The organism is Pseudomonas sp. BN417, assembly GCF_029871205.1.
GTDB lineage: Bacteria > Pseudomonadota > Gammaproteobacteria > Pseudomonadales > Pseudomonadaceae > Metapseudomonas.
The window spans coordinates 1-46,721 of record NZ_SSOJ01000104.1 but is presented as its reverse complement, the minus strand read 5'-3'; the positions used below and the strand labels follow the sequence as shown (position 1 = coordinate 46,721).

35 protein-coding genes are annotated in these 46,721 nt (G+C 65.2%); 16 read left to right on the top strand and 19 right to left on the bottom strand.

The genetic code is table 11. The features are described from left to right. Positions 1-1,376 (top strand): L-serine ammonia-lyase (locus E8F11_RS12755; protein ID WP_280289190.1); only part of this gene is annotated, 1,376 nt, incomplete at its 5' end. Between the two features lie 397 nt (positions 1,377-1,773). Further along, positions 1,774-2,874, top strand: coding sequence for a GlxA family transcriptional regulator (locus E8F11_RS12750; protein ID WP_280289189.1), 1,101 nt, complete (start codon positions 1,774-1,776; stop codon positions 2,872-2,874). A gap of 204 nt (positions 2,875-3,078) precedes the next feature. Here the strand turns inward: E8F11_RS12750 and E8F11_RS12745 are convergent, their stop codons facing one another. From E8F11_RS12745 to E8F11_RS12715, 7 genes are all read right to left on the bottom strand, one after another. Continuing rightward, positions 3,079-3,324, bottom strand: a complete 246-nt coding sequence (locus E8F11_RS12745) for a hypothetical protein (RefSeq protein ID WP_280289188.1) — start codon at positions 3,322-3,324, stop codon at positions 3,079-3,081. 31 nt (positions 3,325-3,355) lie between these two features. Next, entirely contained in the window at positions 3,356-4,135 is a 780-nt protein-coding gene (locus tag E8F11_RS12740) for an electron transfer flavoprotein subunit beta (RefSeq protein WP_280289187.1), read from the bottom strand. Then, entirely contained in the window at positions 4,125-5,357 is a 1,233-nt protein-coding gene (locus E8F11_RS12735; protein ID WP_280289186.1) for an electron transfer flavoprotein subunit alpha/FixB family protein, read from the bottom strand. The genes E8F11_RS12740 and E8F11_RS12735 overlap by 11 nt, the downstream gene beginning before the upstream one ends. A 154-nt stretch (positions 5,358-5,511) precedes the next feature. Further along, entirely contained in the window at positions 5,512-7,485 is a 1,974-nt protein-coding gene (dgcB, locus tag E8F11_RS12730; RefSeq protein ID WP_280289185.1) for a dimethylglycine demethylation protein DgcB, read from the bottom strand. 167 nt (positions 7,486-7,652) lie between these two features. Continuing rightward, positions 7,653-9,713 (bottom strand): dimethylglycine demethylation protein DgcA, encoded by a 2,061-nt coding sequence (gene dgcA, locus E8F11_RS12725; protein ID WP_280289184.1) that lies wholly within the window; start codon positions 9,711-9,713, stop codon positions 7,653-7,655. 15 nt (positions 9,714-9,728) lie between these two features. Continuing rightward, positions 9,729-10,259 carry a DUF5943 domain-containing protein gene (locus E8F11_RS12720; protein WP_280289183.1) on the bottom strand — a complete coding sequence of 177 codons (531 nt, stop codon included), beginning with the start codon at positions 10,257-10,259 and terminating at the stop codon, positions 9,729-9,731. A gap of 159 nt (positions 10,260-10,418) precedes the next feature. After that, positions 10,419-11,396, bottom strand: coding sequence for a dipeptidase (locus E8F11_RS12715; protein ID WP_280289182.1), 978 nt, complete (start codon positions 11,394-11,396; stop codon positions 10,419-10,421). 593 nt (positions 11,397-11,989) lie between these two features. Between E8F11_RS12715 and E8F11_RS12710 the strand changes: the two genes are divergently transcribed. Genes E8F11_RS12710 through E8F11_RS12695 form a run of 4 tightly spaced genes read left to right on the top strand, consistent with a single transcriptional unit; the run spans position 11,990 to position 17,116 of the window. After that, on the top strand, positions 11,990-12,472 hold the full coding sequence (locus E8F11_RS12710) for a formate dehydrogenase subunit gamma (protein WP_280289181.1): 483 nt from the start codon (positions 11,990-11,992) through the stop codon (positions 12,470-12,472). Beyond that, positions 12,466-14,025 carry a formate dehydrogenase beta subunit gene (locus E8F11_RS12705; protein ID WP_280289180.1) on the top strand — a complete coding sequence of 520 codons (1,560 nt, stop codon included), beginning with the start codon at positions 12,466-12,468 and terminating at the stop codon, positions 14,023-14,025. The genes E8F11_RS12710 and E8F11_RS12705 overlap by 7 nt, the downstream gene beginning before the upstream one ends. Beyond that, a complete protein-coding gene (gene fdhF / locus E8F11_RS12700; RefSeq protein ID WP_280289179.1) occupies positions 14,022-16,898 on the top strand; it encodes a formate dehydrogenase subunit alpha in 2,877 nt (958 codons plus the stop codon). Before E8F11_RS12705 ends, fdhF begins: the two co-directional genes overlap by 4 nt. Further along, a complete protein-coding gene (locus E8F11_RS12695; RefSeq protein ID WP_280289178.1) occupies positions 16,895-17,116 on the top strand; it encodes a formate dehydrogenase subunit delta in 222 nt (73 codons plus the stop codon). The genes fdhF and E8F11_RS12695 overlap by 4 nt, the downstream gene beginning before the upstream one ends. Before the next feature lie 131 nt (positions 17,117-17,247). Here the strand turns inward: E8F11_RS12695 and E8F11_RS12690 are convergent, their stop codons facing one another. Then, positions 17,248-18,216 (bottom strand): GlxA family transcriptional regulator, encoded by a 969-nt coding sequence (locus E8F11_RS12690; protein ID WP_280289177.1) that lies wholly within the window; start codon positions 18,214-18,216, stop codon positions 17,248-17,250. Between the two features lie 225 nt (positions 18,217-18,441). On the opposite strand from E8F11_RS12690, the gene choX reads away from it, so the two are divergent. The 4 genes from choX to E8F11_RS12670 all read left to right on the top strand — a co-directional run bounded on the left by choX (position 18,442) and on the right by E8F11_RS12670 (position 22,029). Then, a complete protein-coding gene (gene choX, locus E8F11_RS12685; protein WP_280289176.1) occupies positions 18,442-19,380 on the top strand; it encodes a choline ABC transporter substrate-binding protein in 939 nt (312 codons plus the stop codon). A gap of 70 nt (positions 19,381-19,450) precedes the next feature. Next, positions 19,451-20,335, top strand: coding sequence for a 3-keto-5-aminohexanoate cleavage protein (locus E8F11_RS12680; protein ID WP_280289175.1), 885 nt, complete (start codon positions 19,451-19,453; stop codon positions 20,333-20,335). A gap of 156 nt (positions 20,336-20,491) precedes the next feature. Further along, complete coding sequence (locus tag E8F11_RS12675) at positions 20,492-21,457, top strand: L-carnitine dehydrogenase (RefSeq protein WP_280289174.1); 966 nt, start codon at positions 20,492-20,494, stop codon at positions 21,455-21,457. A gap of 95 nt (positions 21,458-21,552) precedes the next feature. Then, on the top strand, positions 21,553-22,029 hold the full coding sequence (locus E8F11_RS12670; protein ID WP_280289173.1) for a thioesterase family protein: 477 nt from the start codon (positions 21,553-21,555) through the stop codon (positions 22,027-22,029). A 12-nt stretch (positions 22,030-22,041) separates the two neighbouring features. On the opposite strand, the gene E8F11_RS12665 is transcribed toward E8F11_RS12670, so the two are convergent. Next, positions 22,042-22,674 (bottom strand): response regulator transcription factor, encoded by a 633-nt coding sequence (locus tag E8F11_RS12665; protein ID WP_280289172.1) that lies wholly within the window; start codon positions 22,672-22,674, stop codon positions 22,042-22,044. A 449-nt stretch (positions 22,675-23,123) separates the two neighbouring features. Between E8F11_RS12665 and E8F11_RS12660 the strand changes: the two genes are divergently transcribed. Further along, complete coding sequence (locus E8F11_RS12660; protein WP_280289171.1) at positions 23,124-26,777, top strand: transporter substrate-binding domain-containing protein; 3,654 nt, start codon at positions 23,124-23,126, stop codon at positions 26,775-26,777. On the opposite strand, the gene E8F11_RS12655 is transcribed toward E8F11_RS12660, so the two are convergent. Beyond that, positions 26,771-27,967, bottom strand: a complete 1,197-nt coding sequence (locus tag E8F11_RS12655) for an EAL domain-containing response regulator (RefSeq protein WP_280289170.1) — start codon at positions 27,965-27,967, stop codon at positions 26,771-26,773. The two genes, E8F11_RS12660 and E8F11_RS12655, sit on opposite strands and share 7 nt — an antisense overlap. A 162-nt stretch (positions 27,968-28,129) precedes the next feature. On the opposite strand from E8F11_RS12655, the gene E8F11_RS12650 reads away from it, so the two are divergent. Further along, a complete protein-coding gene (locus E8F11_RS12650) occupies positions 28,130-28,765 on the top strand; it encodes a response regulator transcription factor (protein WP_280289169.1) in 636 nt (211 codons plus the stop codon). Between the two features lie 64 nt (positions 28,766-28,829). Here E8F11_RS12650 and E8F11_RS12645 read toward each other — a convergent pair whose 3' ends face one another. From E8F11_RS12645 to gbcA, 5 genes are all read right to left on the bottom strand, one after another. Further along, positions 28,830-31,340, bottom strand: a complete 2,511-nt coding sequence (locus tag E8F11_RS12645; protein WP_280289191.1) for a fimbria/pilus outer membrane usher protein — start codon at positions 31,338-31,340, stop codon at positions 28,830-28,832. A gap of 164 nt (positions 31,341-31,504) precedes the next feature. Continuing rightward, positions 31,505-32,248, bottom strand: coding sequence for a molecular chaperone (locus tag E8F11_RS12640; RefSeq protein WP_280289167.1), 744 nt, complete (start codon positions 32,246-32,248; stop codon positions 31,505-31,507). 74 nt (positions 32,249-32,322) lie between these two features. Beyond that, entirely contained in the window at positions 32,323-32,901 is a 579-nt protein-coding gene (locus tag E8F11_RS12635) for a fimbrial protein (RefSeq protein WP_280289166.1), read from the bottom strand. Positions 32,902-34,091: 1,190 nt separating this feature from the next. After that, on the bottom strand, positions 34,092-34,400 hold the full coding sequence (locus E8F11_RS12630; RefSeq protein ID WP_280289165.1) for a hypothetical protein: 309 nt from the start codon (positions 34,398-34,400) through the stop codon (positions 34,092-34,094). Positions 34,401-35,102: 702 nt separating this feature from the next. Continuing rightward, complete coding sequence (gbcA, locus tag E8F11_RS12625) at positions 35,103-36,395, bottom strand: glycine-betaine demethylase subunit GbcA (RefSeq protein WP_280289164.1); 1,293 nt, start codon at positions 36,393-36,395, stop codon at positions 35,103-35,105. A gap of 363 nt (positions 36,396-36,758) precedes the next feature. On the opposite strand from gbcA, the gene gbcB reads away from it, so the two are divergent. After that, positions 36,759-37,859, top strand: coding sequence for a glycine-betaine demethylase subunit GbcB (gene gbcB, locus E8F11_RS12620; RefSeq protein WP_280289163.1), 1,101 nt, complete (start codon positions 36,759-36,761; stop codon positions 37,857-37,859). Between the two features lie 292 nt (positions 37,860-38,151). Next, positions 38,152-38,757 (top strand): glutathione transferase GstA, encoded by a 606-nt coding sequence (gene gstA, locus E8F11_RS12615; protein ID WP_280289162.1) that lies wholly within the window; start codon positions 38,152-38,154, stop codon positions 38,755-38,757. A gap of 147 nt (positions 38,758-38,904) precedes the next feature. On the opposite strand, the gene fusA is transcribed toward gstA, so the two are convergent. Both fusA and E8F11_RS12605 read right to left on the bottom strand, forming a co-directional pair. Next, a complete protein-coding gene (gene fusA / locus E8F11_RS12610; RefSeq protein WP_280289161.1) occupies positions 38,905-40,950 on the bottom strand; it encodes an elongation factor G in 2,046 nt (681 codons plus the stop codon). 877 nt (positions 40,951-41,827) lie between these two features. Next, positions 41,828-42,868, bottom strand: a complete 1,041-nt coding sequence (locus E8F11_RS12605; RefSeq protein WP_280289160.1) for a low specificity L-threonine aldolase — start codon at positions 42,866-42,868, stop codon at positions 41,828-41,830. 205 nt (positions 42,869-43,073) lie between these two features. Here E8F11_RS12605 and E8F11_RS12600 point away from each other — a divergent pair, with 205 nt between their 5' ends. Next, the gene (locus E8F11_RS12600; RefSeq protein ID WP_280289159.1) at positions 43,074-43,376 is read left to right on the top strand and encodes a hypothetical protein; all 303 of its coding nucleotides are present in this window, start codon (positions 43,074-43,076) and stop codon (positions 43,374-43,376) included. Positions 43,377-43,473: 97 nt separating this feature from the next. Here the strand turns inward: E8F11_RS12600 and E8F11_RS12595 are convergent, their stop codons facing one another. Next, positions 43,474-43,893: a thioesterase family protein gene (locus E8F11_RS12595; protein ID WP_280289158.1), complete on the bottom strand. Its 420-nt coding sequence runs from the start codon at positions 43,891-43,893 to the stop codon at positions 43,474-43,476. Between the two features lies 1 nt (position 43,894). Beyond that, complete coding sequence (locus E8F11_RS12590) at positions 43,895-44,797, bottom strand: alpha/beta hydrolase (RefSeq protein WP_280289157.1); 903 nt, start codon at positions 44,795-44,797, stop codon at positions 43,895-43,897. 572 nt (positions 44,798-45,369) lie between these two features. Between E8F11_RS12590 and E8F11_RS12585 the strand changes: the two genes are divergently transcribed. After that, positions 45,370-46,721: L-serine ammonia-lyase (locus E8F11_RS12585; RefSeq protein ID WP_280289156.1), on the top strand; the 1,352-nt coding region annotated here is incomplete at its 3' end.

Sequence of the window (46,721 nt, the reverse complement as noted above, 5' to 3'; positions counted from 1 at the left end):
TGGCTATCAGCGTGTTCGACCTGTTCAAGATCGGTATCGGCCCCTCCAGCTCGCACACCGTGGGCCCCATGCGCGCGGCGGCGCTGTTCGCCACGGCGCTGCGCGAGCGTGGCCTGCTGGCGCAGGTGCGCCGCGTCGAGGTGCGCCTGTACGGCTCGCTGTCGGCCACCGGCGTCGGCCACGGCACCGACCGCGCCACGGTCATGGGGCTGATGGGCGAATGGCCCGATAAGGTCGACCCGAAGCAGATCGCCCCGCGCATCGCGGCGCTGCAGGAGGCCCGCGAGCTGCTGCTGGACGGCAGCCAGCCGGTGCCGTTCGACTGGAACCGCGACCTGCTGCTGCTCGAGGAAAACCTGCCCTACCACCCCAACGCCATGACCCTGATCGTCGAAGGCGCGGCCGGTGAACTGCACCGCGACACCTACTACTCCATTGGCGGCGGCTTCGTCGTCGACGAGGCCCAGGCCAAGGCCGGCCAGCTGGATCAGGACGCCACCGTGCTGCCCTACGATTTTTCCAGCGCCGAAGAGCTGCTGGTGCTGTGCCAGCGCCACAACCTGCGCATCGCCGAGCTGATGCTGGCCAACGAGAAGGCCTGGCGCAGCGAGGCGGAGATCCGTGCCGGGCTGCTGAAACTGTGGGACGCCATGCAGGAATGCGTGAACAACGGCCTCGGCCACGAAGGCATCCTCCCTGGCGGGCTCAACGTGCGCCGCCGCGCGGCCAAACTGCACCGCAGCCTGCAGGAGCTGGGCAAGCCGAACGTGATCGGCAGCACCATGAGCGCCATGGAATGGGTCAACCTCTACGCCCTGGCGGTGAACGAGGAAAACGCCGCCGGCGGGCGCATGGTCACCGCGCCCACCAATGGCGCGGCGGGGATCATCCCGGCGGTGCTGCACTACTACATGCGCTTCAATCCCGAGGCCAACGAGGACGACGTGGTCAATTTCTTCCTCGGCGCGGCGGCGGTGGGCATTTTGTGCAAGAAGAACGCCTCGATCTCCGGCGCCGAGGTCGGTTGCCAGGGCGAGGTGGGCTCGGCCTGCGCGATGGCGGCGGCGGGGCTGGCGGAAGTGCTGGGGGCGACCCCGGCGCAGCTGGAGAACGCCGCGGAGATCGGCCTGGAGCACAACCTGGGGCTGACCTGCGACCCGGTGGGCGGGCTGGTGCAGGTGCCCTGCATCGAGCGCAACGCCATCGCCGCGGTGAAGGCGATCAACGCGGCGCAGATGGCGCTGCGCGGCGACGGCGAGCACTTCATCTCGCTGGACCAGGTGATCCGCACCATGCGCGACACCGGTGCCGACATGCACGACAAGTACAAGGAAACCTCGCGCGGCGGCCTCGCCGTCAGCGCCATCGAATGCTGACCCGCGATCGGTCAGGTCGCCCGCCGCTGCCATTTTTTGGTGCGTGATGCGGTGGGCGGGGAGGTGACCAGAAGGTCATTGATCGAACCTTCAGTCTGTTACTGAAGGTATTCCCCTACAGCACGCGGTGACATTCTCTGCCACCGCCAGTGCTACCTAAGTCCCCAGGGCCCAATTGACGCGGGTCCTGGCGGTCGCAAACAGAATGATTCTGTCGCTGATGCCTAGGCCCCGTGGCACGGGCTTTGGATGAATTCGCTGGTTTTTAATTGAACGATCAATCAATTTAGGCACGACCTTTGCGTAGGAATAGGACTTCCTGGTTTCGCAGTACCAGGCCATAACAAAAAAGCCTCCAAACGAGGCTCCGCCCGTGCCTAGCCTGAGGGTTTCACTGATGTCACAGTTCAACCAAGGGGCTCAACCCCAGAACCGTGTTCCCCAGTCCATCGGTTTCCTGCTGCTGGACAACTTCACCCTGATTTCCCTGGCGTCTGCAGTGGAACCGCTGCGCATGGCCAACCATCTCTCCGGCCGCGAACTCTACCGCTGGTACACGCTCAGCCAGGACGGCCGCCCCGTCAGCGCCAGCGATGGCCTGCAGATCACCCCCGACAGCGGCCTGGACAGCGCCCCCGCCCTGGACGCCGTGATCGTCTGCGGCGGCGTGGACATCCAGCACAGCGTCAGCCGCGAGCACGTGCAGTGGCTGCAGTCCCAGTCCCGCCAGGGCCGCCAGCTGGGGGCCGTGTGCACGGGTAGCTGGGCACTGGCCAAGGCCGGCCTGCTCGACGGCTTCGAATGCAGCGTGCACTGGGAGTGCCTCGCAGCCATGCAGGAAGCCTTCCCCCGCGCTGGCGTCAGCACCCGCCTGTTCTCCATCGACCGCAACCGCTACACCTCGTCCGGCGGCACCGCGCCGATGGACATGATGCTGCACCTGATTGCCCGCGAGCACGGCCGCGAACTGGCGGCGGCGATCTCCGAGATGTTCATCTACGAACGCATCCGCAACGAGCAGGATCACCAGCGCGTGCCGCTCAAGCACATGCTCGGCACCAACCAGCCGAAGCTGCAGGAAATCGTCGCGCTGATGGAGGCCAACCTGGAGGAGCCCATCGACCTCGACGAGCTGGCCTGCTACGTCGACGTCTCGCGCCGGCAGCTCGAGCGCCTGTTCCAGAAGTACCTGCACTGCTCGCCGTCGCGCTACTACCTCAAGCTGCGCCTGATCCGTGCCCGCCAGCTGCTGAAGCAGACTGCCATGTCGATCATCGAAGTGGCCTCGGTGTGCGGCTTCGTATCCACACCACACTTCTCCAAGTGCTACCGCGAGTACTTCGGCATCCCGCCGCGCGACGAGCGCGCCGGCCAGAACGCCAATGTGGTGGCCCTGATGCCGGTACCGGACGAACTGGTGCGCGCGCCGTCCACTGCCGGCGTAGCCCTGAGCCGCGCCCAGGGCGAGTCCACCTTCGCCAGTGTGAGGGTGGTGTAAGGGGCGCCTGTGGGAGCGATTTCAATCGCGAATGAATTCGCTCCCACAAGGGGAGGCTTCGTAGCCCGGATGAAATCCGGGGAATGCCTACGCCCCGTCCCGGATTGCATCCGGGCTACAGGCTGTGCATTCCTTTCGTGAGTTACACCTGCAACAAAAAAGGGCGCCAATGGCGCCCTTTTTTTCATTTACGGAAGTTCCCTCTCAACGCGGTACCAGTGCCGGCAACAGCGTCCGCGAAATCGCTTCGCGCACGTTCGGCAGCAGGGTGGCGCTGCCGCCCAGCAACTCTTCCACCAGACGCCGCAGGGCCAGCGCGCGTTCCGGGCTGAGGCCGCTCACGGCCTGTTCACAGGCCTGCTCGGCGGTGACCCCCGGCGGGACGCTGAATCCCAGCGCCACCAGGCGCTCGCGAAAATCTTCCTGGTCGATCAGATCGGCATGCATCATCGCCCTATTCCTCCCAAATGGTGCCGCACGGTCAGCGCAGCACACCCTCTTCCAGCAACAGTTTGAAGATAGCTTCGGCGCCCGCTTGCGGCGAGACGTCCTTGAGAACCTGGCCGCCACCACCGGATGCCTTGGCGGTTGCCGCCTTCATCCGCTCGGCGCCGGTCTTGGCCTTGATCACCTTGAGCCGTTTGGGCCGTGGGCGCGCCGGCTGCAGCTGGGCTTCGGCGAACATTACATCCTCCACCAGCTCGACGTCTTCTGCTTCGATGCGACCTCGCCGCGCCGGGCCGAAAGCGCTCTGCCGTGCAGTGGGCGCGGCGTTGTCGACGCTGGCGAGGAAGGGCAGGCGCACCTTCAGCCGGCGGCGCTGGCCACGGGGCAGGGCTTGCAGCACCTGGGCCACACCGTTCTCCACCTTCTCCACTTCGGCCAGGCCCACCACCAGCGGCCAACCCAGGCGCTCGGCCAGCAGGTAGGGCAACAGCCCCGAGCCTTCGCCGGTTTCCGCCTGACTGCCCGTGAGGACAAGCTGGGCTCCACTCTCGCGGAGGAAATCCCCCAACGGATGCAGGGCGTCGTCCTGCGGTCCCTGTTCCAGGACGATCAGGTCATCCAGGCCCATGCCCAGGTAGGCGCGCAGGGCTTCTTCATGGGGGTTGCCGGCATGCACCACGCGCAGGCGGGGACCCGCCAGGCGCAGGCCCAGTTCGACGGCACGGGCATCGTGGTCGGCGCGGCGCGCGCGCCCCGAGGTGGGGTGTGCGCCGATGGAGACCAGGCTGACGATCTTCAGTGCGTCATGCGGCATCGCGCGCACCTCCCTGACGGTATTCGGTTGCCAATTGGATCAGTGCGGCGAGGAGCGCGGCGGAGTCGCCGATCACCGAGAGATCGGCACGTTTGATCATGTCGCAGCCCGGGTCCATGTTCACCGCCACCACCTTGTCGCAGGCGCCGATGCCCTGCAGGTGCTGGATGGCGCCGGAGATGCCGACCGCCAGGTAGACCCGTGCAGTGACCCAGGTACCGGTCGCGCCCACCTGGCGGTTGCGCGGCATGAAGCCGTCGTCCACCGCGACGCGGGAAGCGCCTTCGGTGGCGCCGAGGGCCACGGCCGCCTCGTGGAACTGCGCCCAATCCTTGACCCCGTTGCCGCCGGAGAGAATGAACTCCGCCTCGGCCATGGGAATCTGCGCCGGGTCCACGGCCACCGGGCCGAGGTCCTCGATGCGCGGCAGGCTGTGGGCGATGTTTGCAGCGAGCTCCAGCGGGCGGGCTTCATGCCGGGTTTCGCTGACCGGCTCGGCGCACTCGGCAGCGGCGAGGATCAGACGCGGCACGGCGCGTACCAGGTCCTCGCGGCCAGCGCCGGCGCGGCCGATGGCCTGTTCGTTGGCGACCTGCCAGACCCGCGTGGCCGGGCGTTCGCCCAGCTTGGCGGCCAGCCGGCGGCCCAGTTCGCCGCCGCCGGTGCGGCTGTCGGGAAGGAGCCAGTGACGTGGCGCCAGTTGGCTTTCCACGGCGCTCAAGGCCAGCACGCGGGCTTCCGGTGCGTAGCCCTCGAAGGCATCGCCCTGGATGCGCAGGATGCGGTCGACGCCCGCGGTGTCGAAGGCGGCTTCCTTGTCCTCGCCGAAGAGCACGGCAACCACCGCACCTTCGCTGCCGGCCAGCTTGTTGGCCAGGCCCAGCAGGTCCTTGTCGTGGCTGGAGAGGCGGCCACCGACCATGTCCGGCACCACGCAGATGTGGAAGGCCGGTTGCTCGACCACATGCAGCGGCAATTGCACCACTTCGGCGGCGCTGCTGCGTTTGCCGGCCGTGCCCTGCTGGGCGCCGCTACGGTCGATGCGCTTGAGCCCGTTGGGGCCGATGAAGCCTGCGGCTATTGCATGCGGATTCTTGCGGATGATGCCGTTGGGGCCCATCCAGCTCGTCTGTCCCTGCTGCTGCATGGCGGCATGCAGGGGGTGCAGGCGATTGCGGGCGATCCACTCGGCGCGTGGGTCGCGGCGGATGATGTCGCTCATACACAGGCCTCCAGGGTTGCACGGACAGCCCCCTCTCCCTCTGGGAGAGGGTTGGGGTGAGGGTGGCGGGTGATTGCGAGGGACCTGAGGTTTCCCTCACCCCCGGCCCCTCTCCTAGAGGGAGAGGGGAGACAAGCGTGCAGAGTGCGGGTCATCACGCCACCTCCACGGCAGCTTTAGCCGCCGACGGCTTTTTTGCTTCCACCGTTGCCTCAATCAGTACATCCGCCACCAGCTCGGCGATGTCCTTGATCTCCGGACGCGGTGCCACAACGCCTTCGAGCATGGCGGTGCACTGCGGGCAGCCTACGGCCACCAGCTCTGCGCCGGTTTCCTTGATGTCCACCATGCGTATATCGGGAATCCGCTGCTTGCCGGGGATGTCGGTGATTGGCGCGCCGCCACCACCGCCGCAGCAGCGCGAGCGGAAGCCAGAGCGTTGCATTTCCTTCACTTCGATACCGATGGCCTTGAGGACATTGCGCGGCGCCTCGTACTCGCCGTTGTAGCGGCCCAGGTAGCACGGGTCGTGGTAGGTCACGCTGCCGCCACGCTCTTTGGATAGAGAGTGCTGACCCAGGTTGAGCAAGCCGCGCTGCATCAGCTCATCGATGAAGGTGCTGTGGTGCAGGACGTCGTAGTTGCCACCCAGGGCGCCGTACTCGTTCTTCAGCACATGGAAGCTGTGCGGGTCGCAGGACACGATCTTCTTGAAGCGGTACTGGTTCAGTGTGGCGATATTGCGCTTGGCCAGCTGCTGGAAGGTGGCCTCGTCACCCAGGCGGCGGGCGACGTCGCCGCTGTCGCGCTCTTCCAGGCCGAGCACGGCGAAGTCGACGTTGGCGGCTTTCAGGACTTTCACGAAGGCGCGCAGGGTGCGCTGGTTGCGCATGTCGAAGGCACCGTCACCGACCCAGAACAGCACGTCCGTGGATTTCTTCTCGCTCATCAACGGCAGGTTCAGGTCGGCGGCCCAGTTCAGGCGACCACCGGGGGCGAAGCCGCCGGGGTTGTCGGTGGCGATCAGGTTTTCCAGCACCTCGGCGCCCTTGTTCGGGGTGGCGCCCTTTTCCAGGGTGAGGTGGCGGCGCATGTCGACGATGGCGTCGACGTGCTCGATCATCATCGGGCACTCCTCGACGCAGGCACGGCAGGTGGTGCAGGACCAGAGGGTATCCGCTTCCACCAGGCCCTTGCCGCCCTGGACCACGATCGGCTGGTGCGGGCCGCCGCCGTGTTCGCCCAGCGGGATGCCCGGGTAGGGGCTGCCGGCGAACTTGGCGTCGTCGCCACCGGCGAGGCCAATGACCATGTCCTGGATCAGCTTCTTCGGGTTCAGCGGCTGGCCGGCGGCGAAGGCCGGGCACACCGCCTCGCACTTGCCGCACTGCACGCAGGCGTCGAAGCCGAGCAACTGGTTCCAGGTGAAATCGGTGGGTTTCTCGACGCCCAGCGGAGCTTGCGGGTCGGTCAGGTCCAGCGCCTTGAGGCCGGTGGAGCGACCACCACCGAAACGCTCGGCGCGGCGGTGCCAGGCCAGGTGCAGGGCACCGGCGAAGGCGTGCTTCATCGGCCCGCCCCAGGTCATGCCGAGGAACAGCTCGGACACGCCCCAGGCCACGCCAATGGCCAGGAGGCCGGCGAGGAACCAGCCGCCGAAGCCTTCCGGCAGGATGCCGGCCACCGGCAGGGTGGCGATGAAGAAGCTCACCGAGAACATCAGCAGGCTCTTCGGCAGGCGATTCCAGGGGCCTTTCGACAGGCGCGCCGGAGGGTTGCGGCGGCGCCTGGCGACGAACAGGGCGCCGACGAACATCAGCACTGTTGCGGCCAGCAGGGCGAAGCCGAGGATCCGGCTGTGCAGGCCGAAACCGTGCACGACTATGGCCAGCACGGCCGACAGCACGAAGCCGCCGGCGGTGGCCACGTGGGTCCTGGACATGTACTTGTCGCGCTCGACCACGTGGTGCAGGTCCACCAGGTAGCGGCGCGGCATGTTCATGAGGCCGCCGATCCAGTCGACCTTGGCAGGTCGGCCACGACGCCACATGAAAAAGCGCTTCGCAGCGCCCAGCACGGCCAGTGCCAGGGTGGCGAAGAGCAGGATGGGGAGAATGGTGTTCAGCATTCTAATTGGTCTCCTTGCAGGGACCGAAAGGGGTGCTCCGAACCAGTCCCCTCTCCCTGAGGGAGAGGGTTAGGGAGAGGGGGGGGCCGGAAACGCTGGAGTCGCCGGTTTGCCCTCTCCCCCCGCCCTCTCCCGCAAGCGGGAGAGGGGGCCGTCCGTGTGTGAGCTTAGAAGTCCTTGCACAGACGCAGGGCGTCGTAGATCGCCGCGTGGGTGTTGCGCTGGGCCACGCAGTCGCCGATGCGGAACAGCAGGTAGCCGTCGCCGGGCTGGCTCAGGCAGGGCTGCGGCTTGATCGCGAACAGCGCTTCGACGTCGATCTGGCCCTTGTTCCGCGAGCCTTGCTTGAGCGCGTAGTAGAGGCCTTCGTCCGGGCGCACGCCGTTCTCGATCACCACCTGGTCGACCACCCGCTCCTCGCGGGCGCCGGTGTATTCGTTCTCCAGAACGGTCACCAGCTTGTCGCCTTCGCGGTAGACCTTCTCCAGGGTCAGGTCGCCGGTCATGATCACTTCTTTCGGGTACATGCTGCGGTAGTAGGTGGGGAACGAGGTTCCGCCCACGGCGATGCCCGGCTTGATGTCGTCGGTGACGATTTCCACCTGGGCGCCCTTGTCGGCGAGGAAGTCCGCCACCGACATGCCGCCGAATTCGCAGATGGTGTCGTAGACCAGCACGTTCTTGCCCGGTGCCACCTTGCCGTCGAGGATGTCCCAGCTGCTGACCACCAGCCCTTCGGCGGCGCCCCAGTGCTCGTTCTGCTCGATGAACGGGTGACCGCCGTTGGCCAGCACCACGATATCCGGGCGCAGGTCGAGGATGGTGTCAGGGTCCGCGCCGGTACCCAGGCGCAGGTCGATGTTCAGGCGCGCCAGTTCAAGCTGGTACCAGCGGGTGATGCCGGCGATCTGGTCGCGCTGTGGTGCCTTGGAAGCGGTGGTGATCTGGCCGCCGAGCTGGTCCTTCTTCTCGAACAGGGTCACATCGTGGCCGCGTTCGGCCGCCACGCGGGCCGCCTCCATGCCGGCCGGGCCGCCGCCGACCACGACCACCTTGCGCTTGGCGCCGGTGGTTTTCTCGATGATGTGCGGCACGCCCATGTATTCACGGGAGGTGGCGGCGTTCTGGATGCAGAGTACGTCCAGGCCCTGGTACTGGCGGTCGATGCAGTAGTTGGCGCCGACGCACTGCTTGATCTGGTCGACCTGGCCCATCTTGATCTTGGCGATCAGGTGCGGGTCGGCGATGTGCGCGCGGGTCATGCCGACCATGTCCACGTAGCCGCCTTCGAGGATACGGGTGGCCTGGTTCGGGTCCTTGATGTTCTGCGCGTGCAGCACCGGCACGTTGACCACTTCCTTGATGCCGGCCGCCAGGTGCAGGAAGGGCTCCGGCGGGAAGCTCATGTTGGGGATCACGTTGGCCAGGGTGTTGTGGGTGTCGCAGCCGGAGCCGACCACGCCGAGGAAGTCGAGCATGCCGGTGTCGCTGTAGTACTTGGCGATCTGCTTCATGTCCTCGTGGGACAGGCCGTCCGGGTGGAACTCGTCACCGCAGATACGCATGCCGACGCAGAAGTCCTCGCCCACTTCGGCGCGAACGGCTTTGAGCACTTCCAGGCCGAAGCGCATGCGCTTTTCAAAGGTGCCGCCCCATTCGTCGGTCCGCTTGTTGACGCGCGGGCTCCAGAACTGGTCGATCATGTGCTGATGCACGGCGGACAGTTCGACGCCGTCCAGGCCGCCGGCCTTGGCGCGGCGCGCAGCCTGGGCGTAGTTGCCGATCACGCGCCAGATCTCTTCTTCCTCGATGGTCTTGCAGGTGGCGCGGTGCACCGGCTCACGCACGCCGGAGGGCGACATCAGGGTCGGCCAGTTGAAGCCGTCCCAGCGGGAGCGACGGCCCATGTGGGTAATCTGGATCATGATCTTGGCGCCGTGCTTGTGCATGGCGTCGGCCAGATTCTGGAAGTGCGGGATGATGCGGTCGGTGGACAGGTTCACCGAGCTCCACCACTCCTGCGGGCTGTCGATGGCGACCACCGAGGAACCGCCGCAGATGGCCAGGCCGATGCCGCCCTTGGCCTTCTCTTCGTAGTACTTCACATAGCGCTCGGTGGTCATGCCGCCATCGGTGGCATAGACCTCGGCGTGAGCGGTGGACAGCACACGGTTGCGGATGGTGAGTTTGCCGATCTGGATCGGCTGGAACATTGCTTCGAATGCCATTGCCCTAGCCTCGCCTTACAGAGGTTTGACGATGAACAGGCCGTCGTCGTGGCCTTCTTCAGAGCCGCCGTAGACCTGCTCGGCAACGGTGCGGATGCTGCTGCCGCGGGCCTGGAGGATCTGGTCCATGGCGCCGGCGAACCAGCCGGTGAACATGTAGTCGACCTTGCGGCCGACCTTGCCGTACACGTAGACGAAGGCCGAATGCTTCAGGCGCACCTGGGCAGTGCCTTTGTCGAGGTCGATCTGTTCGATCTGGAACAGGCCCCAGCCACGTTGCGACAGGCGCTTCATGTAGTGCTCGAATACCGCGACACCTTCCAGGCCGTGGCATTCGGCTTCCTTCTCGCACCAGTGCCAGGCGGACTTGTAGCCGGCCTTGTAGAGGATTTCGGCATAGCGTTCCGGGCCCAGTTCGGCCTCGATGCCCATGTGGTTGTTGACGAAGAAGTGGCGTGGCACATAGAGCATCGGCAGGGCGTCGGTAGTCCAGACACCGGTCTCGCTGTCGACTTCGATGGGCAGTTCGGGGGCGTGTTTGGCCATGTTGTTTTAGCTCCGGAATTCGATTGGGCCCGGCTGCGGGCCGAATTAACCCCCTCTCCCTCTGGGAGAGGGTTGGGGTGAGGGTTGGTGGGGTTGCGAGCGGGATTCAACATCCCTCACCCCCGGCCCCTCTCCCAGGGGGAGAGGGTTGAAGAGCGCTTATTCGCCCCAGACGTCCTTCAGCACGCGGACCCAGTTCTCGCCCATCACCTTGCGCACCACCCGCTCGGGCATGCCGCGCTTGAGCAGGGTCTCGGTGAGGTTGGGGAACTCGCCCACGGTGCGGATGCCCAGCGGGTTGACGATCTTGCCGAAGTTGGTCAGGCGGCGGGCGTAACCCTTGTCGTGGGTCAGCCACTCGAAGAATTCCTTGCCATGGCCCTGGGTGAAGTCGGTGCCGATGCCGATGGCGTCTTCACCGACTATGTTCATCACGTACTCGATGGCCTCGGCGTAGTCGTCGATGGTCGAGTCGATGCCCTTGGCGAGGAAGGGGGCGAACATGGTGACGCCGACGAAGCCGCCGTGGTCGGCGATGAACTTCAGCTCTTCATCGGACTTGTTGCGCGGGTGTTCCTTGAGGCCGGACGGCAGGCAGTGGGAGTAGCAGACCGGCTTCCTGGATTCGAGGATGACTTCCTCGCTGGTCTTGGAGCCCACGTGGGAGAGGTCGCACATGATGCCAACGCGGTTCATTTCGGCGACGATCTCGCGGCCGAAGCCGGAAAGCCCGCCATCGCGCTCGTAGCAGCCGGTGCCCACCAGGTTCTGGGTGTTGTAGCACATCTGCACGATGCCCACGCCCAGCTGCTTGAACACTTCCACGTAGCCGATCTGGTCCTCGAACGCATGGGCGTTCTGGAAGCCATAGATGATGCCGGTCTTGCCCTGCTCCTTGGCCTTGCGGATGTCGGCGGTGGTGCGCACCGGGATCACCAGGTCGCTGTTCTCGCGGATCAGCTTGCTGCTGGCGGCGATGTTGTTCACCGTCGCCTGGAAACCTTCCCAGACGGAGACGGTGCAGTTGGCGGCGGTCAGGCCGCCGACGCGCATGTCTTCGAAGAGTTCACGGTTCCACTTGGCGATGATCAGACCGTCGATGACGATGCTGTCGGCGTGCAGTTCGGCTGGGCTCATCAGGCTGTCCCCTGTTATCCATGCGCCGAATCTTCTGCCGGCGCTTTGGGGGGAGCATATCCCCGGGGAATCTGGCGCTATCGCGCAAAAGCGACCGGGGTATTGCCGAAAGCGTCAAGGCGGTCGCGAATGGGCAAGCCGGGTTCGGAACTGCCCTCGGCATGGGGGCGCGCAAGTCTTGTAGGGGCGATTTCAATCGCCAAGCGGGCCGCAGGTCCGCCCGTCGGACCTGCACGGGGCAACTGCGTTGCCCTTGGCGAATGAGCTCGCCCCTACAACTAATCCAGCGCCAACCGCAGGTCCGTCCCTCGCCAACCCTTTCTCGAACCGCCTATAAAGAAGGAACCGGAGCCCGAATGCCCGCCGCGCCACCCTGGGTCGGTTTCAGGATGCGAAGGGTCGCTGGGGTGCAACCCCCGAATGGCGGCAATGGCAAGCTCCGCGAATGCCCCGGATAAGCGCGCGCAGACGCCCGCCGGGACGCAAGCACGGCCACCAGCAAGGCCACGCCTCCGTGACGTGGCGGGTGAGCCGCAGCCGAGACCTCCGGACGACCGCTTGTCCACCTCGTCCGTGAAGCAGAGGAACGCTGTATGCCCGATGAGACGCTTCACCTGCCGCTGATCCACAGTGTGCTGGAGCGCGAGAAGGACACCCCCGGTGCCCTCCTGCCGATCCTCCACGCCATCCAGGAGGGCGCCGGGTACATCCCCGACGTCGCCATCCCCGAGATCGCCCATGCCCTCAACCTCAGCCTCGCCGAGGTGCGCGGGGTGATCAGTTTCTACCACGACTTCCGCACCACGCCGCCGGCACGCCATACCCTGCGCCTGTGCCGTGCCGAGTCTTGCCAGAGCATGGGCGCCGAGCACCTGGCCGCGCAGCTGCGCGAGCAGCTGGAACTGGACGACCACGGCACCAGCGCCGACGGACGGATCAGCCTGCGGCCGGTCTACTGCCTGGGTGCCTGCGCCTGCTCGCCGGCCCTGGAACTGGACGGCCAGCTGCACGCACGGCTCACTCCCGAGCGCCTGCGCGCGCTGGTGAATGGCTGCCTGGAGGACGGGTCATGCTGACGTTGTGCATTCCCTGTGATTCCGTCGCCCGTGCCGTGGGCGCGGACGAAGTGGCCGTGGCGTTGGTCCGCGAGGCCGAGCGACGGAATCTGCCGTTGGAGTTGCGTCGTACCAGTTCCCGTGGCCTCTACTGGCTGGAACCGCTGGTGGAACTGGAAACCAGCGAAGGTCGCCTGGGTTTCGGGCCGGTGACCGCCGCCGATGTGCCCGCCCTGCTGGATGCCCTCACCGGCGATGCCAGCGCCCATCCGCTGGCCCTGGGGCTGGTGGAGGAGATCCCCTATCTCAAGAGCCAGCAGCGCCTGCTCTTCGCCCGCGCCGGCATCACCCGGCCGCTGTCCCTGGAGGACTACCAGGCCCATGGCGGCTTCGAGGGGCTGGCGCGCGCCATCACCCTGGGCGGCGAGGAAATCGTCTCTGCCGTGCTGGATTCCGGCCTGCGTGGCCGGGGCGGCGCCGCCTTCCCGGCCGGCATCAAGTGGCGCACCGTGCGCGGGGCTGCCGCCGAGCAGAAGTACGTGGTCTGCAACGCCGACGAAGGCGACTCCGGCACCTTCGCCGACCGCATGCAGATGGAGGGCGACCCCTTCCTGCTGATCGAGGGCATGGCCATCGCCGGCCTCGCTGTCGGCGCGACCCTGGGTTACATCTACGTGCGCTCCGAATACCCGCAGGCGGTGCAGACCCTGCGCGAAGCACTGCAGATCGCCCGGGACGCCGGCTACCTCGGCGCCAACGTCGGCGGCAGTGGCCGCGCGTTCGACCTGGAGGTGCGTGTGGGCGCCGGCGCCTACATCTGCGGCGAGGAAACCGCGCTGCTGGATTCCCTCGAAGGCAAGCGCGGCGTGGTCCGCGCCAAGCCGCCGCTGCCGGCCCTGCAGGGCCTGTTCGGCCTGCCGACCCTGGTGCACAACGTGCTCACCCTGACCTCGGTGCCGGTCATCCTGGCCCGTGGCGCGCAGTTCTACCGCGACTTCGGCATGGGCCGCTCGCTGGGCACCATGCCCTTCCAACTGGCCGGCAATATCCGCCACGGCGGCCTGGTGGAGCGGGCCTTCGGCCTGACCCTGCGCGAGCTGGTGGAAGGCTATGGCGGCGGTACCGCCAGCGGCCGGCCGCTGAAAGCCGCCCAGGTGGGCGGGCCGCTCGGCGCCTGGGTGCCGCCGTCGCAATTCGACACCCCGCTGGACTACGAGGCCTTCGCCGCCATGGGCGCGATGCTCGGCCACGGTGGCGTGGTGGTGGCTGACGACAGCCTGGACATGGCGCACATGGCGCGCTTCGCCCTGCAGTTCTGCGCCGAGGAATCCTGTGGCAAGTGCACGCCCTGCCGCATCGGCTCCACCCGTGGCGTCGAGGTGGTCGACCGCCTGCTGGCGGCGCCCGATGCCGCCGCGCGGGACGAGCAGGTGATCCTCCTCAAGGACCTCTGCGACACCCTGACCTATGGTTCGCTCTGCGCCCTGGGCGGCATGACCGCCTACCCGGTGACCAGCGCCCTCAAGCATTTCCCCGCCGACTTCGGTCTGACGACCCCGGAGGTCGACCAATGATCAACATCTTCGATCCCGCCAGCGACATCGACCTCGGCACCCCGGCCCGCGAGAGCGAGGTGCAGGTCAGCCTGAGCATCGATGGCCGCGAGATCAGCGTCCCGGCCGGTACCTCGGTGATGCGCGCCGCGGCGCTGCTCGGCACCACCATTCCCAAACTCTGCGCCACCGACAGCCTGGAAGCCTTCGGCTCCTGCCGCATGTGCCTGGTGGAGATCGACGGCATGCGCGGTTACCCGGCCTCCTGCACCACCCCGGTGACGGAGGGGATGGTCGTCCACACCCAGACGCCCAAGCTCGCCACCCTGCGGCGCAACGTCATGGAGCTGTACATCTCCGACCACCCGCTGGACTGCCTGACCTGCTCGGCCAACGGCAACTGCGAGCTGCAGACGGTGGCCGGCCAGGTGGGCCTGCGCGAGGTGCGCTACGGCTATGAGGGCGCCAACCACCTGGACGAGCAGAAGGACGTCTCCAACCCCTATTTCGACTACGACCCGAGCAAGTGCATCGTCTGCAACCGCTGCGTGCGCGCCTGCGAGGAAACCCAGGGCACCTTCGCCCTGACCATCAGTGGCCGCGGCTTCGACTCGCGGGTGGCGGCTGCCGGTGGCGAGAACTTCCTCGACTCCGAATGCGTGTCCTGCGGCGCCTGCGTGCAGGCCTGCCCGACCGCCACCCTGATGGAAAAGAGCGTGGTGGAAATGGGCCAGCCCGAGCGCAGCGTCATCACCACCTGCGCCTACTGCGGCGTGGGCTGCTCCTTCCGCGCCGAGATGAAGGGCGACCAGTTGGTGCGCATGGTCCCCGACAAGAACGGCCAGGCCAACCACGGCCACTCCTGCGTCAAGGGTCGTTTCGCCTGGGGTTACGCCTCCCACCCGGACCGCATTACCAAGCCGATGATCCGCAAGCACATCGACGACCCCTGGCAGGAAGTCAGCTGGGACGAGGCGGTGACCTACGCGGCCAGCGAATTCCGCCGCATCCAGCTCAAATACGGGCGTGATTCCATCGGTGGCATCACCTCCAGCCGCTGCACCAACGAAGAGACCTACCTGGTGCAGAAACTGGTGCGGGCCGGCTTCGGCAACAACAACGTCGACACCTGCGCGCGGGTCTGCCATTCGCCTACCGGTTACGGCCTCAAGCAGACCCTGGGCGAATCGGCCGGTACCCAGAGCTTCGATTCGGTGATGCAGGCCGATGTGGTGCTGGTGATAGGCGCCAACCCCACCGACGCCCACCCGGTGTTCGGTTCCCAGCTCAAGCGTCGCTTGCGCGAGGGCGCGCGGCTGATCGTGATCGACCCGCGGCGCATCGACCTGGTGGATTCGCCTCACGCCCGCGCCGAGCTGCACCTGGCGCTGCGTCCGGGCACCAACGTGGCCATGCTCAACGCCCTGGCCCACGTGATCGTCACCGAGGGCCTGGTCAACCAGGGCTTCGTCGACGCCCGCTGCGAAGCAGCGGATTTCGCCCGCTGGCGCGACTTCGTCAGCAAGCCGGAAAACTCGCCCGAAGCCTTGGGGCCGATCTGCGGCGTGTCGCCTGACGACATCCGCGCCGCCGCGCGCCTCTACGCCACCGGCGGCAACGCGGCCATCTACTACGGCCTCGGCGTTACCGAGCACAGCCAGGGCAGCACTGCGGTCATGGGTATCGCCAACCTCGCCATGGTCACCGGCAACATCGGCCGCGAGGGCGTCGGGGTGAACCCGCTGCGCGGGCAGAACAACGTCCAGGGCTCCTGCGACATGGGTTCCTTCCCCCATGAGCTGCCGGGCTACCGCCATGTCTCCAACGACGCGGTGCGCCACCAGTTCGAACAGGCCTGGGGCGTGACCCTGCAGCCCGATCCGGGCCTGCGCATTCCCAACATGTTCGAGGCGGCGCTCGCCGGCAGCTTCAAGGCGCTCTACTGCCAGGGCGAGGACATCGCCCAGAGCGACCCCAACACCCAGCACGTCACCGCCGCCCTGGCGGCCATGGAGTGCGTGGTGGTGCAGGACATCTTCCTCAACGAGACTGCCAAGTTCGCCCATGTCTTCCTGCCGGGCAGCTCCTTCCTCGAGAAGGACGGCACCTTCACCAACGCCGAGCGGCGCATCTCCCGCGTGCGCAAGGTGATGGAGCCGCTGGGCGGCAAGGCCGACTGGGAAGGCACCGTTGCCCTGGCCAACGCCCTGGGCTACCGCATGGACTACAAGCACCCCTCGGAGATCATGGATGAGATCGCCCGGCTGACACCGACTTTCCACAACGTCAGCTACGCCGCGCTGGACCGTCACGGCAGCCTGCAGTGGCCCTGCAACGAAGAGGCGCCGGACGGCACTCCGACCATGCACATCGAACAGTTCGTGCGCGGCAAGGGGCGCTTCATGCTCACCGGTTACGTGCCCACCGAGGAAAAGGTCAACAACCGCTATCCGTTGTTGCTGACCACCGGCCGCATCCTCAGCCAGTACAACGTTGGCGCCCAGACCCGGCGCACCGACAACGTCGCCTGGCACGAGGAGGACCGCCTGGAAATCCACCCGACCGATGCCGAGAGCCGTGGCATCGCCGAAGGCGACTGGGTGGGCGTGGGCAGCCGCGCCGGGCATACGGTGCTGCGCGCCAAGGTCAGCGAGCGGGTGGCGCCCGGGGTGGTCTACACCACCTTCCACTTCCCCGAATCGGGGGCGAACGTGATCACCACCGACAACTCCGACTGGGCCACCAACTGCCCGGAATACAAGGTCACGGCGGTGGATGTGACCCGGGTCTACCAGCCCTCCGAATGGCAGAAACGCTACCAGGAGTTCAGTGACGAACAGCGGCGCTTGCTCAAGGAACGCCGCAGAACGGAAAAAGTCGAGGTACGTCGATGAGCACCGAAAACCTGATCAAGATGGCCAACCAGATCGCCCAGTTCTTCGCTACCGAACCGGACAAGGACCAGGCCGTGCGCGGCGTGCGCCAGCACCTGCAGAGCTTCTGGACCCCGGCCATGCGCATCGAGCTGATGGCCTGGCAGGTGGAACACCGCGGCGCCGCCCTGCACCCTCTGGTGCAGGCGGCGCTGGCTGAGCAGGGGAGGGCGGTGTAGGCAACTCTGGGAGTTCTTTCCTTGTGGGGGCGAATTCATTCGCTGTGGGCAGCGCAGCTGCCCCCTGCAAGGTCAATGGCAGGACTGCGTCCTGCATAGCGAATGAACTCGCCCCCACAGGAGCGTTTCGCTCAACCCATTCGCTGTACCGGCTCCTGATCCGGATGCTCATGCCTGTCCTGGCTCGGGCAGGTGGCGAAGCGCGCCCGGTAGGCGCGAGAGAAGTAGGAGGATGATTCGAAGCCGCAGGCCAGGGCCACTTCCAGCACGCTCATGTCGGTCTGGCGCAGCAACTGGCGGGCCTTGTCCAGGCGCAGGGCGAGGTAGAAGTTCGACGGCGTTTCCTTCAGGTGCAGGCGGAACAGCCGTTCGAGTTGGCGCGGGGTGACTCGCACCAGCTCGGCCAGCTCCCGCGAGCTCAGCGGCGCCTCGCTGTGCCGTTCCATTTCCCCTATCACCTGCACCAGCTTCTTGTTGTGCACATTGAAGCGGCTGGCGATCTGCATGCGCTGGTGGTCCTGCTGGGTGCGGATGCGCCCCAGCACGAACTGCTCCGACACCTGCAGGGCCAGGGCTTCGCCATGGCTGCGGCCGATCAGCGTCAGCATCAGGTCGAGGCTGGCGGTGCCTCCGGCGCTGGTGATGCGCCGTCCGTCGATCTCGAAGAGTTCCTGGGTCACGGCGAGCGCCGGGTAGCGCTCCTGGAAGGCCTCGATCGCCTCCCAGTGCAGCGTCAGGCGCTGCCTGGAAAAGAGCTCGGCTTCGGCCAGCACGAAGCTGCCGGTGTCGATGCCACCCAGCAGGAGCCCTTCGCGTTCGGCGCGGTTGAGCCAGTGGGCCAGGCGCGGACCGAAGCTGGCCAGGGGCTCGAAGCCGGCCACCACGAACAGGCAATCCCCCTCGGGCGGCGCATCCAGCCCCCCATCCACGTTCAGCGACATGCCGTTGCTGCCCGCTACCGGTCCGCCGTCCAGGCTGAGAATGCGCCAGCGGTAGAGCTCGCCGCGAAATCGATTGGCCACCCGCAGCGGCTCGACCGCCGACATCAGGCCGATCATGGAAAAGCCCGGCAGCAGGAGGAAGCTGAAGGTCTGGGGCATGGCCGCTTTCCGCGAGAGGGATAAGGCACTAAAAGACACTGGGGCGGCGAGCGCAAGAAAGGTGGTCGCTCCTGTTCAACAGGTAGTCGTTTTAGTTCGAATTGCGCGATCCAGTGCTGCGTAGATTTTGTCCATCGGGCTGACGTGGCGCCCGAAAACGGAAGGAGTCGCCCCCGGCTCCTGCACAACAAATATATGAACCGTATGGCTGCAAGGGGAGCATCAATGAAACGTCTCACCGCATTCGCTGGTTGCTGTTTGTTCGCCCTGTCCACTTCCGCCGCATTCGCCGCCGACGACGCCAGTTGCCAGAAGATCCGCGTGGGCGTGGTCGGCTGGACCGACGTCGTCGCCACCACCGCCGTCGCCAACGAGCTGCTCGGCAGCCTCGGCTACCAGACCACCCAGACCCAGGCGTCGCAGCAGATCATCTTCGCCGGCATCCAGAAGAAGCAGGTCGACGTCTTCCTCGGCTACTGGAAGCCGATCATGGACGACAACATCAAACCCTTCCTCGCCAGCAACTCGGTGAAGGTCGCCGCCGAGCCCTCGCTGAACGACGCCGTCGCCGTGCTCGCGGTACCTACCTACACCGCCGAGCAGGGCCTGCGCACCTTCGCCGATATCGCCAAGTTCAAGGACCAGCTGGACGGCAAGATCTACGGCATCGAGTCCGGTTCCGGCGCCAATACCGCGATCCAGAAGATGATCGATTCCAACCAGTTCGGCCTGGGCGAATTCAAGCTGGTGGAGTCCAGCGAGGCAGCCATGCTCACCGCGGTGAAACGCGCGGTGAAGAACAACAAGCCGGTGGTGTTCTTCGGCTGGAAGCCGCACCCGATGAACATCCAGATGCCCATCACCTACCTTACCGGCAGTGAGGATGTGTTCGGCCCCAACGACGGTGCCGCCACCGTCTCCACCGTCACCGCGCCGGACTTCGCCCAGCGCTGCCCCAACGCCGATCGTCTGCTGACCAACCTGCGCTTCACCAGCGAACAGGAGGCCCAGCTGATGCAGCCGATCATGGACCGCGAAGAGCCGGCCAAGGTCGCGCGGCAGTGGCTCAAGGCCAATCCGGAAGTGGTCAAGGGCTGGCTCGCCGGGGTTACCACCTTCGACGGCAAGAACGGCGTCGAAAGCGCCTTCGCCTCCCTCAAGTAATCAACGCAACGCCATGTGCGCGGTCTGCCGCGCACGGTTTCCGATCGCCTCGCAGAAGGATGAAACAACCGTGAACTACGAAGTCATTGTCACCTGTGCCGTTACCGGCGCCGGCGATACCGTCGGCAAGCACCCGGCCATTCCGGTCACCCCGAAGGAAATCGCCGCCGCCGCTATCGAAGCCGCCAAGGCCGGCGCCACGGTCGCCCACTGCCATGTGCGCGACCCGCAGACCGGCAAGCCCAGCCGCGACGTGGCGCTGTACCGTGAACTGGTGGAGCGCATTCGCGAGAGCGACACCGACATCATCATCAACCTCACCGCCGGCATGGGCGGCGACCTGGAGATCGGCAAGGGTGAGCAACCCCTGGAGTTCGGCACCGGCACCGACCTGGTCGGCCCGCTGGAGCGCCTCGCCCACGTGGAAGAACTGCTGCCGGAAATCTGCACCCTGGACTGCGGCACCCTGAACTTCGGCGACGGCGACTTCATCTACGTATCCACCCCGGCGCAACTGCGCGCCGGCGCCAAGCGCATCACCGAACTGGGCGTGAAGGCCGAGCTGGAAATCTTCGACACCGGCCATCTCTGGTTCGCCAAGCAGATGCTCAAGGAAGGCCTGCTGGAAGACCCGCTGTTCCAGATCTGCCTGGGCATCCCATGGGGCGCACCGGCCGACACCACCACCATGAAGGCCATGGCCGACAACCTGCCGGCGGGCTGCACCTGGGCCGGCTTCGGCATCGGCCGCTCGCAGATGCCCATGGTCGCCCAGGCCATGCTGCTGGGCGGCAACGTGCGGGTCGGGCTGGAAGACAACATCTGGCTGGATCGCGGTGTACACGCCAGCAACGGCCAACTGGTGGAACGCGCCATCGAGATCATCGAACGCCTCGGCGGCCGCGCCCTGACTCCGGCCGAAGGCCGCGAAAAGATGAAGCTCAAGCGCCGCTAGTTTTTCTCCCCTCTCCCTCCGGGAGAGGGGCCGGGGGAGAGGGTGACCCGCCCAGCGCATCGCCCTCTCCCACGCGCTTCGTAGCCCGGATGCAATCCGGGACAGATCGAACGACCGCCCCCGGATCGCATCCGGGCTACAGAATCAGGAGCCACCATGTCCTTCGTCACCCAGATCAAGACCTTCGCCGCCCTTGGTAGCGGCGTCATCGGCAGCGGCTGGATCGCCCGCGCCCTGGCCCACGGCCTCGACGTCGTCGCCTGGGACCCCGCGCCGGGCGCCGAGGCCGCCCTGCGCGCGCGCATCGCCAACGCCTGGCCGGCCCTCGAGAAGCAGGGACTGGCTCCCGGCGCCGCGCAGGAGCGCCTGCGCTTCGTCGACACCATCGAGGAATGCGTGCGCGACGCCGACTTCATCCAGGAAAGCGCGCCGGAGCGCCTGGACCTCAAGCTCGACCTGCACGCGAAGATCAGCGCGGCGGCGCGTCCGAATGTGATCATCGGTTCCAGCACCTCGGGCCTCTTGCCCAGCGAGTTCTACGCCGACGCCAGCCATCCTGAGCGCTGCGTGGTGGGGCACCCCTTCAACCCGGTCTACCTGTTGCCTCTGGTGGAAGTGGTGGGCGGCGAGAAGACCGCGCCCGAGGCGGTGCAGGCGGCCATCGAGATCTACACCGCCCTGGGCATGCGCCCGCTGCACGTACGCAAGGAGGTGCCGGGTTTCATCGCCGACCGTCTGCTCGAAGCGCTCTGGCGCGAGGCGCTGCACCTAGTCAACGACGGCGTGGCCAGCACGGGTGAAATCGACGACGCCATTCGCTTCGGCGCCGGCCTGCGCTGGTCCTTCATGGGCACCTTCCTCACCTACACCCTGGCGGGCGGCAATGCCGGCATGCGCCACTTCATGGCCCAGTTCGGCCCGGCCCTGCAGCTGCCCTGGACCTACCTGCCGGCGCCGGAACTCACCGACACCCTGATCGACCGGGTGGTGGAAGGCACTTCCGAGCAACAGGGCTCGCGCAGCATCGCCGAGCTGGAACGCTATCGTGACGACTGCCTGTTGGCCGTACTCGGTGCGATCAAGGACACCAAGGCCAACCACGGCTTCGCCTTCGCCGACTGAGAATCTTCCCGCCACTCCGATCCAGCCCCCTCTCCCTTCAGGGGCGACCTGCAGGGAGAGGGTTGGGGAGAGGGCGCCCTGCCCGGAGCTTCTGCATGAGCCACGCCCTGACCACCTACCGCACCACCATTCCCGCCGACTGGGTGGACTACAACGGCCACCTGCGGGACGCCTTCTACCTGCTGATCTTCAGCTACGCCACCGACGCGCTGATGGACGAGATCGGTCTCGACGAACAGGGCCGCGCCGCCACCGGCCACACGCTCTACACCCTGGAATGCCATCTCAACTACCTGGCGGAGGTGAAGCTGGGGGCGGAAGTGGAGGTGCGTACCCAGTTGCTGGGGTGCGATGCCAAGCGGCTGCATATCCACCACAGCCTGCACTACCCCGGCGAGGCCGCCGAGCTGGCGGCCAGTGAGCAGATGCTGATGAACATCGACATCCGGCAGGCGCGTTCGGCGCCTTTCGCCGAGACTGTGGCCGAGCGCGTCCGGCGGATTGCCAGGGAGCAGCTCGATCTGCCACGGCCGCTGCATGTGGGGCGGGTGATCGCCCTGCCGCAGCGCTGAGGAGGGTACCGGTCAGGCGGTCGGCAGCACGTAGCGGCGGGCGAAGTCGATCAGGTCGACCTGGTTGCGGGTTTTCAGCTTGTCCATCAGCCGGGATTTGTAGGTGCTCACCGTCTTGTGGCTGATGAACAGCTGCTTGGCGATCTCCTGGTTGTTCTTGCCATTGGCAAGGTTCTGCAGGACCGCCAGTTCACGGTCGGAGAGGCTGTCCAGCAGGTGGCTGTCGCTGCACTCGCCCGGCTGCAGGGCCGCGGAAAGGTGCACGCTGCTGGGGAACAGGCTGTAGCCGGAAAGCACCGAGCGCACCGCGGAGATCAGGCTGACCGCCTGTTCCTGCTTGGACAGGTAGCCGCAGGCACCCGCCTGCAGGCAGCGATTGGCGTAGAGCGAGGCCGGCAGGCTGGTGAGCACCAGGCACCTCAGGCCGTGGCTCATGCTGCCGAGGCGACTGAGCACTTCCAGGCCGTCCAGCTTGGGAATGGAGATATCCAGGATCACCAGGTCAGGTCGCAGGGAGCGGGCCATGCTCAGGCCTTCCACGCCATTCTCCGTTTCACCGACGATCTCGTAGCTTTCGCGCTCCAGCAGGACGCGGGTTGCGAAGCGGGTCATCGACTGGTTGTCGATCAGCAGGATCTTGCTCATCTATCGTTCTCCTGTATTTCGCGTTTTCCCTGTTCAAGAGCAACGGGGAGTTTCCCTTGAAAGAGCCACCGGATGTTTCGACTGGATTGAAACTGACATCCCGTGGGAGCTTTTCCGAACAGTTGGCCGGTGTTGACTTAAGAGTCGGTCAGCGTCGATTGCGCGATTTCCGTCAGAACCGGCTTTTCCGTAGTTAGGAAAAGTTCAGAAACCTGATTTGAAGCATCCGTATCTTGTCGTGGTAAGTACATTGAGTCCGTCTACAATGCACCCCGGCAGTCAGCATGAATGCAGGGCTGAGAGTATATTCGCGGTCTTGCTTTCAAGATTTTGTTTGGGAATATTCCTACATGATTTGTGGGCATCGGATTTGCCTACGGACTTTGGTCCTTCACGCTGTGAGTTTTTGCCCCCTGTTTCTCTCTTCATTGACCAGGAGGCGTTCCGGCATGCCGACGCAGCGGTGTCTTTCTCGTCGTGGGTTCCGCTACTTCTGCCTGGCGGCCGGCCTTCTGTTGGCTGCCGCTACGCTTCGCGCCGATCCGCAAGCGCCGGCCCTCACCCTGTCCAGTCCATTGACGGTCGATCACCAGGCGCTCGCCATCAGCGAGGAAGACTGGCGCTGGCTGCGAGACAAGCGCGAGCTGGTGATGGGGGTTCCGGTCCAGGGGGTCGAGCCGCTGGAGATCATTCAGCGTGACGGGAGCTATGAAGGGGTTGTCGCCGATGCCACCACGCTGGTCAGCCAGTTGCTGGGCCTGCAGATCCGACTGCGCCAGTATCCGGACCGGCAGGCCTTGCTCGACGCCCTGCTCAGGCGCGAGGTGGATTTCGTCGTCGGCTCCGGAGCGGAGGGCGAAAGGGACGCCGTTGCCCACAGTCGTCCCCTGGTCCGGGACCGGCTGGCGCTGTTTCGCCGCTACAAGGGGACCGACGATTTCCCGAAGGACCTGAAGGACGTCACAGTCGTGGCGACTGCCGACCTCGCCCCCTTCCTCGCCCAGCGTTATCCGGACGCACATCGGCTGGAAGCGAAATCCATCGACGACGCGATGGCGATGGTCTCGTTCGGCCAGGCCGACCTGCTGCTGGATGATTTCCTCTCCGTGTCGTTCCGGGTCAATCGAGTCTTCAACGGATTGCTCGAGTTCGATCGTTTCCCCGAAGCGGCTGATACCAGCCTGGGATTCATCGTGCGGGCGGAAGACCAGGTGCTCCTGCGCGGGCTCGATGGAGCCCTGCGAGCGGCCGGCCAGACCTGGCTGGATGACATCGTCCGCAGCTGGGTGGGCAGCGGCCTGATGCCGCTCAGCCGGCCGCTGTCGTTGTCGCCGGCTGAAGCCCGCTGGGTGAGGCAGAACCCGGTGGTGCGCCTGGTCATCGACGACGATATGGCGCCGGGGGCTTATTTCGACGAGGAGGGGCGGTTCCGAGGCTTTTTCGCCGACCTGCTGGATGTGGTGACGCTGCAGACCGGCCTGCACTTCACGGTCATCAGCCGCTCGGGCAGCGTCACCGCGCAGGTCGAGAGCCTGCTGCGGGAAGAAGCCGACCTGGCGATCCTCAGCCCGAGCAGCACACGCGAAGGGCAACTGCGCTTCTCGCGCGCCATCGCCAGCGTTCCCTTCGTACTCGTCGGGCGTGTCGGGATCGATGCGCCACTTGACAATCCGGTGGGGGTGCGCATCGCCATGGCCCGATCCCAAATAGCCCGGGAGGAGTTGAGCACGGCCTATCCGGGGAGCGAGCTCATCGAATCGGCGTCCTCACTCGATGCGATGAACCTGGTGAGCGAAGGCGCGGCGGACTACGCGGTGGTCGCCATGCCCACGGCCCGCTACTACATCCCCCACCTGTTCAATGAGCGGCTGACGATGCCCGCCCTGGCGAACATCAGAGGGGCTACCGTCAACTTCGCCGTGCGCCGGGCCGACGGCGAGCTGCAATCGATCATCGACAGGGTGATGGCGAGTCTTCCTCCCGGCGAGATCAACGCCATGGCCAGTCGCTGGCGCGGTGCACCGGGCATGAGTCCGCAGACCTGGCGCGATTACGACACGCTTATCCAGCGCATCATTCTCGGCGCCGTACTGGCGGTATTGCTGGTGCTGGGCTGGGTGCTCTACCAGCGGCACGAGATCCACCGGCGGCGGGTGGTGGAGCGCCAGCTCAATGACGAGCTGCGTTTCATCGAGACCCTCACCGACAGCATGCCGCCGCCGCTCTATGTGCGGGACACCGAAGGTCGCCTGTTGTCCTGCAACCGCAGCTACCTGGCCAGCATCGGACTGCCGCTGGAGTCGGTGCGGGGCCGCACTGCGCTGGACCTGCCGGCCGAGGTATTCGAGGCGGCGCCGGAATTCCATGGCCTGTACCTCCAGGCCATGGCCGAGGGGCGCATGATCCAGGGCGTGCATGAGGTCGGCCTGGAGGACCGCGAACTCTGGATCGATCACTGGGTCCAGCCTTTCCAGGATTCCACCGGTGCGGTGAAGGGCGTGATCTGTGGCTGGCTCGACATCACCGAGCACCGTCACCTGGTCGAGGAACTGGAAGCGGCGAAGAACCTGGCGGATGAGGCCAGTCGCGCCAAGACCACCTTCCTGGCGACCATGAGCCACGAGATCCGCACACCGATGAACGCGGTGATCGGCATCCTGGAATTGGCGCTCAAGCGCGCCGACGACCGTCCCATCGATCGCGCCAGCATCGAGGTCGCCTATGGTTCGGCGCGTGGCCTGCTGGTGCTGATCGGCGACATCCTCGACATTGCCCGCATCGAGTCCGGCCGCCTCAGCCTGGCGCCGCACCGGGCCAATCTGCGCGAGCTGGTGGAGTCGGTGGCACGGGTGTTCGATGGGCTGGCGCGGCAGAAGCGTCTGAGCCTCGAACTCGAGATCGACGCCAGCATCCAGGGTGATGTGCTGGTGGATGGCATGCGCTTCAAGCAGATCGTCTCGAACCTGGTGAGCAACGCCATCAAGTTCACCGATGAAGGCAGCGTGCGCCTGAGCATCCAGGGTGCCGAACCGGAGGCCGGCGTGCTGCAGGTGAACTTCAGCGTCGAGGACAGCGGCATCGGCATTTCCCCGGCGGACCAGGAACGCTTGTTCCGTCCCTTCGCCCAGGTGCAGCGGGGTCAGCGCCAGAGCGAGGGCACCGGCCTGGGGCTGGTCATCTGCCGCTCGCTCTGCGAAATGATGGGTGGCCGCCTGACGCTTTCGAGTACCCCGGGTACCGGGACCCGGGTCGACGTGGAGCTGCGCCTGCAGCGCCTGGACCCGGTGGAAGAACCGGCCGGCACGCTGGCGGCCCGCGAGCGGGAGAGGCGCCGGCTGCGCGTGCTGGTGGTGGACGACCATCCCGTGAATCGGCAGATCCTCGCCCAGCAGCTGGGGTTCCTCGGCCACGAGGTGACGGAGGCGGAGAACGGCGAGGATGCCTTGGCCCTGTGGCGGACCCGGCCTTTCGACGTGGTCGCCACCGACTGCCACATGCCGCGCATGAATGGCGCCGAACTCGCCCGCGCCATTCGCGAGGAGGAGCGGGACGGGCAACGGGCGCCGACGCTGATCCTCGGCCTGACCGCCGACGCCCAGCCGGAAGAGGTGGCGCGCGGCATCCAGGCCGGCATGGATGAATGCCTGATCAAGCCCATCGGCCTCGATCTGCTGGAAGAGAAACTCTGCGCCGCCAGCGGTGGCGAGCCTGCGCTCGAGAGCGACGCGGAACCGGCCACGGTGGAGGCCGATGCCCTGCCGCTGTTCGACCTCGCACCGCTGGCGCCGCTGACCGGTGGCGATGCCGGCCTGGTCCGCAATCTGGTGAATGAACTGCTGGAGACCAACCGTCGCGACCTGGTCCCCCTCGCCGAACTGGTGGAGCGGGGCGATGCACCCGGCCTGGCGGAACTCGCCCACCGCCTCAAGGGCGCCGCGCGGGTGGTCCGGGCGGAGCAATTGATCGACGCCTGCGTGCGTCTCGAACAGGTGTGCAAGTCATCCCAGCTGGAGGCCCTTGGCACGGCTGCCGAGGCTTTGCGGCAGGCGATGCTGGCGCTGGAGCGGGGGCTGCTGGCGCAGTTGGCTGGCGACGCTCAGTGAAGTCCGGGAACGCTGCGGCGTGCCAGCAGGGCGTGGAATGCGTCGCGCTCCAGCGGCCGGGAGAAGAGGTAGCCCTGGGCCACGCGGCAGCCGAGGGCTAGCAGCCGCTCACGCTGCTCGGCGGTTTCCACGCCTTCCACCACCAGGCTCATGCCGAGGTCCTCGGCCAGGCTCACGGCATTGCCGATGATCGCGGCGCTGCGTGGCTGGCTCATCAGCTTGCGCACGAAGGCGGCGTCCAGTTTCAACTGGCTGAAGGGCAGTTCGCAGAGACGGTCGAGGGACGAGTAGCCGGCGCCGAAGTCATCCATGGCCAGCTCGCAGCCCATCAGGCGCAGCCGCACCAGGCTTTCCAGGCTGGCGGCCGGCGCTTCCAGCAGGCCGGTTTCGGTGAGCTCGAAGGTCAGGCCCGTAGCGGGCAGGCCAGCTTTTTCCAGGGCCCGTCCGATTGCCGGGACGAGGTCGCGGTCGGCCAATTGCCGGGGCTGGAGGTTGAGGGCGAGGTTCACCTGTCGTCCGCTGCGCGCCAGCTCCTGCTGCAGCGCCAGGCCCTGCCTGAACAGCTGCCAGAACAGGCGGTCGACGAGGTCGTGGGTCTCCAGGGCCTGCAGGAAATGGGCTGGCGTCAGCACGCCGTGGCTGGGGTGGCGCCAGCGGGCAAGAACCTCGGCACCCAGCGACGCGCCGCTCTCGAGGTGGAACTTGGGCTGGTACCAGGCTTCGAACTCACCCTGCTCCAGGGCGCGGAGGAGCTCTTCCAGGCACGGTGGCTCCACGGACGCGGGCTCAGCCGGGATCTCTGCGGGCTGGCAGCGGTGTCGTTCGATCAAGGTGGCGGCGCGGGCCATGTCGAAGGGCTTGCCGAGATCGCCGAGGAATTGCAGCCCGAGGTTGCGGGTCATGGCGCTGGCGGCCTGGCGCAGGTCCTCGTCCACCTCGCTGCTGAGGATTACCGAGCGGACCATGCCGGACAGGCTCGCCTGGCGCAGGAAGGCCAGGCCGTCCATGCCAGCCATGCGCAGGTCGCAGAGCACGATGTCGACTGCGCCGCCGGTCCGGAGCAGATCCAGGGCCTCGGTACCGTCCGCCGCTTGCTGGATGCGTTCCAGTCCGAGCTTGCGCAATGCGGTGACGGCGACCAGGCGTTGGAAGGGTTCGTCTTCCAGAACCAGAATGCTGATGTTCTTCATCGGGGAGCGCTCGGCAAGGGATGGCGGCCAAGTTACCGGGGGGCGGTAGTGCCAGCTAGGAGACACTTCCTGATAGCCTGTAGGAAATTTCATCAGCAGCGGCTCGGTTCCCAGGCCGTCGCCGTGCGCAGGGAAGAGCAGGCCGACAACACAGAGGTGGAAATGAAAAGTGCGCTGATAGTCGACGATCATCCGGTGATCCGCATGGCCGTTCGCATGTTGCTGGAACGCAACGGCATGGACGTCGTGGGCGAGGCCGACAACGGTGTGGACGCGTTGCAGCTGGTGCGCCAGCACGAGCCGGACATCGTCATCCTGGACATCGGCATCCCCAGGCTCGACGGCCTGAACGTCATCACCCGCATCCGCTCCCTGGGGCTCGACAGCAATGTGCTGGTCCTGACCTCGCAGCCTGCGGAAAGCTTTTCCCAGCGCTGTTTCCAGGCCGGCGCCAAGGGCTTCGTCAGCAAGGAAGAGGACCTGCAGAACCTGATTACCGCCATCAACGCCATCAGCGCGGGCTTCACCCTCTTCCCCGCCATGCCCATGGGAGGCAACCAGCCTCCTGCGCTCAGCGATGCCGAACTGGTGGGGCGTTTATCCAACCAGGAGCTGATGGTGTTGCAGCATCTGGCCTCCGGTCTCTCCAACAAGGACATCGCGGAACGGATGCTGCTCAGCAACAAGACCGTGAGTACCTACAAGGCGCGAATCCAGCAGAAGCTCAACCTGGACTCCCTGCTCGAACTGATCGAGTTCGCCCGGCGCAACGACCTGGCAGTGCGTCGGGAAGGCTGATGTCCGGAGTGGCGGTCCCGGCAGTGGATGTGCGGGACCAGCTACCGGCTGTCGCGCGTGGCGATCAGAGCGGTCCCGGCGCGCAGGCGAGCCGGTAGCGTTCGTAGTTCGCGGGCTTTTCCGGCGGAAGCGTGTAGGTGGCCGAGCACTGCTGGCTTGACCACTTGATGACCAGCGTTCCCTGGTCCTCTTCGACCAGCGCCAGCGCCCGCCCACTCGGGTCCGAGATCGCCAGTTGCTTGCCGGTGGCATCCTCCAGCGCGGCGCCGAACGGAATGCGCTGTTGCTGGGTGTCGAACAGCTCGAACTGGACCCGACGCCCCTTCTTGCCTTCGAACCGGGCCCGCACCACCGAGCCCCGCCGTGGGACGACCTGCTGGGTCGCGTTGTCGATCTCGATGCCGCCGCCGAGGTTACGTGTGTCCAGGGTGATCCAGTTGGTCCGGTACGGCTGGGCGTTGGGCACTACCGCATAGCCGTTGTAGCCGGTGCTCACGCCGTTGTAGTTGCTGACGCCGACACCCGGGATATCCGGCACCTCGACCAGGGCGAAGGTCTCACCCACGGGTTGGCCCAGGTTGATGCCACCGGCATGGGCCACTACCGAACCCGCCAGGGTGAGGCTCTCGGAGCGGTATCCGCGCCCCTTGCTGTAACCCAGGCCGACGTCGGCGAAGGAAGTGCGGCTGTTCAGGCTGGCGGAGCCGGCACTGCCGCTGTTGTTGTTGTGGCTGCCCTGTACCGAGTACGAGGTGTCGCTGTCTTCGGACAGGTAGCCGTTCACGCCGACCTGGGTACTGTCGCTGTGTTTCTGGCTGCTGGTGGCGACATAGGCGCGAGGGGCGCGTGACGTCGATCCCAGGGGGAAGGACACCGAGAGGTTGAGCTGGGTATCCCGTTCGCTCGAGGCGTAGTAGGAGGAACCGAGGTTCCGCGTCTGGGACACGCTGAAGTTGTAGCTGACGTCCCTCCAGCTGTTGGAGTAGCCGGCGGACAGGCTCCGCGAGCCGCCCCGGTCCCAGTAGCGCTCATCGCTGGCGCTGATGTAGAGGGTGCCGTAACGGTAGTTGCCCAGGCTCTGGTTGACGGTCAGGTCGGTACGGACCTTCGACCGGCCCCGCGCATAGCTGACGCCATCGCTCAGTTCCTGCACATGGTCGGAGAGCGTCCGGTAGCCTTCGGTGGAATAGCGGTAGGCCGCCAGGGTGAAGCTGGTGTCCGTACCGGTGAAGGTCTTGGCATACAGCGCCCGCAAGCTGTTACCGGTTGCGGACAGCCCGCGAACCCGGCTGGACGAGTGGGTCATGTCGACCGAGAAGGCGCCGATCGTGGTGTTCCGCCCGGCGCCGATGGCGACGGCGTTGAAGTCCTGGGTGGCCTGGACCCCGGCGATGCCGGTGAGGTTGCTGCTCACCCCGTAGGTCATGGTGCCGCTGACGAAGTTGGGGGTCTTGAGGCCGTCGGTGTTGCTGTTGAACTGGCCGCTCGAAACGCTGTACTTCAGTTGCCCCTCACGGATCATCGTCGGCAGGCTGGAGAAGGCCTGCCTGGTTACGCGGCGGCGCCCATCCGCCTCGATGACGGCCACCTCCAGGTCGCCGTTGGACCCGGTGGGATAGATGTCATTGATCTCGAAGGGGCCGGGAGCCACGGTGGTGGAATAGAGCACGTAGCCGTTCTGGCGAATCTCCACCGTGGCGTTGGTTTCCGCAAAGCCACGGATCACCGGTGCGTAGCCCCGTTCGCTGTCCGCCCTCATGCCCTCGTCGGATGCCAGTTTGATACCCCGGTAACGGACGCTGTCGAACAGGTCGGCGTCAGAGTAGATCTCACCGAGTGTGAACTGCCCTTTCAGCGCGGTGATATCGCGCTGGAGATAGGAACGGTTGCTGGTGAACTTGCTCTTGCGGCCAGTACCGGTGCGGTAGTTGGATTCGTTGCGCAGCCGCCAGGCGCCCAGGTTGAGGCCATTGCGCAGGCCCAGGTTGTTGGCGGTCTGGCGGCCGTAGTCATCCTTGTTGCGGTTGGCGTTGAGCTGGTAGTTGATGAATGCGGCGGTGATGCCGTTGTCCCAGAGCGCGGGGTCGACGTAGCCGCGTCGGCCCCGGAGCATGGCGACCTGTGGAACGCTGACGTAGAGGCGCAGGCGCGTTGGATCGTAGCGCAGGGCGGCCTGGTCGATCAGCGAGGGCAGGTCATAGCAGGTTTGCGGTGCATCCGGCCGCAGCTTGCCTTGTTCCACCAGCTTGGCCAGGTCGATACCCAGCAGTTCGAGCATGTCGTAGTGCAGGCACGGCTCGACAGCGCCTGTTTGCGGGTTGCGCACGAAATCGATGTCCCGGCGTCCCACCAGCACCTGGTTGCCGTAGATGTCGACGCGGTAGCTGCCGGGCAGGGTGCTGTTATCGCGCAGCAGCAGTTGCAGGTCCACGGGCGACGGCGCGCCCTTCAGGAAAGAGGTATTGAACGCTTCGGCCTGTGGGTCGCTCGCCTGTGGCGCTACCGGGGCTTCGGCCCCGAGCGCCAGGGCCGGAAGAGCCAGGGAAATGGCTAACGCGAGTTTACTGGGAGGAATGGCAGGCAGCGCTGCCTGTCCACCCCGTCCAGTGATGTGACAGGGCCAAATGCTCATTTCTCAACGCCTGCAAGAAGTCGGGTTCACCTCCAACAGGCATGAGGAGGGCCGGGCAGGGGCGCTCGGCGCCTGCCAGAGATGAACCTGGGATTGGTATGGGGCTGTTACAGAGCTTGTTCGGACCGCTGTGCCGTGGCGCCCTCGGGTTTGCCGGCCGAGAGTCTTGTGGCGTAGGGCACCTGCGCTCCGTAGTCGTTGATGACGGAGAACTTCAGCTCCGGCTCATTCGTGGCGGGCATCTGCTTGACGGGGAAAGACCGTTGTTGCCCGGGCGCGATCATGGTCGAGTCCACCACGACTTCACCCTTGCCGAGGCGCACGTCGGACATGGAAACGTGATACAGGCTCGGATTCCTGACCTTGAGCTCGGCCGTGTTGCCACGGGTTTCCAGGCTCCAGCGCAGCTCTTCCGGCGCCAGTCGCACATCGCCGGCCAGACCGGCGGGCCGGAAGAACACCTTGATCCGCTGGTTGACCGCCAGTTGCAGGGTGTTCTTCCCTGGCTCGGCCTGGGGGATTTCCTGCACGTTCAGCCAGACGACCGATTCACGGTCGCTGGGCATGCCGCTGCCTTCGTAGAGGACGCGCAGCAGTTGTTGTTCGTTCGCTGGAACCCGGGCTAGCGGGGGTGTCACGGCGAGTGGGGGAGGTGTATCCGAGTCGTCGCCACTGTCGAGCCAGGACTGCACCAGCACGGCTTGTCCGGTGTTGCGCACCATGATGCTGGCTTCTTTCTCGGAGCCCTTGAAAACCATACGTGTGGCGCCCAGGGATATTCCGGCGGACACATGGGAGGCGAGCACCAGGCTCAGGACGCCCAGGCAGGCGGGGATCTTGCGAAGGGCCATAGCTGTTACCACTGGATTGCGTTGCGGAGGCGGGGCCCGGAGGCCCCGCCAGTCATGGAAGCAGGGTCAACTGCTTACTCGTAGTACAGGGTGAACGGCAGGGTGGCGTTACCATCACCAGGGCCGGCGGTCTTCGGATCGGCGGTAGTCACGTAGGCGGCGGCGAAGGTCAGGGTGGCGTCGCCACCGTTCAAAGTGCTGTCGATCTTGGCGGTGGTATCAGAGGTCAGGTCGACGACGTTACCGTTGCTGTCCAGGATGGCGATGCCGACGTTCTTGGCGGTATTTTGACCTTGGGTCAGCTTCAGGACTTTCTTGCCTTCGACGAGCTTGCCCGCGGCGTCGAACTTCATGGAGACCTTGGTGCCGGCGTTGCAGTTGATGTTCAGGTTGATGTCGTTGGCCGACAGGCGGCCAGCGTTCGGAGCGGTGTCGGTACCCATGTCCTTGATCGACACGTTGCCCATGTCAACGGCGATGGCTTTTTCCTTGCCGGTGCTGCCTTCGACGGAGCAGGCGTCGTTGTTGATCACGCCGGTGAAGCTGATCTGGCCGGTGCCTGCCTTCGTGGAAGTGGGCGGCTCGGCGGCGAAGGCGGCGCCGCTGGCGGCGATAACGGACATGGCCAGGACGGCGAGAGAAAACTTCTTCATGTGAATCTCCATAGATATGAAAAGTGCTGCATCGAAATGCCCGATTAAATTAATTTATTGGCGTTTTTCGGCGCTATCGGCTCGCTCCCTCGTCCATGTAAGGATTTGCTTGCAGAGTTGTCGTGGTTTTCTTTGAAGGGGATTTGTAGGAATTAGTGCGGGTATGGAGAGGACGATTCGTCGATGTTTGGCGGTATCGCCTGTATCTGGATTCAAATCCTTGCTTGAGTTGCTGTGGAAGTTCATGCCGGGTAAGTGAGTGTCGGCAAGGCGAACTTTGGCGTATGGGCCAGTTTGCTGTTAATGCAACCGAGCACTGTTCATTTGAACTTTGGAAGTCACGTCTTTACTGCGTTTGTGAAACCCCGCGATGTCACGGTTGAGGCACAGGCTGTTGGGCCTCGCTACGTTCGGACGAACCTACAGAGTTCGATGTTCGTAGGTCGTAGGATGGGTGGAGCATGCGATACCCATCAGCTCTGTCCGCATGGGTATCGCTCCGCTCCACCCATCCTACAGGGGGCTGCCAGTTCTGTAGCCCGGATAAAATCCGGGGAAAGTCCCACCGTCGCTCCCGGACTTCATCCGGGCTACGTTTTGCCGGCGTGCATCCGGGATGCACATCCACGTTCTACGAGCGGGGATGTTTATTTGAGATTGGGAAACTACGGTTGCTAGTGCTGAGTTTGTGAAACCCGGCGATGTCGTGGTTGAGGCGCGCTGTTGGGCCTCGCTGCGCTCGGCCCAACCTACGGAGTTCGAAGTTCTGTAGCCCGGATGAAATCCGGGGGAAGTCCCACCGCCTGTTCATTTGAACTTGGGAACCATGTCTGCGAGTGCTGAGTTTGTGGAGCCCTGCGATGTCATGGTTGGGCGCGCGCTGTTGGGCCTCGCAAGCTCGGACCAACCTACGGCGTTCGTAGGATGGGTGGAGCGGAGCGATACCCATGCGGACGGGGCTGATGCATATCGCAAGTTCCGTAGCCCGGATGAAATCCGGGGAAAGTCCCACCGCCGCTCCCGGATTTCATCCGGGCTACGTTTTCTGAGGGCGGGTTGTTCGGCGGGGGGCTTTGCGTAGGAGCGAGCTTGCTCGCGAAGGATTGCGCTCGGGCTGTTCGCGAGCGAGCTCGCTCCTACAAGTTGGCGGTGAGCAAGGCGTAAACGTCTTGCTCCGAGCAGAAGGCGTGTCAGTTGAAGGTGACGGTGACGATCTTGCCGTTGGTGTGTGCGACGGCGGTCGTCCTGATGGAGGCGGTATCGACGATGCCGGCGCACAGGTTGCTCGACGGCGGCACGGGACCGGCCTGTTTCGGGCTGATGCCGTTGTCGCGTCCTGCATGCCGGTACCATTCCGAGGCAGGCATATCGCAGGCGCCGACGACGATCGCCCCCCTGAAGTGGATGACGCCGCTGATGCCGTTCGACCCACTTGCATGAACACCGGATGAAGCGACAACCAGACCAATCACAGCTGCAATTTTTTTATTGATTTTCATTTTCCGCTCTCCTTGGTGGCTTACATCGTCTCGGCTGCTTCGCTGCCCGGGTCTGCGGTGTAATTTTCCAGACCGCCAGGCTTTGTCGGGTCGCTACCCGGATGACCCGTCGAGTAAATCGGAGTGACATCAAATTGATATCAAAATGGCATCTATTTGCAATGCATGGCCATCACTCCGCCTTCGCTAGCAAGGCCCTTTCGTTGATCTTTCTCTCCTACTTGCGGGCTTGTAGGAGATTTCCTTGCAGTTTTTTGAACAGCTTCGTAACCACTCGGAAAATTCCCTTTAGTCGAGAGCGATTCATACGCGGCTTTCTGTAAGTAAATAGCGAAATTTCTAAGTCGCTGGACTGATGTTTCCCAAACAAATGTAGGAACAATCTCGATATCGAAATGGGCGTAATGCAGGCGTCTGGGGAATGGAAAGGGCTCATCTGCTGGCGCAACGACAGCCGGGCAGATAGGGCTGGGGAGCAGGAGGACGCCGCCCGCGCGGCGCGATGCCCGAGGGAAGCGATAGGGCGAGGGGACAAAAAAAGCCCCCGCCGGGGCCGACATCCCGGTGGGGGCGAGGGTGGTCCTTGGAGGGACCTCAGTGTGTGCGGTGGTACCAGGCGTCAAGCAGGCTGGACGCAAGGCCGTAGACGGTGAGCAGGATGGCGAAGCCCAGGCACAGGGACATGGCTTCGTCTCCCGGGGATTACTCGGCGCCGACCTGGCGCAGTTTGGTGGCCGGGGTATCGCCCAGGTTGTTCAGTACGCGCTCGCTGTACCAGTCGAGGAAGTTGATCACGCCAAACTCGTAGGTCTTGGAGTAGGGGCCCGGCTGGTAGGCGGTGGAGTTGATGCCGCGCTGGTTCTCTTCGGCCAGGCGACGGTCCTGGTCGTTGGTGGCATCCCAGACTTCGCGCAGGCGGGCAACGTCGTAGTCCACGCCTTCGACCGCGTCCTTGTGCACCAGCCACTTGGTGGTGACCATGGTTTCCTGGGCGCTGATGGGCCACACGGTGAAGACGATCAGGTGATCGCCCATGCAGTGGTTCCAGGAGTGCGGCAGGTGGAGGATACGCATCGAGCCCAGGTCCGGGTTCTTGATGCGGCCCATGAGTTTCTTGGAGCCCTGCTTGCCGTCCATGGTCATGGAAACGGTGCCGTCGAGCAGAGGCATGCGCACGATGCGGTTGCGCAGGCCGAAGCTGGCGTGGGCGTAGGGGATCTGCTCCTCGTCCCAGGCCTTGGTGCAGGCGGCGACCTGGTCCTTGAAGGCCTGGCTGGCGCGGGGGTCGGTGACGTCGTCCCATTCCAGCAGGGTCTTCAGCAGTTCCGGGTGCGAACCGTTGCAGTGGTAGCACTCGCGGTTGTTCTCGAGCACCAGCTTCCAGTTGGCCTTTTCCATCAAGGTGGTCTGCACCGCCACCTTGGTGTTCTCCATGTCGTAGGGCTCCATGTAATGGGCCAGGGTGGAGAGGAAGTCGTCGATGGCAGGCGGATTATCGGCCAGCGAAATGAAGATGTAGCCGCCGGCGGTCTTCACGTTGACCGGCTTGAGGCCGTACTCCTTCATGTCGAAGTCGGCGCCCATTTCGGTGCCGGCGAACAGCAGGCGGCCATCCAGTTCGTAGGTCCACTGGTGGTAGGGGCAGACCAGCTTGGCGACCTTGCCCTTTTCGCTGACGCACAGGCGCGAACCGCGGTGGCGGCAGACGTTGTGGAAGGCATGGACCTGACCTTCGGCGCCACGGATGACGATGATCGGGTTGTCGCCGATCTGCAGGGTCAGGTAGTTGCCCTTGGCGGGAATCTCGCAGGTCATGCCAGCGATCAGCCACTCCTTGTGGAAGATCTCCTGCATGTCGATCTGGAACAGGCGCTCGTCGTTATAGAACGGCTGCGGCAGGGAGAAGGTGTGGTCGCGTTCGCGGAGCATTTCGGCCGTGGCCTTGCGTGCGGGTTCAAGCGGATCGCCCAGGCTCAGGGTGGAAGTGACGTCCATCGGTAACTCCTCAATGGCTGGTCGCATTCGCGACCGCCGCAAAAAGTGGCTGTTTCGGTTGTCACGCAAGGCGGCGTGACCTGCCCTCGTTGCTCGCCTGCCGACTGGCTGCCCTGCTGCGGGTGCGAGGGTGGTTCGCTCTGAAACCTTATGTTTCGGCTGGGATTGAGTGTGCTGGCGCTGGCAGGCACGACCTTATCTGCGGGCGACATGGGGACATCCGTTTCCGACGCGGGAGGCCCGGTGGTTGCTGGCAGGTCGCGATGAGCATGTGGATGTCGCAGACAGGTAAATGGGCCGTTTTTGCGTTATTCACAATCCGCCGCAATAGGCCGATATCCGGCCGCGCGCGGAGCAACCTCCATGACGAACAATTTCCTGAATCCCGTGACCACCCAGACCTGGACCAACGGCCGCCACTTGGTGCGGTGCGTCAAGGCCATCCAGGAAACCTCGGACGTGCGCACCTTCTGCTTCATGGCCGACCAGCCGATGGTGTTCTTCTTCAAGCCGGGGCAATTCGTGACCCTGGAACTGGAGATCGACGGCCAGCCCATCATGCGTTCCTACACCATTTCCAGCTCGCCCTCGGTGCCCTACAGCTTCTCCCTGACCATCAAGCGCGTGCCGGGCGGCAAGGTGTCCAACTGGCTGCACGACAACCTGCAGGAAGGCGACGTGCTGCCGGTGCACGGGCCGGTGGGCTTGTTCAACGCTATCGACTTCCCGGCGGACAAGGTGTTGTTCCTCTCTGGCGGTGTCGGCATCACCCCGGTGATGTCCATGGCGCGCTGGTTCTTCGATACCAATGGCGCGGTGGACATGGTGTTCGTGCATAGCGCGCGTACGCCGAAGGACATCATCTACCACCGCGAGCTGCGCCACATGGCCTCGCGCATCGAGAACTTCAAGCTGCATCTGATCTGCGAGAAGTACGAGATCGGCGAGACCTGGTCCGGCTACCGGGGCTACCTGAGCCGCGCGATGCTCGACCTGATCGCCCCGGACTTCATGGAGCGCGAGGTCTTCTGCTGCGGTCCTACGCCCTACATGTCAGCGATCAAGCGCCTGCTGGAAGCCGCCGGCTTCGACATGAAGCGCTACCACGAGGAAGCCTTCGGCCCGACGCCGCCGGAAATCCGCGAAGAGGCCCAGGGACATGCCGCCGAGGCTGCCGGAGCGGCAGAGATCCCGGCTGGCGACATGAACCTGGTGGACTTCACCAGCACCGGCAAGAGCATCCGTGTTGCACCCGGCGAAACCGTGCACTCCGCTGCCGCCAAGCTCGGGCTGCACATTCCCAAGGCCTGTGGCATGGGCATCTGCGGCACCTGCAAGGTGATGAAGATCGCCGGCGAAGTCGAGATGGAGCACAACGGCGGCATCACCGACGAAGACGTGGCCGAGGGCTACATCCTTTCCTGCTGCAGCGTTCCCAAGGGTGACGTGGCCATCGATTACTGATGGTTTTTTGAGCGATTCCCTCCAGCCCGCGTCCGGCGCGGGCTGGCGCCATCTGTCCACAGCTTGTGGGCGCAGCGGTGCACAGCTGCTGTGCGCAACTCATTGAATGTGCTGAAAAAACGAACAAACTCCCGAATCCTTTGCGGGCCGCAGGCAAGCGCCAGGGACGAACAGCTTATGCACAGGCTGGTCCACTGATTGTGGGCGTAATCCCACTATGCTTGTTCCAGTGCCTTCCCCGCCGGCGTGCTGTCAGCGCCGGTTTTCTGCAGCCTGCCAGGGAGCCAATGCAATGAAACTCTTCTACACCCCCGGAGCCTGTTCGCTCGCCGTGCACATCATCCTGCGCGAGATCGGCCAACCGTTCGGCCTGGAAAAGGTCGACCTGGGCGGCCACAAGACGGCATCCGGCGACGACTATTACCGCTTCAATGCCAAGGGCTATGTGCCCTTGCTGGAGCTGGACAACGGCCAGACCCTGACTGAAGGACCGGTAATCAACCAATACCTCTGCGACCAGGCCGGCCGCGCTGACCTGATGCCGGCTGCCGGCACGCTGATGCGCTACCGGGTCATGGAGTGGCAGTCGTTCATCACCAGCGAGTTGCACAAGAGCTTCGGCGCGCTGTTCAACCCGGTCCTGGACGATCGGGCCAAGGCGGTCTTCGCCGGCACGGCGCACAAGCGCTTGCAGTGGGTCTCGGAGCAGTTGCGTGGTCGCCAGTACCTGACGGGGGACGACTTCACCGCAGCGGATGCCTACCTCTTTACCGTGGCCGGCTGGTCGGGCCATGTCGGCATGGACCTCACCGACTGCCCGGAACTCCAGGCGTTCCAGGGGCGGGTGGCGGCCAGGCCGGCGGTGCAGGAGGCGCTGAAGGCGGAGGGGTTGGCCTGAGCTCGCTGTCGGGGAAACTCGTTGTGGGGGCGAATTCATTCGCTAAGGGCAGCGCAGCTGCCCCCTGGTATCACCGTAGGGCAGGCCTTCTGCCTGCTTAGCGATTGAAATCGCCCCCACAGAAAAGCGGGCGTTCCACCTGCTGGCTCAATCCTCCTCCTGCACCGCCTTGTAGGACCCGGCGAGCTTCTGCTGCACATCCTGGGGCGCGGCGCTGTAGTGACTGAGCAGCATGCTGAAGGCGCCATGGCCGGCGGTGATCGCCTTGAGCCGGCCGGCATAGCCGTCGAGTTCGGCCAGGGGCACCTGGCCGTGGACCAGGGCCATGCCCTGGGACATGGATTCCGTGCCGGTAACCTGGCCGCGGCGGCCGATCAGGTCGGTGGTGATGTCGCCGATATTTCCTTCTGGAGAGCTGACCTCGATCGCGACTATCGGCTCCAGTACCACTTCGCCGGCGGCGCGCAGGGCGTCGATCATGGCCTTGCGCCCGGCGGCCTGGAAGGCGATGTCCTTGGAGTCCACGGGGTGGTGCTTGCCGTCGTGGACTGTCACCTTGAGGTCCTCCACCGGCAGTCCGGCCAGGGGGCCGCCGGCCAGGACCGAGCGCACACCCTTCTCCACCGAGGGGATGAACTGCGAGGGGATCACGCCACCCTTCACCTCGTCGGTGAAAAGGAAGCCGCTGCCGCGCGGCAGCGGCTCGATGCGCAGGAAGACTTCGCCGAACTGGCCGGCGCCGCCGGTCTGCTTCTTGTGCCGGCTGTGGCCTTCGGCCGGCCGGGTGATGGCTTCGCGGTAGGGCACCTTGGGCGGGCGTGTCTCCACCTCCAGCTTGTAGGTGCCGGTGATGCGGTCGAGCAGGTAGCGCAGGTGCAATTCGCCCATGCCGCGCAGCACGGTCTCCTGGGTGGAGGCCTGGTAGTCGAGCTTCACGCAGGGGTCTTCGGCTTGCAGCCGGTTCAGCACTTCGGCGATGCGCTGTTCGTCGCCACGGCGCTTGGCCTCGATGGCCAGGCCCTGCATGGGGGCGGGGAAATCCAGGGGCTTGAGGTGGATCTGGTCTTCGTCATGGGAGTCGTGCAGCACCGAATCGAATTCCACTTCGTCGACCTTGGTCAGGGCGCCGAAATCGCCGGGGATCAGCCGGGTCACTTCCTCGTGACGCTTGCCCTGCAGGCGCAGCAGGTGGCCTAGCTTGAAAGGCTTGCGGCCGTCGCCGACGAACAACTGCATGTCCCGCTCCAGGGTGCCCTGGTGCACACGGAATACCCCGAGCTTGCCCACGAACGGGTCGATCACCACCTTGAACACATGGGCCAGCACGTGCTGCTGTGGGTCCGGCTGGGAGCGGAAGGCCTTGGCCTCGGCCCCCTCGCCCTTGAGGAACAGCGGCGGGTTGCCCTCGGTGGGGTTGGGCGCCAGGCGCGCCAACACGTCCAGCAGCTCGGCGACCCCCGCGCCGGTACGCGCTGAGGTGAAGCACAAGGGAATCAGATGGCCTTCGCGCAGCGCCCGCTCGAAGGGCTCGTGCAACTCGGCAGGGGCGATCTCGCCCTGTTCCAGGTAGCGCGCCATCAGCTCTTCGTCCACTTCCACCACCTGGTCCACCAGGGCCTGGTGGGCGTCGGCCACCGAGGAGAAGTCGGCCTCGCCGTCCGGTTCGAAGAAGCAGTCAACGACCCGGTTGGCGTTGTCCGCCGGCAGGTTGAGCGGCAGCACCTCCTTGCCGAAGGCTTCCCGCAGATTGGCGAGCAGGGCGGGCAGGTCCACCCGCTCGGCGTCGATCTTGTTCACCACCAGCATGCGGCAAAGGCCGCGCTCGGCGGCCAGCGCCATCATGCGGCGGGTCGTCAGTTCGATGCCGTTCTGCGCATTGACCACCACCAGCGCGGTTTCCACCGCCGCCAGGGCGGCGATGGACTGGCCGATGAAGTCCGGGTAGCCGGGGGTATCGATCAGGTTCAGCTCGGCGCCGGCATGGCTGCAGTGGGCCAGCGCCGAGGCTAGGGAATGGCGGTATTCGCGCTCCAGGGGGTCGAAGTCGCACACCGTGTCGCCGCGTTCCAGGCTGCCGGCGCTGGCGATGGCGCCGCTGCATTGCAGCAGCGCCTCGGCCAGGCTGGTCTTGCCACTGTCGCCATGGCCGACCAGGGCGATCGTTCGAATGGATTCCACCGAGTAGTTCGCCATGAGCACCTCCGCGCACTGGGGTGTTTCCAGTATAGGCAGGCGCTCGCGGCCTGCCGGAAACCGCGCCTGGCCCTCGTGTTTCAGTACAAGTTGTTGAAATCGATCAAAAAATGAACCAAGTCCGGCAGCCCGCGGCAGTTCTGGACTCCGGCGCGGTCTGTACAGCTTGTCCACAGAACGCTCCACGGGCTTTGTGGGTAATAGCCGGGTTTTCCACGGTGCTTGAAGCCCTGACGCGGGCTATCGGCCGCGAAAGAGCGGCTGATCAGCGCGTGATCGACCCTCTGTACAGGCTGTGGTTACTGAGGTTTGGCCAGGTCTCAACAGTTTTTCCACAGGGCTGTGCACGGGATTTGTGTGCAAATTTTCCGCGAGGCAGTTGGTTTTTTCATGAAGCCGGCTGCAAGCCAGGAACAGCGGGGCTTTGGTCATACAGAGCACTCAACAGGTTTTCCACAGACTTATCCACGTTGTCTGGGGTTAAGCGCTTCTCTTTCTGCTGTTGGTCAAAAAAAGAACAACTGTCTGTATCGCCGATGAGACAAGGACTCCAGGCTCTTTTCCACAGCTTGTGTACCTTTCGTTGCACAGAAACTGTGTGAAGAAATGGCAAGTCGTTGAAATAGCTCAGGAAATATCCAATGCGCGAAAGGCCCCGCCAGGACTGGGCTGCAGCCAGGGCTCTACAGTTTGTCCACAGGATGGTCCACGGAAATCGGGGGTAAGGCGGGGATTGGGTGGGAAATGCTTGACCTGTGGGGGCGATTTCAATCGCCATGCAGGCCGCAGGCCTGCCGTCGAGATCACAGGGGCAGCTGCGCTGCCCTTAGCGAATGAATTCGCCCCCACATGGGGGAGAGGCCTGGGGGAGGGGAGGTCAGGCCCCCATGGCCGCACGGATATCCGCCGCCAACTCGCGCACGCGGTCCATCTCGGTGTCCCAGGAGCACATGAAGCGAGCGCCGCCGGCACCGATGAAGGTGTAGAAGCGCCAGCCCCGCTCGCGCAGGTATTCCAGGGCGGGTTCGGACATTTGCAGGAACACCCCGTTGGCCTCCACCGGGAACATCAGGCTGACGCCGGGCACGTCGCTCACCAGTTCCGCCAGCAGTTGCGCACAGGCGTTGGCGTGGTTGCCGTAGTACAGCCAGGCGTCGTCCTGCAACAGGCCGACCCAGGGGGCGGCGAGGAAGCGCATCTTCGAGGCCAGTTGGCCGGCCTGCTTGCAGCGGTAATCGAAGTCCTCGGCCAGGTCGCGGTTGAAGAAGAGGATGGCCTCGCCCACCGCCATGCCGTTCTTGGTACCGCCGAAGCAGAGCACGTCCACGCCGGCCTTCCAGGTCAGGTCGGCCGGCGAGCAGCCGAGGAAGGCACAGGCGTTGGAGAAGCGCGCGCCGTCCATGTGCAGGTTCAGGCCCAGTTCCTTGCACACCTGGCTGATGGCGTGGACCTCGTCGGGGCGGTAGACGGTACCCACCTCGGTGGCCTGGGTCAGGGTGACCACGCGCGGCTTGGGATAGTGGATGTCCTGGCGCTTGAGGGCGATCTCGCGGATCGCTTCCGGGGTCAGCTTGCCGTTCTCGGTCTTCGCCAGCAGCAGTTTCGAACCGTTGGAGAAGAACTCCGGCGCGCCGCATTCGTCGGTCTCGACATGGGCGGTCTCCGAGCAGATCACGCTGTGGTAGCTCTGGCACAGCGACGCCAGGGCCAGGGAGTTGGCGGCGGTGCCGTTGAAGGCGAAGAAGACTTCGCAGTCGGTCTCGAACAACTGGCGGAAATGGTCGGAGGCGCGGGCCGTCCACTGGTCGTCGCCGTAGGCGCGCTCATGGCCCCGGTTGGCCTCGGCCATCGCGGCCCAGGCTTCCGGGCAGATGCCGGAATAGTTGTCGCTGGCGAATTGCTGGGTCTGGTCGGTCATTTCCTGGTCCTTCTGTCCGTTCGCCTGCAGGCACAGGCGTATGGAGGCTAACTTTACGCCAGGTTGCATTCGCAGGTTTCGTTCATGGCGACATCCTTTTCATCGCCTCGCGCCTGGTCAGTGAAAGGGAACTCCGAGGGCTCGGGCCGCCTCAGAACTCAAGAGCGCGCCGCGACGCGTCTCCGTCCCGGAAGGAGGTACCGACATGCGTTACCCGACCCTGATCGCCCTGTTCGTCCCCATGCTGATCGGCCTGCCGGCAATCGCTGGCGAGTGGCCCGCCGGCGAGCGCGACCACTTCATCCAGGAGTGCAAGACCAGCGCCGAGGCCTCCATTGCGTCGGACAAGCTGCAGCGCTATTGCAGTTGCGCAGCCGACGAGGTCAGCAACGAATTCAGCCGCGCCGAACTGGACGAGCTGAAGGCTCAGAAAACCCCGCTGCCCCAGGAAACCCACCAGCGCCTGCTGAAGGTCTCCCAGACCTGCCTGAGCCAGCTGAACGGCTGAACAGAATCTGACCAGTCGACCGCAGCCCCGCCTGACACGGGCCGCATGGCCGATTGCACAGTTTGTCCCCAGCTCGATCCACCCTTTTCGGGCTAGCCTAGGCGGCCGGCTGCCAGCCCGTGGCCCGCTCGCGGATATCGGCCGGAAAGGCGCGGGCCTTGCGCGCGCGGGTGTCGAGGTGGACGCCCACGAGCGTGGTGACGGCGGCAATCTCGCCGGTTTCGTCATTGCGCATCTCGTGACGGAAGCGGATGGACTTGTCCTTCACCTCCAGCACCTGCGAGCGGATGGACAGCACATCGCCCGCATGCAGCTCGCGGCGATACTCGATCTGTTGCTCCACTGCCGCCATGCCGGCGTTTTCCTCGCGCAGCCGCGACGGGGCCAGGCCCAGGAGGGTGAACAGCTGCCAGGTGGCCTCGTCGAACTTGCCGACGTACCACATCACGTTCATGTGCCCCATGTGGTCGCAATGCCAGGGATAGACGGCGCCGCGGTAGGTCAGGTTGTCGGGCATGTCAGGTTTCCTCGTTCTTGTTGGAATGGGTGAAATCCGCCAGGACCTGGTGGAACTGGTTGATGACGATGGACAGGTGTCCTTCCTGTGGATAAAGCCGCAGCGTCGCCCTCGGCAGGTTCGACTGCAGGTGGCGGCCCATGGCTTCCGGGACATGGCGGTCCAGGCCGCTCTGGTAGAGGTGCACCGGCACCTGGATCTGCTCCAGGGCGAAGCCCCGGCCTGATGCGATCAGCTGGGCCTCCTTGCAGGCACCGCGCACACCCTGGCGATAGGCCTCGGCCAGGAAACCGGCGAAGTCCGCGGCGGCCGAGGGATCGTCTGCCAGCAGCTGGCGGTCCGGTTCGGCCAACAGGCTGGCCAGGGCCTTCACCGCCCGCGCCGGACTACGCAGGAACAGCAGCCGGTCCAGCGCCAGCAGCGGGCTGGCCAGCAATGGGTGGCGGCGGGCCAGGCCGAACATCAGCCGGAGCATGGGCAGTTGCTGCTTGCGCAGCGCGGGGATATCCATGGGCCCCATGCCGGCCAGCAGCCCGACATAGTCGAGGCGCCCGCCCATCTGGTGGGCGCAGGCCAGGGCATAGGGGCCGCCGCAGGACACCCCGAGCACACCGAAGCGCCGATGACCGAGGCTGTCGGCCAGCGACTGAACATCCCTCACCCAGCCGAGAATGCTGCGTCCGGCCTGGTAATCGGAATGGCCGAAGCCTGGACGCTCCGGCGCCACCAGGCAGACGCCGGCGGTCAGTGCCTGTTCATGGTGCAGCGCGGCCTGCAGCCGACTACCGGGAAAACCGTGGAAGTAATAGAGCGGGCGGCCCTCCGGCACACCGTAGAGCTGGTAGGCCAGGGTGCGCCCGTCAGGCAGTTGCAACCGCCGAGGCTGCGCATCGGGTCGAGTCATGGTGGTCTCGGAAAGGATTGGTTTGTGACTGGAACGGTGTGTCGGGTTCTCAACTGCTCAATATTTGCACGTCGCCATTTATACCAGCGGCGAAATCCCTTGGCGGCAGGGGTTACAAAATTTAAGCGTGTGTTTAATTTTCTCCGAAACTGATCGTTTTCTGATCAGTTTCGCCAGGGCCACCAGCCATCCACGCCCCAGACGTCCACTCACACCTTATCCACAGGGCGATACACGGAATCTGGGGGCAGCCGTTTTCCAAACGCCTGAAATAGCTCAGGAAATGATCATTCCGCGGGAGGCGCCGACAGGCCTGGGGCCGAGCCGGGGTTCTACAGCTTATCCACAGCTTGATCCCCGGTTTCTGTGGGCGAGGGCGGTGGACAGGTGCATTTACGGGTCGGAAACGGACAGATTTCCCGGGGGCCGGACCGGGAGAATCCTGTAGGAGCGAATTCATTCGCGAAAGGGACGCGCAACGTCCCCCTGAAGCCTTCGAGGGGCAGGCCTGCGGCCTGCATCGCGAATGAATTCGCTCCCACAAGAGTGCTCCCACCAGTCGAGGAACCGATATGGCTATCAGCGTGTTCGACCTGTTCAAGATCGGTATCGGCCCCTCCAGCTCGCACACCGTGGGCCCCATGCGCGCGGCGGCGCTGTTCGCCACGGCGCTGCGCGAGCGTGGCCTGCTGGCGCAGGTGCGCCGCGTCGAGGTGCGCCTGTACGGCTCGCTGTCGGCCACCGGCGTCGGCCACGGCACCGACCGCGCCACGGTCATGGGGCTGATGGGCGAATGGCCCGATAAGGTCGACCCGAAGCAGATCGCCCCGCGCATCGCGGCGCTGCAGGAGGCCCGCGAGCTGCTGCTGGACGGCAGCCAGCCGGTGCCGTTCGACTGGAACCGCGACCTGCTGCTGCTCGAGGAAAACCTGCCCTACCACCCCAACGCCATGACCCTGATCGTCGAAGGCGCGGCCGGTGAACTGCACCGCGACACCTACTACTCCATTGGCGGCGGCTTCGTCGTCGACGAGGCCCAGGCCAAGGCCGGCCAGCTGGATCAGGACGCCACCGTGCTGCCCTACGATTTTTCCAGCGCCGAAGAGCTGCTGGTGCTGTGCCAGCGCCACAACCTGCGCATCGCCGAGCTGATGCTGGCCAACGAGAAGGCCTGGCGCAGCGAGGCGGAGATCCGTGCCGGGCTGCTGAAACTGTGGGACGCCATGCAGGAATGCGTGAACAACGGCCTCGGCCACGAAGGCATCCTCCCTGGCGGGCTCAACGTGCGCCGCCGCGCGGCCAAACTGCACCGCAGCCTGCAGGAGCTGGGCAAGCCGAACGTGATCGGCAGCACCATGAGCGCCATGGAATGGGTCAACCTCTACGCCCTGGCGGTGAACGAGGAAAACGCCGCCGGCGGGCGCATGGTCACCGCGCCCACCAATGGCGCGGCGGGGATCATCCCGGCGGTGCTGCACTACTACATGCGCTTCAATCCCGAGGCCAACGAGGACGACGTGGTCAATTTCTTCCTCGGCGCGGCGGCGGTGGGCATTTTGTGCAAGAAGAACGCCTCGATCTCCGGCGCCGAGGTCGGTTGCCAGGGCGAGGTGGGCTCGGCCTGCGCGATGGCGGCGGCGGGGCTGGCGGAAGTGCTGGGGGCGACCCCGGCGCAGCTGGAGAACGCCGCGGAGATCGGCCTGGAGCACAACCTGGGGCTGACCTGCGACCCGGTGGGCGGGCTGGTGCAGGTGCCCTGCATCGAGCGCAACGCCATCGCCGCGGTGAAGGCGATCAACGCGGCGCAGATGGCGCTGCGCGGCGACGGCGAGCACTTCATCTCGCTGGACCAGGTGATCCGCACCATGCGCGACACCGGTGCCGACATGCACGACAAGTACAAGGAAACCTCGCGCGGCGGCCT

What these genes read in the sequence shown, in the direction of transcription:
- dgcB (WP_280289185.1), bottom strand. Translation starts at nt 7,485, where the DNA reads ATGCTGAACACCATTCTCCCCATCCTGCTCTTCGCCACCCTGGCACTG.
- E8F11_RS12595 (WP_280289158.1), bottom strand. Translation starts at nt 43,893, where the DNA reads ATGCCCGACAACCTGACCTACCGCGGCGCCGTCTATCCCTGGCATTGC.
- fdhF (WP_280289179.1), top strand. Translation starts at nt 14,022, where the DNA reads ATGATCAACATCTTCGATCCCGCCAGCGACATCGACCTCGGCACCCCG.
- E8F11_RS12660 (WP_280289171.1), top strand. Translation starts at nt 23,124, where the DNA reads ATGCCGACGCAGCGGTGTCTTTCTCGTCGTGGGTTCCGCTACTTCTGC.
- E8F11_RS12740 (WP_280289187.1), bottom strand. Translation starts at nt 4,135, where the DNA reads ATGCCGCATGACGCACTGAAGATCGTCAGCCTGGTCTCCATCGGCGCA.
- E8F11_RS12605 (WP_280289160.1), bottom strand. Translation starts at nt 42,868, where the DNA reads ATGACCGACCAGACCCAGCAATTCGCCAGCGACAACTATTCCGGCATC.
- E8F11_RS12710 (WP_280289181.1), top strand. Translation starts at nt 11,990, where the DNA reads ATGCCCGATGAGACGCTTCACCTGCCGCTGATCCACAGTGTGCTGGAG.
- E8F11_RS12655 (WP_280289170.1), bottom strand. Translation starts at nt 27,967, where the DNA reads ATGAAGAACATCAGCATTCTGGTTCTGGAAGACGAACCCTTCCAACGC.
- E8F11_RS12675 (WP_280289174.1), top strand. Translation starts at nt 20,492, where the DNA reads ATGTCCTTCGTCACCCAGATCAAGACCTTCGCCGCCCTTGGTAGCGGC.
- gbcA (WP_280289164.1), bottom strand. Translation starts at nt 36,395, where the DNA reads ATGGACGTCACTTCCACCCTGAGCCTGGGCGATCCGCTTGAACCCGCA.
- fusA (WP_280289161.1), bottom strand. Translation starts at nt 40,950, where the DNA reads ATGGCGAACTACTCGGTGGAATCCATTCGAACGATCGCCCTGGTCGGC.
- choX (WP_280289176.1), top strand. Translation starts at nt 18,442, where the DNA reads ATGAAACGTCTCACCGCATTCGCTGGTTGCTGTTTGTTCGCCCTGTCC.
- E8F11_RS12690 (WP_280289177.1), bottom strand. Translation starts at nt 18,216, where the DNA reads ATGCCCCAGACCTTCAGCTTCCTCCTGCTGCCGGGCTTTTCCATGATC.
- E8F11_RS12715 (WP_280289182.1), bottom strand. Translation starts at nt 11,396, where the DNA reads ATGAGCCCAGCCGAACTGCACGCCGACAGCATCGTCATCGACGGTCTG.
- E8F11_RS12735 (WP_280289186.1), bottom strand. Translation starts at nt 5,357, where the DNA reads ATGAGCGACATCATCCGCCGCGACCCACGCGCCGAGTGGATCGCCCGC.
- E8F11_RS12665 (WP_280289172.1), bottom strand. Translation starts at nt 22,674, where the DNA reads ATGAGCAAGATCCTGCTGATCGACAACCAGTCGATGACCCGCTTCGCA.
- E8F11_RS12650 (WP_280289169.1), top strand. Translation starts at nt 28,130, where the DNA reads ATGAAAAGTGCGCTGATAGTCGACGATCATCCGGTGATCCGCATGGCC.
- gstA (WP_280289162.1), top strand. Translation starts at nt 38,152, where the DNA reads ATGAAACTCTTCTACACCCCCGGAGCCTGTTCGCTCGCCGTGCACATC.
- dgcA (WP_280289184.1), bottom strand. Translation starts at nt 9,713, where the DNA reads ATGGCATTCGAAGCAATGTTCCAGCCGATCCAGATCGGCAAACTCACC.
- E8F11_RS12640 (WP_280289167.1), bottom strand. Translation starts at nt 32,248, where the DNA reads ATGGCCCTTCGCAAGATCCCCGCCTGCCTGGGCGTCCTGAGCCTGGTG.
- E8F11_RS12630 (WP_280289165.1), bottom strand. Translation starts at nt 34,400, where the DNA reads ATGAAAATCAATAAAAAAATTGCAGCTGTGATTGGTCTGGTTGTCGCT.
- E8F11_RS12695 (WP_280289178.1), top strand. Translation starts at nt 16,895, where the DNA reads ATGAGCACCGAAAACCTGATCAAGATGGCCAACCAGATCGCCCAGTTC.
- E8F11_RS12635 (WP_280289166.1), bottom strand. Translation starts at nt 32,901, where the DNA reads ATGAAGAAGTTTTCTCTCGCCGTCCTGGCCATGTCCGTTATCGCCGCC.
- gbcB (WP_280289163.1), top strand. Translation starts at nt 36,759, where the DNA reads ATGACGAACAATTTCCTGAATCCCGTGACCACCCAGACCTGGACCAAC.
- E8F11_RS12600 (WP_280289159.1), top strand. Translation starts at nt 43,074, where the DNA reads ATGCGTTACCCGACCCTGATCGCCCTGTTCGTCCCCATGCTGATCGGC.
- E8F11_RS12705 (WP_280289180.1), top strand. Translation starts at nt 12,466, where the DNA reads ATGCTGACGTTGTGCATTCCCTGTGATTCCGTCGCCCGTGCCGTGGGC.
- E8F11_RS12745 (WP_280289188.1), bottom strand. Translation starts at nt 3,324, where the DNA reads ATGATGCATGCCGATCTGATCGACCAGGAAGATTTTCGCGAGCGCCTG.
- E8F11_RS12720 (WP_280289183.1), bottom strand. Translation starts at nt 10,259, where the DNA reads ATGGCCAAACACGCCCCCGAACTGCCCATCGAAGTCGACAGCGAGACC.
- E8F11_RS12590 (WP_280289157.1), bottom strand. Translation starts at nt 44,797, where the DNA reads ATGACTCGACCCGATGCGCAGCCTCGGCGGTTGCAACTGCCTGACGGG.
- E8F11_RS12750 (WP_280289189.1), top strand. Translation starts at nt 1,774, where the DNA reads ATGTCACAGTTCAACCAAGGGGCTCAACCCCAGAACCGTGTTCCCCAG.
- E8F11_RS12670 (WP_280289173.1), top strand. Translation starts at nt 21,553, where the DNA reads ATGAGCCACGCCCTGACCACCTACCGCACCACCATTCCCGCCGACTGG.